Below are 55,629 nucleotides of genomic sequence, written 5' to 3'. Positions count from 1 at the left end.
CTTTTCTGCGATCGGAATAAAATCTCCTGGCGAGAACACGCCCTTGGCTGATCGACGTCAGGACAGTCAGACGATGGCATTCGCATGCGCGTAATGTTTAGTGTCCTGCTGACACTCGTCTCGCCAGTCGAGCCCGCCTGCATACCGCCAGACCATCTCCCCCTGGTCGTCGAGCGTAAAGAGGCTAAGCCATCCATTGTCGAAAAGGGCACGAACCTGCGGATGTCGCTTGAGGATGTCGGTGATCGCCTCTTTCGGTGCCTCGATGGCCACGGTCAGGCGAAGTGGCTCGTGGACGAAATCCACACCGTCATGCACCGACTGCCAAGGAAGGCCGGCGCGCAGGTTTCCGCCATTGCCCTCGACCACTCCAATGCCGCCGACGACATTGTGCAGCAGCTTGTTGCCCGCCCCGAAGAGCGACGGCGCGACCGTGGAGCCGAAATATTGCAGGCTGATCCAGCTCGCGACGACGACGGGGGCCGTGAGAATGAGCTCAAGGATCTTGAAGCCCTCGTCCTTGCGCCAGACATAGTCATGCAGGAATGCCCTGCCTTCAAGTGACCGACCCGCAGTTCGTGCACGCGGTGCAGCTATGAAGGCGCCGCAGCCCGCGAGACCGAGTTCCGGGCGAACTTCTGACCAGTCCCGGCTGCGATCGATCACGCTGCCTGCCGTCCCTCGCGGCAAACGTCTCGACCTCTCCGCCCGCGTCAGGCTGCCTGCCTGGGCCAGCCAATGCCGGATCAGACCGATATTTTCAGGCGCGATGGCGTTCTCAAGGTCGTCCTCGAACAGTGTAATCGTATCGGTCGTCGTGTCATGCAGGCCGCCGAGGAAGACGGTGTCTGACGGGACGGCGATGCCATTGGCTGCAAGCTGCTCGCGCACCGCGCGATCGTTCAGCAGGTCAGCCAGCAGACGGGCATTGACGTCGCCCGCATAGCCGCCGCAGGCACCGCAATGGAAGGCGCTGGCGTATGGATTATTGACCACGTTGGCGCCATGCCCGGAGATCAGTACGAAGCGGCCAAAATCTTCGGTGAGCGACATGGCCTTGAGTACTGTTTCAGCAATATCGGCCCGGGTGTCGAGGTCGAGGCTGGGGGCAAAGCGGGACTTAGCTTTATCCGGACCTTTGCCATTGCCAAAGCCCAGACCGTCGCGCACGAGCTTGCCGGCATAAACGGGGCCCATCGCCTCGACGAAAGCAAAGGAGGAAACGGCGGCCAGCTTGAACCGGCCCCAGGCCCGAACCGCACGGGCGCTAAACCGCGCCTGTTGGTCGGCATCCTGATCGTGAATGACGGCACTGCAGCTGAAGACGGATGGCTTCAGCAGGACCGGCAGACGGTGTTCGGAGACGTCGGAGGCAAAACCCTTGTGGCTTGCGCCGAGACCGAAGAAGCCGGCAAAACCGAGCGTCCGAATTCCCGGATCGACACTTTCGAGCGAGCGCCTGAAGACTTCAGAGCGCACGTCGATGCAGAAGGCGGCCTGCAGAACCGGCCGCAAATCGGCAACCTTGATTGTCGAGGGTGCAGCAAGCGTCACAGCGAGCTTACGCTGCGCTGCGCGCTCGGCAGCCACCTGCAGCAACCCATCGATGATGGTGTCAAAATCGGGGGTGATAGGCTCTACATGGGTGCGCCGTACCTGCTGCCACTCGCGCTCGATGTCAGCCTTGTGACGCGCATAAAGCGCCTCTTCGAAGACAAGCCGGATCGCCAGCAGTTCGAGCCCCGTCGTATCCGTCCGACCCTCGATGTCCGCCTTGAACTGGATGTGACGCGCAAATTGCGCCCAGCCGCCGAGTGTGAGCAGCAGCTGGTGGAAATAGGTTCCGGGCTCCGCACCGAGACCAAGCGAAACGGCCGCCCGCTCGATGGCCGCATGCGGCGTTTCCGGCGTGTCCGCCACATGCGGCCCAAAGCCCTTGAGGCCAAGGATTTCCGGCGTCAGGTCATGGGTCGCGAACGCACGCCACGCGGCATAGAGGCCGTTGCGCCGGGAAGCGGCCCAGAGTGCCTGGCCCTTATCGAAGAAACCGGCAGCAAAGGTCCCAATCCGGTCGGAAATGAGCCCCGGCCAGTCTTTCCCCGTAGCACTTGCTGCGAGTTCGGCGACGGTGGGCAGAGCAGCGATCGGTTGCGCTTCCTCGAAAACCATGGCTTTAAGGTCTAAGAGGTCAATGCGATTGGAGAGCGGGTATGACTCGAGCGCTGCAAAGAGATCCTCGTCGATGATCTCACCGCTTTCGATCTTCTGCACATAGTGCTTGCGCGGCAGCGCAAGCCGCACGCCGGCGATCCGAGCGATTTGGGCAGCCGTCTGTTCGAGCGTTTCGGTCACCTGACCGAGGAAAGGGTTGACGGCGACCGTCGCCGTGAGTGGCCAGGCTGGCGGGATGGCCCGCACCGCTTGATCTGCAGCCAGCGCCAGGGCTTCGCCATGCAATGTGTCGATCGTGGTCATCTCGTTCATCGGTTTACTCCTTCTCGAAAGCTGGGGTTGGCGAGGCGGAACGCGAGAGAGCCCAGCCGCCGAGCAGGCGGTCGAAGAGGGCATTGATATAGAGCCCGTTGGCGAGATGGACCCTGAGGCCCGCCGCCGCCGGATGATAGGCCCAGAGCGGGAACAGCGACTGGGCCACCGCCACCACGCCGAAGGTGACGACGGCAAGCAGCATCAGTGTCCACTCGAGCGGACCGGGCTGCGGTGTTGCCGGCAGCGTGCCGAGCATCAGGTCGTCGGCGATCCGCTGGAGTGCGAAATAGGCCGTGGCTGCTGCGATTGCGTACAGTGACGTTCGCCAGGTCAGAGCACGCGGCGCCGCGTCCGCAAGGCCTTGGGCGATGAGATAGGCGACACCGAATATCAGGATCGCACCGAGTGCCAGCGCCTGCGGTGGCTTGCCTGCGAAACCAAAGAGCAGCCCAATCACAGCATAGATGGCGAGTGCTGCCAAGAAAGCGCGACCGACAGCTTTAGCACTGGGAACTGTGACAGGGCCGGGACGCCTGATCGAAGAGACTGTTTCAATCGCGGAGCCGGACGATAGAAAAGCATGGGCCTTGTAAAGCGAGTGGGCCACGATGTGAAGAAGCGCGATCGGGAACAGCGCCAGACCGCATTGCAGGATCATGAAGCCCATCTGCGCGACAGTCGACCAGGCAAGGGAAGTTTTGACCGCCGACTGGGTGAGCATGACAAGACTACCGAAGACTGCTGTGAAGCCCCCGACCATGACCAGTACAGCAAGCACGATCGGTGCCTGCAGCAGGACGTCGGCAAAGCGGATGAGCAGGAAGCCGCCGCCGTTGACCACACCGGCATGCAGCAGCGCGGAGACCGGGGTTGGCGTTTCCATCACTTCCGTCAGCCAGCCATGGGTCGGAAATTGCGCGGATTTGACAAGCGCGGCGATCGCGAGCAGCGCAGCAGCACCTATGGTCAATGGCAGACCTTCGCCCTCCCGCGCAGCAGTTAGGATCGTCGCAATATCTGCGGTTCCGAAGGTGACGACGAGCAACACCATGGCGCCAACCAGAGCAAGGTCACCCATCCGCGAAACGATGAACTTGTTGCGGGCCGCTCGCTGGGCAGCGATTCGCTCCGGGTAGAATAACAGGAGTTGGTGCAAAAACAGGCTAGAAGCTACCCAACCGACAACAAGCTGCATCAGCGTGCCGGATTGCACGAGGAAAAGAACGGCAGCGAGCGTCGCGGTCATCCAGCCAGTGAATGGACCTTGTCGTGCCTCCCCGTCGAGGAAGGTACCGGCGTAACGCAGTACGACCCAGCCGATGAAGGAGACGAGCAGAAGCATCACTAGACTGACGAGATCGAGCCGGGATGCGAACGTGAAGTAGCTGAAGCCGATCGGCGGGCTGGTTTCTGGGCCGTGCAGAGCCAAAACAATGCAGGACAAGACAGCAACTCCGAAGGAGCCGATGGCCGACAGCTCTGCAATGCAAATTGCAACGCGGGGACGAAGGCCCGGTGCCAGGAAACAATACACGGACGCAACGGCGAGAAGCATCGGCGCTATCAGCGGCAGACTAACAATCATGAGCGATCTCCAGTTGGGGCCGACATTTTTGGAAAGCGGCGTCGATCTGACGGAGGTGTTATCAGCTGTGTGCCGCTGATAAAAATTCATTGTTTCTGCAATTTCGTTCTATAAAATAGAAGTATGCTTGAGCTCAATTATCATCATCTCCGCTATTTTCGTGCCGTCGCTCATGACGGCAACCTGACTCGCACCGCCGAACGGCTGAACCTGTCGCAATCAGCGCTGTCGACCCAGATAAAGCAATTGGAAGAGCGCCTCGGCCACGCACTGTTCGAACGTCGTGGCCGACAACTCTATGTGACCGAGGCAGGTCGCATCGCGCTCGACCATGCCGACACGATCTTCGCGGCCGGCGAGGAATTGGTCGAGACATTGAAGGAAACCGGCAGGATCCGCCGCGCAATTCGCATCGGCGCGCTCGCGACGCTGTCGCGCAACTTCCAGATGGAGTTCCTGCGCCCCATCCTCGGGCGCTCGGATGTCGATATGATCTTGCGTTCCGGCAGCACTAGCGAGTTGCTGGGCGCGCTCGAAGCACTAAACCTTGACATCGTCCTCTTGAACCAGGCGCCAAGAACGGATTCTGTAACACCCTTCATCGCCCAGCAGCTCTACCAGCAACGGGTAAGCTTGATCGGCAAACCGTCCTACGGAAAACCTGACGCAGGCCTTGCGGAACTTCTCAGGGAATACCCCGTTATCCTCCCGACGCTGGAAAGCGGCGTACGCTCGCAGTTCGAGGCACTCGTCTCACGACTCGGCATCACGCCGCAGATTGCAGCAGAAGTGGACGACATGGCGATGATGCGTCTTTTAGCCCGCGAAGGAGCTGGTCTTGCGGTTCTTCCGCCGATTGTCGTCAAAGGAGAACTGGAGGTCGGCACGCTGATCGAATTCGATGCGTTGCCCGGACTGATCGAGTCTTTTTACGCAGTGACCGTGAAACGTCGTTTCCCGAACCCTCTGATATCGCAGCTCATCAACTCAAAAGGTGCAAGCTTTGCAGCGAGCGAGAGCGTTCTACAAAAGAGAACATTATCGCCGATATAATGTATTTTTAACAAAGAATTTTGCGCGCTAGAAAAGTCACCATTCAAGTTGGTTGGAGCGGGCTAAATGAAATCTCTGGGTTTGTTCCAGACAGAAAATTATCGAGCGAGAGAAGTTGATGCCGCGTCTAAGCTCACGTCGCCAATCTGTTCATCCCTCGCGTCCCAAGCAGCGCTCGGAACGATGCATGGAAAAGCTGCTGCCCTATTGCCATCCTTTGCCAATATCGGCGTTGATCTCGTCGTCCCGAACGACTTGGATACAGATGCTTTTGGCACATTCACTGGCGAAACGAAAAGACAGGGCACCATGCTGGATGCCGCCAGAGCAAAGGCAAGAGCCGCTGCGCAGTTGACCGGCCTGACCATTGGTATTGGAAGTGAGGGATCTTACGGCCCACATCCGTTTGTCCCATTTATTCCGGCAGGTCGTGAACTTCTTGTGTGGCATGATACGCGCTCAGGCCTTGATATTATCGATATGATGATCGACGAAACTCCCAGTTTCGCCCATCGGGATATAAAAGAAATCGCTGATGCAGAGGACTTTCTTCGAGCCATCGACTTTCCTGATCAGGCTCTTGTTGTAAGCGCGATTGGCGCAGAACTCATCCTAGCTAAAGGCATACGAGACCAGTCGACGTTGCTCGATGCGACGAGGCGCGCGATCTCTCTGTCGCCAACTGCGCAAGCTCGCCTCCAGACTGATATGCGGGCGTTCATGAACCCGCGACGTATGGTTGTCATCGCTAAACTCGGCGAACGTTTTGCGAAGCGACTTACGACCCTGTGTCCGGTGTGCAATCATCCGGGGTGGGGCTGGGTGGGAACCAGAGACGAACTTTGCTGCAGTGCTTGTGGCTGCCAAACGCAACTGCCGTCCCACGATGTCATGAGTTGCGTGGCCTGCCATGCCGAGCAGCTTGTTGAACGATCAATCGGCGCGGAAGCGGATCCGACGTTCTGTCCTTCCTGCAACCCTTAGTCACCGTGCAGAGACATCTTACCCTTCTGAGAGCGATGCGAGGGCCATGCCCTTTGATTGCCCCGACCGTCCACTCTCGCCATAAGGAAATCTTATGTCCGAAATTCTTTTGCTTCTTGTTGAAGATGAGGTCGTGCTGCATATCGTTCTGGAGGAGGCTTTGATTGATGGTGGCTTTCAGGTGGTCGTTACCAACAGCGGTGCGCGAGCAATGGAAGAACTCAACAAGGGCGCGGAGCGTTTCAACGGTGTTCTCACGGATATTAGACATACTGGTCCGAGTGGCTGGGATGTCGCCCACAGAGCCAGGGAACTCGTGCCCGACATGCCTATTGTTTACATGACTGGCGACAGCAGTTCCGAGTGGTCTGCCAACGGCGTTCCGAACAGCTTGATGATCGTAAAGCCCTTCGCCGATGTACAAATTTTGACGGCTATTTCACAGCTCATAAATGAGAGGTTTTGATCTGGGCCGAGAGATGATGAAGTCGTCTAATCGGAGACTGGCGTCAGGATGAGTTTTTTTGAAGATCGCTGCCGGGTGCATGTTGGTGTTCGCGGTCTATATCAGGCGTCGCATGTTGGAGCTACGCGGCACGAGCATTCACTGTGGACAACGCCGTTCAGCTTATACAGTGATGCAACGCCATCAACGGAATCGCCCGTTTCACGTCCTGGCAAAAACGCTTCAAGCGTTCAGCTATTGAACGCTATCGGAAATTATGACGCAACGCCCGCAGTCTGATCGAAGAACTCTCCGGTTGTCAGCATGGAGTGCATAATGACAGCGGCCGGATCAAATTTCCGGCAGATCAGATCCCCACTTTTTGATCTGTTTCGCGATGACCTCGTAAACGCGCTTGTATTCTCGGAGCGATGAAAAGGCGCGAACAATCTTGACAGTTGGAAACGGCTTATTTTCGCGCGGCAAAGTGGGTGCAATCGATAGCACTGATCTTGTAATTCGCTTTAATGGCTGTCGCTCGGTAGGCGAGGGTGGCGTTCGAACCAATATAGTCGCGGTGTGCAATACCCGCCGTCCTGCAGCGGCAATGATCGGGCAGGCCGAGTGGCGCAGCAATCCGGTGAGAAGTGCTGCTGAGATCTCGTGCGTTAGTGACGCTTCAAAGCTGGCGCAACTCAACCCGATGCTCGCAGTGAAGGCGGCGGCCCATGTTAGCGCGCTGGTGCTGGCTAGGGCCCCTAACAGCATATTGGGTCAGTAGGATGAGCAAAAAGCAGCGTGTACTGAAAATTGTCTTGACGTATTTGGGAACGTTACCGTTTTGGTTGCTCATACTCGCTTCATTTATCGCCCCGCAATTTGAAGCGCAGCGCGCATTCCTAGCTTATGGAGCAATTATCGCCTCGTTCATGGCGGGAACGCTTTGGCGTAGCGCACTCAACGGTCGCGCCGGCGAAAGTGTTGGCGGTTACTTCATTGAGAATGAAACCGTTGATGAAGCCGACCTCTCGCAAAGCTGGGAAAGCCTGAAAGCGAAAATCGATGCGGGCCAGATCGACAACGTTGTGCCAGTCAAAAAGCGGTCTGCCACGGATCAGACATACGCGGAACCATTGAGGAGCTATATCGACGCAGCCGGCGGCCTAAGGTGGCGCCAGCTCGGGCGCGGCGCTGCCCAAATGCTGATACCGACCGGCGACGAAACAACGACAGTGCGACTGCTCAAGATTCCTGCCGGTCAGCCGGTCCCGGAGCATTCTCACCGTGGCGTGGAATTAAAGCTGGTGCTTGAAGGAAGCTTCAGCGACGAGGTTTCGACATTTTAGCGAGGTGATGTCGAGATGGGTGACGACAGCTTGATGCATCAACCAAAGGCTGATGCGGGCAAAGACTGCATTTGTCTTGCCGTTACCGAGGCGCCGCTACGATTCAAGAGCAGGTTTTTGCGGTTGATACAGCCAATCCTCGGGATCTAACGCTCAGTATTATCGATCCAAAATCGCGAACGTGCTCACAAGCTTTTTGCACGATTTTTCTTAGATTTTTGAACCGGAGCGGCTGTCATTCGTAGAATGCCCTACCGAGCCAAGAGGCAGGCATTGAGAGGAGATGATTATGAAGTTTTTCTAGTAGTTTCGGCAGTCGCGTTGGTCAGCATGATGACGGGCAGCTTGGCTGCGTATGCCGCCAACCCTAAGGTCGGTGGCGCCGCGATGTTCGAGGACAAGAACATCATCGAAAACGCCGTGAATTCGAAGGATCACACGACGCTCGTCGCTGCCGTCAAGGCTGCAGGCCTGGTGTCGACGCTTGAAGGGAAGGGGCCGTTTGCCGTGTTCGCTCCGACCAACAACGCCTTTGATGCGCTTCCCAAAGGGACCGTCGAGAGGCTTCTCAAGCCCGAAAACAAGGACAAGCTCACGAAAATTCTGACTTGCCACGTGGTCGCAGCTGATGCGATGGCCAGCACCCTCGCCGGGATGATCAAGAATGATGGCGGCGAACATGACATCAAGACCGTCGGTGGCTGTGTTTTGAAGGCCAAGGAAAACATGGGCAAGATCACGCTCACCGACGAGGCGGGATGAACTGCTACCGTGACGATCGCTGACGTCAAGCAGTCGAACGGCGTTATCCACGTCGTCGATAAAGTTCTCCTTCCCAAGATGTGACGGGAAGCGCCGCGCCGAGTTATCGGCCCGGCAATCTTTCAAATTAAGTTACGTCATCACTTTTTTCTGCATCACTTGTGTTCGAACGCCAGCCGAGCTCTGCGCATAAATCTTCACCGGCAGCAACGCCAGCGCGGAGACTTTCAAAAGGCCCTTTCAATATCGTGGTTTTTCCACGGAAAGCGACGATCACGGTCTTTGAGACTGGATCATAAAATACAGTCATTCCGTCTTCATAGTTCATTGATAACCTCTTTCCAGAAAGGGCCGGCGGAATGGCCGCCGGCCCACGCGGACCCGATATCGATCCGCGTCAGCTCCTGGGGTACGGAGCCGGTTCCATCGCTGTGGGGCTTTGCAATGGAACTGCCTTGTTACGGAATGCTCGATCCTTGGATCAAATCTGAAGGAGATTTATAGGGTCAGCAATCATTCCTTTGGTGGACCGCGGGATAGCAGCCGTTGCAAAGTCCGTCGATGCAGACGCAAAAGCCGCGCCGTCAACGACATGTTGTTCCCGGTGTCAGTAAACACGCTGTTGATGTGTTCCCAGCGGACCCGTTCTGCGGACTTTAGGCATGGCGCCTCCGTTTGGCTCAGTTGAGGGTAAACTCCAAGCACCTCTAAAATCTCATCCACATCCGCGGGTTTGCTTAAGAACTCGGTCGCACCAAGTTTCACCGCGGATACAACAGCGCCGACGTGGCCGTATCCAGTAAGCACAAGCGACTTGGTGTTGGGCGATACTTCCTTGCAAAGCTTCACGAGTTCAAGACCGCTGTCGTCGCCGATGCGCAGATCAGTTATCAGTATATCGAGGCAACCGCGATTGATTACGGCGCCCGCTCTCTCGATTGTTGTGCAGATTTCGACATTCAAACCACGCTCTTGTAGAGCCTTGCCAAGTCGATGCGCGAAAACGTGGTCGTCGTCTACCAAGAGTGCGTTCAGACTTGTCAGTTCCGTAGTTTCAACATGTGATATGGTGGAGTGCCCCCCATTTCGCCGGACAGACCAGCTATTGAGACAATGCTTTGATGAACTCCCTTGGGGAGGCCATTTTCAGCGCTGAGTGTGGATGGATTTCATTATAGTCTTCGATCCATCCGTCGATCTTCCGGAGAGCTGTATCGGCGTCCGGAATGGGTGAGATGCGTATATAGTCCCGCTTCAAGGTTTTGACGAAGGCTTCAGACATGCCGTTCGATTGTGGGCTGGCAACGGGCGTGAAGCATGGGATCAGGTTGAGGGCTTGGGCAAACAGCCTGGTCTCGCGCGCGGTGTATGCACTGCCGTTATCAGATAGATGTTCTATTGCATGGGGGGCGCTGGTTGCGCCGAAGCGCTTTTCGACGGCCTCCAACATCATGTCTCGAATGTCGGAACCTGATATCCCGGCGTTAGCGACGGCTGCCCATGAGATAATTTCCCGGTCAAACGCATCGATGATGAACGCGAGGCGGACCACCTCGCCATTCCAGCAGGTGAACTCAAGGCCATCCGAGCACCAGCGCAGGTTGGACCGCATCACCATGACCTTGCCGTCGTGGACACGGCCTATTCGCGCCGCCGTGTGTTTCTCAAGGATCATAGCGTGATTGGCCATGATGCGATGAACTCGCTTGCGATTGACGACGGGCAGATCGGCGGCTCGCCGCTGCCTGTTGAGAAGGGCAGCGATCCGCCGATAGCCATAGGTCGGCCGAGCATCCACGAGTTTACGAATGGCGGGCAGCAGCTTGTCATCGTCCGCTTTGAGGTATGATCCACGCGGCTTGCACTTGCCTTTAAGGCGCTCCGCCAGATTGGACCGCGATACGCCAAGGACGTCAGCCACGGTCTTCATCGGGAACCGTCCTTCGGCAACAAGATCGGCCGCGATATCGGTTTTTTTGAGTGGGCTTTGGAAAGAGCTTCGCGGAGAATCTCGTTCTCCAACGTCTTGCGCCCGAGGATACGCTCAAGCTCGCGCACTCGATCTTCCAGCTTCTTCACCTCGGAATTGCCGATCACTGGCTCGTCAGAATCCACGGCCATCGCACCTCCCTCGCTCAGGAGCCTGCGCCAGCGATACAGAAGATTTGGCGCAACTCCATGCCGCCGCGCCGCGGAGGAAACGGTCTCCCCGGCGGCATAGCTTTCCTCGATGATCTGCAGTTTGCGTTCGGTTGTCCAGCGTCGCCGCCGGACGTCACCGATCATCAGATCAACCTGTCGAAACTCGTTAGACATAAGCCTGATGGAGTGGACGCCTCCTTCGCCACCTTGTGGCAGTATCGAGGATGTCCAGCACCAGGAGGTTGACCCAATGACCCAGATCGTTCTCATCGGCTTGGATGTCGCCAAGCATGTTTTCCAACTGCATGCCGTAGCTGCAGACGGACATGTCGTTTTCCGCCGACAGGTCCGGCGAGCTCAACTCATCACGCTGCTGATGTCACTTCCCCACTGCCGGGTAGCGATGGAGGCTTGCGGCACCGCGCATTATTGGGGGCGGCAGTTGCAAGAGTTGGGGCATGAAGTGCTTCTGATACCTCCGGATTACGTCAAGCCGTTTGTGAAGAGGCAGAAGAACGATGCTGCTGACGCCGAGGCCATCGCGGAGGCGGCGCAGCGGCCGGACATGCGCTTCGTTCATGTGAAGAGTGAGGCATCGCAGGCCGCGAGTATTGTCTTTCGCGCACGAGATCTGGTGGTACGCCAGAAGACCCAGCTTCTGAATGCGATACGACGCCATTTGGCGGAATTTGGTTACATCTTCTCTCAGGGTGCCGCCGCTTCTGCAAAGATGCAGGAGGTCATCGAGAGTGATGATAATCTGCCGCCCGCAGCTCAAGGCATCCTGCGTTCACTATGGCAGCATCTCTCATCGTGTGAAGCTCAGCTAACAGAGTTCGACAGGGAAATCCAAAAGCGGGCGCGTGACGACCTTGATGCGCGTCGATTGACTTCTGTGCCAGGGATCGGACCTGTGACAGCGGCAGCAATCGCGGCCCTGGCTCCCGATCCGGCGACTTTCCGGAAGGGACGTGACTTCGCGGCATGGGTTGGCTTAACCCCGCTCGAGCGATCCACCGGAGGAAAGCAGCGGTTCGGACGAATATCCAAGATGGGCGAACGGACGCTCAGACGTCTGCTGATCATGGGGGCCAGTGCCGTCGTTTCTTGGGTAAGGCGTGGGAAGATCAAGCCAAGCGCTTGGCTTGCCAGCATCCTCCACAGAAAGCCACCGATGCTCGCGATCGTAGCGCTAGCGAACAAGATGGCTCGCGTCGCCTGGGCAATTCTAAAGCACGGAGGGTCTTACATGCAGCCAGCCCTGACGAATTCCCGCGCAGCAATGAAGGTCTAAGGATTGCATGGCCGAAGAGTTTGAACGGGGCTCGGAGAACCAGATTGAGGATAAGTGCTGACAGCACGTAAGCCTGAAGTGGATCGAGCTCGCGTAATCCATACTGGCTGGCGGCGGTGCTTCGTCGCAAAAGAAGCCGAACACATGTCCGCACCAAACTTCGACGCCGTCAAACAAAGATTCTTCTTGCGCACCCGGAGGCGTCCACACATATCCTCAAGCCTGTGCTTGAGCCTTCCTGCTTATGCTGAGTGTCCGGTCGAAAGTGGGGGCAGTTCATATGGGCCGATCGGGTGTTCTTTCCATTGCTTCCTCCTACGGACGCCCTTGGGGCTGCAGCCGATGGTGCTCGGTGTGTTGTTGATCACGGTTATTGGGGGCATCGCCTTCGCGATCTTGCTGAACCAGGATAATCTATGGGCAGGGCATCGTCCGCATCCTGGTGATCGCGCCGTTCTTCGTCATGCCGACGGTCGCTGCGCTTGTCTGGAAGAACATGTTCATGAACCCGGTCAACGGGCTCTTCGCGCATCTCGCCAAGGCGCTCGGATTGCAGCCCTATGACTGGCTGGCGAATGCGCCGCTGTTCTCGATCATCCTGATCGTTGCCTGGCAGTGGCTGCCCTTCGCGACGCTGATCATGCTGACGGCCTTGCAGTCGCTCGACGAAGAGCAGCAGGAAGCCGCCGAGATGGACGGCGCCGGCGTTGTCTCGAAATTCATCTATATCGTGCTGCCGCACATGGCCCGCGCCATCACCGTGGTCATCCTGATCCAGACGATCTTCCTGCTGTCGGTCTTCGCCGAAATCCTGGTCACCACCAATGGCGGTCCCGGCACGCAGAGCACCAACTTGACCTATCTTGTCTATGTGCAGGCGCTTCTGCAGTTCGATATCGGCGGTGCTTCGGCAGGCGGTATCGTCGCTGTCATCCTCGCCAATATCGTCGCGATCTTCCTTGTCCGCCTCGTCGGCAAGAATCTGGAGGCGTAAGATGGCTCGCAAAGTCACCACACAGCGCAAGGTCATCATGACCGCGATTGCCTGGACGCTCGGGATCCTGATCTTCTTCCCGATCCTCTGGACCTTTCTGACCAGCTTCAAGTCGGAAGCCGATGCGATCGCCTCGCCGCCGCAGTTCCTGTTCTTCCACTGGACGACCGAGAACTATGCGGAAGTACAGAGCCGCTCGAACTATCTGGCTCACTTCATGAACTCGGTGATCATCTCCTTCGGCTCGACGCTGATCGGCCTGATCATCGCCATCCCGGCTGCCTGGGCCATGGCGTTCTCGCCGACCAAGCGCACCAAGGATGTCCTGATGTGGATGTTGTCGACGAAGATGATGCCGCCTGTCGGCGCGCTCATCCCGATCTACCTGATGTTCCGCAATACCGGCCTGCTCGACAGCCGTCTGGGTCTGGTGATCGTGCTGACGCTGATCAACCTGCCGATCATCGTCTGGATGCTCTACACCTACTTCAAGGAAATCCCTGGCGAAATTCTCGAGGCCGCCCGCATGGACGGCGCCTCGCTCGCCAAGGAAATCATCTATGTGCTGACGCCGATGGCGGTGCCGGGCATCGCTTCGACGCTGCTGCTCAACATCATCCTTGCCTGGAACGAAGCCTTCTGGACCCTCAACCTCTCCGCCTCCAAGGCGGCGCCGCTGACGGCCTTCATCGCTTCCTATTCCAGCCCCGAAGGCCTGTTCTATGCAAAGCTTTCGGCAGCCTCGACAATGGCGATTGCCCCGATCCTGATCCTCGGCTGGTTCTCGCAGAAGCAACTCGTCCGCGGCCTGACGTTCGGCGCGGTGAAATAAGACGACAGGGAGAGAAACATGGGCAGCATTACCCTTCAGAAAGTCTCGAAGGTCTTCGGCGAAGCCAAGGTCATCCCTTCGATCGATCTCGATATCCAGGACGGCGAATTCGTCGTCTTCGTCGGCCCGTCGGGCTGCGGCAAGTCCACGCTGCTCCGGCTGATCGCCGGGCTTGAGGATGTCTCCGCCGGTAAGATCGTCATCGACGGCAAGGATGCCACCGAAAAGGCGCCGTCCGAGCGTGGCCTGGCGATGGTGTTCCAGTCCTATGCGCTCTATCCGCATATGAGCGTGCGCAACAACATCGCCTTCCCGCTGAAGATGGCGGGTATGGACAAGGCCGAGATCGACAAGAAGGTCTCGGATGCCGCGCGGGTGCTCAACCTCACCGACTATCTGGAGCGCAAGCCGCGCCAGCTTTCGGGTGGCCAGCGCCAGCGCGTCGCCATCGGCCGCGCGATCGTCCGCCAGCCGTCGGCCTTCCTGTTCGACGAACCGCTGTCGAACCTCGATGCCGCGCTGCGCGTCAATATGCGCATCGAGATCAGCGAGCTGCACCAGCAGCTTAAGACCACGATGATCTACGTCACCCACGACCAGGTGGAAGCCATGACCATGGCCGACAAGATCGTGGTGCTGAATAAGGGCAATATCGAGCAGGTCGGCTCGCCGCTGGAGCTCTACAAGAACCCGCGCAATCTCTTCGTCGCCGGCTTCATCGGCTCGCCGAAGATGAATTTCGTCAAGGGCCAGACGGCAGCACAGCTCGGCGCGCACACGATCGGCATTCGTCCGGAGCATGTGATGCTGTCGAACGAGAGCGGTGAGTGGAAGGGCAGGGTCACGGTCGCCGAGCATCTTGGCTCCGATACGTTCCTGCATATCGACGTCGATGGCATTGGCCCGGTGACGGCACGTGGCGGTGGCGAGTTCGCGGCCAAGGCGGGCGACACCGTCTACCTGACGCCGGACAAGACGCTCATTCACAAATTTAACGAGGAAGGACTTAAGCAATGAACGGACGCCTTGAAGGGAAATCCGCATTGATAACTGGATCCGCGAGAGGTATTGGCCGCGCCTTCGCCGAAGCCTACGCGCGTGAAGGAGCCACAGTTGCAATCGCGGATATCGACATCAAAAAAGCAACCGAAACAGCACGTGATATTGGTCAGCGGGCGTATCCGGTTAAGATGGATGTGACAGATCAATCCTCGATCGAAGCGGCCATCCACGCCGTTGACGACAATACTGGCGGAATCGATATCCTAATCAATAACGCAGCAATTTTCGATCTTGCTCCGATCGTCGATATAACACGTCCAAGCTTCGAGAAATTGTTTGCGATTAACGTGGGCGGGTCGCTGTTTACAATGCAATCGGCGGCGAGATCTATGATTGTGCGAGGACGTGGGGGAAAGATCATCAATATGGCTAGCCAAGCGGGGAGGAGGGGTGAGGCGTTGGTCGCCGTTTACTGTGCGACCAAGGCCGCAATCATTAGTTTCACACAATCGGCAGGGCTGGACCTCATAAAATTTGGTATCAACGTCAATGCGATTGCACCAGGCGTCGTCGATGGAGAGCATTGGGACGGCGTAGATGCTCTGTTTGCCAAGTACGAGAATCGACCTTTAGGAGAAAAGAAAAAGATGGTTGGCGCGGCAGTGTCATTCGGCCGCATGGGCACCGCACAAGATTTGGTAGGAATGGCCGTGTTCTTGGCAAGTCAGGAAGCCGATTATATTGTTGGCCAAACTTATAATGTGGATGGTGGGAACTGGACCACTTGATGAAGCTCGTTGGCGTTCAGATCGCGGCCCTCCAAACACGTTGATCGCCTAGCCGAACCTGTTAGTCCAATGGGGAGCGCTCCAGGATACCATGATTCCAAGAGGGTCTTCATAATGCGACGAGTTCCATAAACTGGATTATGCGATTCAATTCCTGATTGAAGTATTGGCCGCTTATTTCTTGGCGGTACGGGCGCTCCGCTTTCTCTTAAGCCGTTATTTAATCACACTTTATTTACTATTTTCGCACCAACCTTCTGCGCATCCTACACACGCAGGAGCTGCTTTTTTCTTTTCGCCCGGACATTCTCGGTATATAAAGCTGTCACCAAGCAGCGCCGACTTCGCTCTGACGGACGAGGAGTCGTCTGTGGCAGTTTCCCCATTGCTTCGATGAGGACGAGAAGGGACTCCACGGCACCGATCGGAAGGGCATCACAAGGCGGAGGGCCCGCTGTGCATATGGGAAAACTGAACACATTTGAGCGTCTGAACCATTGGAAAAGAACGGGAAGATATTTGTCGCTCCGCCCAAGGACGGCAGCGACTTCAAAGAACTGTTTAAGCAGTTAGCTGCTGTGGGTGCGGGCCGTCCGGTCGGCATTGACGGCTTTCCACAGGGGCCATGGACTCCGGAGCTCCTGGCAGAGGCGATTACGCAGATCGACTCCAATCGGGCCGGAGTCGATTTACGCACGGTCCAACTATGGTTTCAAGAGAACGACAAGGGGATCAGCCCTTCCAATATCAACTGGTTGGCTCGGATCTTCGGCTGCGATGATAGGGAAGCGACGAGCGAATGGCTCCTGGAGCTTAGCGCGGCTCAAGCTCGTCTCACTGCCAAGAGACGAGGTTTAAAGAAAGCGACTTCTGCTGCAGATCCCGGCCCGGTGACCGGGCAAATTCAGATGCAGCCTGCGGACGCCGAGGGACAAGACGACGAGCGCGTTCCGCAAAAAAAAGGCCTCAGCTTGGCCCAACGAACGGAGGCGCTTTTTGGTAGCGGATCTCCCTTGAACCTCCCCGCGTCCACATTCGCTGGCGCCTCTGCCCTCGGATTTTTGTCGTACATCGTGGGGATACACAGCGTTACATATAGTCGGCCAGATGGGGTCGTAAAGCAGGTCGGCTTCCTGTGGGCTCCGAACTGGACGTTCCTGTTCATGATACTTTTACCGCTATTTTTTTCGTTTGTGACAGAGCTGCTACTCCTTTGGAAACAGGACGCGCGCTACAGGCTGTTGGCGCAAACAAACAGGTTTGAACGCAAGGTCTCCTGGGCGCGCAACGTCCAGGCTTATTCTTACTCGTACGCGGCGGTTTTCGTGATTTGCGTGATATTCGCCGGTGTTTTTCAATGGATTGGCGTGTGCTTGATCCCACTGTTGCAAGGTGGTGGCGACTACGCCACGAGTTGGGGCACGGTGGCAAACGTACAACCTGATCTCATATCAGTGCCGGTGGAGATCGTTTTCACTGGGCTCGCGTACCTGTACATGTGCCTCTGCTTCTATCTGTTCTTCGCGGGTCTTATTTTGCTCCACACGATCATCCACGATTTCTGGAGAATAGAAGAAGGATTGATGCCGCTGCTTGGAGGGGAGCATCATCCAGACTGCGTAGTCCGCATCAGAGTCATGCGGGGAATTTTCCGGTGCACCATCGTTGGTATCCTCGTTGCCATATGTATGAAAGTTCAAAGCTCATACCTGAGCTCGGACGGAGCGGATATTGTAACCTGGATAGTCCACGATTTGTTTTCGGTCGTATATCGTGACCATCACGCCGCCAACACCTTCGGCTACAGAATGCCGACGCACTACAGCAGTCTCCTTGTCGCCATTTCGGCGTGTGTCGTCTTTCTTTACGGCTCCATCCGCCTGAACGTCGGAGCGCGGTTCCGTGAGGCTTTGTGGAAGATGTCGGCGGTCGTTGGCCTGCTCTTCGCCACTTATTTGTTGATCGATGCCTTTGACGGCTTTTCAATCATTCTCATCGCGGGAGTGCTGGTTGCGACATACGGCCTCTTTGATCCAGAGTTCGGGCTGCCGCGATCGCGCAAATCGGAGAGCAATCAGGGTGTATCATAGGTGGCTGGATCGTTGGGACGAACGTCGAGCCCAACGCGGTGAAGAAGTTAAGGAAGCGACGGATTTCATCCTCGACTCCGGCCGCGCCTTCCCCGGTGCGGAGGAGGCAGACTCTCTCGAGGAGTTTTGTGTCCTTGCGGACCACGCTGTGTCCGATCCAAGCTTTTACGATGAGCCGGGACGGAGCGTGCAAGGGTTTGAAAGGCACGACGGGTGGCTCACGTTCCCTTCGGAGATCGCCACCGACGTGGACGAGAACAACACCGTTTGGGCAAAACTCACCGAAAGTGGCTCGCGCGATCAGGTTCTGGTCATTTTCCATCATTGGAATGCCCGCGCCCGACAACGCCAGATCGCCGGATTCTTCTCGAAACGTGGGATCACGGTCGTGGAGATTGCTATGCCCTATCATTTCGAACGCAGCCGACCCGGCGCGCTGTACGCCGATTATATGCTCAGCTCAAATCTCGGCCGCACGATCCAATCTGTAAGGCAGGCTGTATGGGATGGGCGGAAACTCATCCGGTGGCTGAAGAGCGAAGGCTACGGAGAGATCTCGGTTCTTGGCATGAGTCTGGGTTCGTGGGTGGCGGGTCTGATCGCAGCGCATGAACCGGCCGTATCGAAAGCTTCGCTGTTTTTGACGGCTGGAAGTCTTGCAGACATGGTTTGGACTGGACGCGCGACGCGCTCGATCCGCGAGAGCTTAGAACCGGCCATTGGACTCACGGATCTGCGGAGGGCATGGGGTCCGCTGAATTTGGAGAATTTCGCGCACAAATTGGCACGGCCCGAACTCGCGCTTCACGTGGTCTTCGCAACAAGAGACAAAGTAGTGTTGCCCGCGCTAACCAAAAGCTTCATCCGAAAACTGCAACAAGCAGGAGCGAAGCCGAGCGTTCTGAAGCTGAACTGCGGTCACTATTCGCTCGCGACGCCCCCGTACATTTTCTTGGCAGGTTGGAGCCTGAAGCGTTTTTTGTCGCGCGCCGCTACATCATAGATTGAGACGTCGAGACGCCCACGTACATGAGCCGGTTGGTTTTAGCGACCCGTCTTTGCATGTACTTTGGACAATCCCCTTACCCGGAGAATTTCCTGCCAAGCCCGGAAGCCAAGAATTTCATCTGGGGCCAGACTCGAGGCCCAAAAAAAGGAAATCTTCCCCGAGCCGTCTCTGTAAAAATTCGAAAATATTAACAAGGACTTGCTGGCGCCATTTCGTTTCGTTTCGGTTGGTTTCGCATCATATCGTGCAATCTGCGGTAATCGTCGTTTTTATCAATTATCAAAAACTGGAAGGCGTCTCGCAACTCAGTCGCGGTTCGGACTAACCCAATGTTACACGGCCACCGACTGCGGATTGCAGCGTTTGAAGGAAGCGAAGCCGGTATGAGAGCAGCTATGGAGACGGTCGTACTCGACGATCGCGGCATTCAAAGACGAGAGGGTTCAGTTGGCTTAGTCATTTTTGAGCGTGATGACTTGCTGCTACGGCACAGGCCGGAGTTTGGAGACCAGACGCTGGGAGATATCGACACAAGATTCCTGGCAATGCTTCAGGAGTTGCGCGACATCAACATCCGCTTCGGGTTCATTTCGTACCATACGGCTTCCCCATTCGATCGTAGCGCACGCATTGATAGTGCAACGCTTACGCGGTTGCTCGACGATCTTCTGAAGGTCTCGGGCGCCGTACCCGACTTCTGGATGGAGGCGATCCATTCACCGAGCCAGGGTCAAACCCGGCACTGGCCCTCGACCTCTGACCTCGATGTGATATTGAAACTGACTGAATGGTATGAAGTCGATCCGACGATGACGGTCGTGGTGCGCAAAGGAAATTTCTCTCGTTTCAGCAAAAAGACGCCTGTTTTCACGGAAATTCTTTATCCAGGATCAAGTGCCGCTGGCTCCTCCGACATCGATACGCAGGCCACAATGGTCTGGCTTAAAACGACGATCAAGCACGCTTTGAAACTGCCGTAAGTCTCATTTCGGCATCAGGGCCAGTTCTACAAAAGCGGCCTTGCTCACGCAGGCCATTCAGCTACCGGCTTCGATCCCGATCCTTATACTGTGGTGGGCGAAGTTTGATCGATTTTGACTGATCGCGGTCACGCCGTTGATTACCTTGGCGTTCCGTGCGATTTTTCTCAGAGCTATCGTGGTCGGCATTTGAGCGTGCTATGCGGGATTGATCGACGGTACGGTTGCTCGAAGTCTTGTTATCGAGTCCCTGCTCCGCTACGTGGTCGCGACCAGTCGCAGACTTCGTTTCCAAGCTATCCGAAGAGCGTTTCGCCTTACCGACCTCTGCGCGATCTCGATTCTTGGTTACACGAGAGTCGAGTTGCAGCCCGACGACCTTGCCGATGACATTGGTCGCTTGCTCGAAGAGCAGCCGATCGGCGGGATTGGCAATCTTTGCCGCAACGCTGAGGGCAGTGGTCGCCAGCATCTCCTTCGCCGCTTTCGACTGAGCAGCACTGATGGGTGTGGATCGCAGCATGTGTTCTTCTCCTTTCATTCTGGTAGGATCATGTCCGTCGCGCACGGCTACTTCCAACCGACGGTATTCGCGCTGCAGGCCGAGCGACAGATCGTGGCTCAGTTCCCGCGCCGTGCTCGGTGCACTTCGGTCCTTAGCAATGCCTTCCAGCATTTGGATGGCGCGCCCAACTGAGTGTCGGGTCTGATCAAACCGCTTCCTCGCGTCTTCCAGCTTCGGCGCGGTGGGCGTGTCGCGAAGCTTGGAGATCACCTTGTCGACAACATTCGTGGGTGCTGTCGCGCCCATGCGGTGAAACATCTCCCATTCCCATCGTTTGATGGGCGGTGGACCAGCACGCTCGACACGCTTTTGACGATCAATCGCTATTCCGCGCTCCCGCGCCTTTTCGGCGAAGCGGGTGCGCCACTCGGTGAAGTCGCGGATATTGGGGTTGAGCATCTTGCCGCTGGCATTGCGTAGCGCGACGATCACATGCAGATGCGGATGCTTCTCAAGGTCGTTGCGATTGTGGACAGCATAGGCATATCGGTGGCCGGAGAACTGCTCTTTTAGAAAGTCACGACCAGCCAGGACAAATCGGTCACGGTCGACATTGGCTGGGCCCGACAACAACAGATGCATGAAATCGCGCGGCTGACGGGTCTGCATCAGCGCGGCGACTATCTTACTCTCGACCGTAAGCTGCTTATGATCGCTTGTCGTCATCTCGCGCCGGTCCGTGGCTTGATAATAGCGGCCGCTCCTGCCCGGGCGCTCCTCGATGTGGGCCTTCGTCGAAAGCGTGACCTCCGCGCCTTGCCGCTGCATCGCATGGAGCGTCGCGGCCAGCCCCTTCGGACCGCTCGAAAACTCCACCGGATAGCGCGAGACTGGCGCCACTCCTTCCATCCGCAATGCTCTGTCCACACGCGCATCGATCGCGTGCACGTCATCCATTTCGGCGGCTATGCGATTCTGGCTGCCCCGATCGGATCGGTCCCTTTTCTCGTGCGCGATCACCAGCGCCAGGTTCAGACGGGTTTGTCCCTTTACGCCCTCGCTAACGCTGAACGCGTAGGTCCGATCGGAATCACCAACATCGCGGAACCCGTCGGACGCAAGCGAACTCAATGCGCGGGCAACGTGTTCCCGGTCGGTACTCTCCAGCTCATAGGTCAACCGTAAAACGTCCTTGCTTCCTTTCCTGTTTCCGAACTCCCGCTCCCAGGATCGGACTTCTTCGCTAAGATCGGTGACCTCACGGCCATCCTGATCATGTGCCTTTTCCTCCTTGCTTTGATAGGCAAGCACGTTGCGAGCCGAGGCCGCACCTGCTCCATACGACAACACCTTGACGACGACGGCGTTATTGCCACTCGCCCGACTTAAGGCTGTCGCCGCGCCGGCGTTCCGCCCAACCGAGGGGACCCCCACCTTTGCCCTCACCGGCGCCTTTTTGGTTCCACCGCCACCGCCGCCGCGGCGTCGAAGCTCATCCTCGATGAGGTCGAAATAGCTCGGTAGTCTGCGGCCTTCAGGCTTAGACCCCGAGCGACTTCTGGAGAGGTCGTTCATCGTGTTTCCTGATCAGGTCGGCGATAAAAGTGGATGGTCTCACAAAGGCTGCATCGCGGATCGAATCCACGGCGGCCATCACCTCGCCCAGCTTGGTCATGATGGCGGCGGCGAGGATGGCTTGGTCGCGCTCTTCCGACAGAAACTCCTCGTTCCGGAAGGCGAGCTCGCGGAGGAACTGGTGCATGTTTGCCAGCTGCCGTTCGTGCTCTTCGAGGATCGCAGGTATATGCATAATCTCCCTGGTGACGATGAGCTTTGCGACAAGATTGACGGAAATATCGAGCCGGCCGGCAAGCAGCTCCACGTTGCTCAGGACATGGGCCGGTAGACGGAACATGACGGCCGGTTCGCGCATCTGCCTACAGCCCCCTCGCCTTCAGCGCTTCGAGGATCAGTCTGTGGGTCGCCGATGAGAGCTGCTCATGCCGTTCCAGCGATACGCGGAAAATCTTCGTCAGCACGTCATCGTCGAGGTAGAGGGAAATACGCTTCCTCTTCACGGATCCCGTAATTTCGTCGGCTTCTATCGCCTGCTCTTCCGGAATTTCTCTTCTGGCTGGAGGACGGCCGAGCTTTGACCTTGGCTCCGTATTGACGCTCGGCTCCTGCGCCTGGGGAGGATCCTCCGGCATCAGCTTGTCGAGATCGAGGCTTGTCGGCATGTAGGAGGTCGCATCCTCCTCCACGTCCCTCGCCTGATCCTCTCTCGATCGGGCAAGGGCGAGAATATTGCCAGCCGGCGTTCTTTCCCTCGACATCGCGCTCAGGCAGCCTCCGCCTGCAGAAGGCCGATGAACTCGTTATTGATCTTTTTTACGAGATCTATCGCGTCAAGCACGCTTTCTGAGGCGCGCCGCTTGGCCGACGGCGTCAGCGTCGGATTGTTCTCGATGCTGGCGAGCTTGGAATAGAGCGACCCGAAGCCGGCGCCGACATCGCTGAAATGATTGCTCTTCCGAATGACCGTGTCGACCATCGGAATTCGGCCGCTTGTCAGGATGGCATGGACTTCCGGAAGGGAGCGATTGTGCTTGAGGGCGATCATGTCCACGTAGTTCCAGATCGCCGCATATGGAATTGGACCCTGCACCCGCTTCCTGGAAATCTCCTTGAGGATCGTCGCCACCTTGATGGCTGAAGTCGCGGCCGTCGGTTCGGGTATGACAGGAATGAGGACTGCATCGCATTCGTGATAGACCTCGATTGCCCGCTGGTGAACGTATCCGCCGACATCGTAGATTCGAATATCCGCCGCAGGTGCCTCCGCGAGGCGATCTGCAAACCGGTCATCCGGCGCGACCCGCAGATGCAGCAGCGTGCCGTCGGTGGGGAGCAATCCCCGTTTTATGGAGACATTGTACCACCGCGTCGACGATTCCTGCTCGTCGCAATCGATGAGCAGTGTCCTGTGGCCCTGCTGGGCGAACTCGGCTGCAAGATTGACGTTCAAGGTTGATTTGCCGGCGCCACCCTTGAAGGTCGAGATCGCGAGCGAAAGTGGTTTTCCTGTCATGGAGCCCTCAGCCTCGAAGATTCGCTTGGCTCTGCGCCTGCTGGCGGGCCGCGACCAGATCATCGTTGAGCCTGTTGGCTTCGCGCTCCCGGGCTGCATCTGCCTTGGGATCGCTCCCCGGCCAGAACTTCAGGATCGGCAGGAAAAGGAGCACGAAGAAGGTGATTGTCGCGCCTTTGAACCAGTGGGACTGCTCGTAAAGGTCCGCCGCCCATTGCCAGAGCGCCCGCGTCCATTCCGTCGGTAGCAAGAGGTAAGATAGCGTCAGCGCAAGGCCGTAGGCCAGGAAGGCGGCGATCACCACACAGGCAGCCGTGACGACCAGAAGGTTGGCGACTAAGACCAGAAACCACATTGCCCTGAAGGGAAAAGTCACGACCCTGATGGCCTTTCGATGTGCTGACATCTACCTTCTCCGTGCGCACATTTGAGTGTCAGACCAAACATATCGCAATCCTCGCGGTATTTCCAGACTTGCACTGCAGTATAATTTTGTGCATGCTTCGCGACAGCCAATTGATGACGGATTCACGCATGAACCCCGGCGCGCGGCGGCTTACTCGCCTCCTTTTTTGCACCATTGCATGCACGCAGGACGCCCTGGCGATTGCCGCGGAGGACGATGCTGCTTCGAGAGTCGTCAACTCCTATCAGAAGGCTTACGCAGAGGGGCGCGATCTGATCCCTCCTCCCGAAACAATCCTCGATACCTCATCGATAGTCGAGCGGCTCGACCTGCAAACGATCATGCCTGAGGGCGCCCTGAGCGGGAGCGCGTTTCTTGCCTCCGATGGGACCATCGTCAAACTGGCGGGTGTCCAAGGCTGTCTCTCGGTCGAAGAGGTGGAATTCGCTGGCCTGCGGACGACATGCGCGATGGTTTCACTCGCCGGTTTGACCGCCACGCTCGGCGAAGCCAAGGCGGTCGCTGGCAACGCATTTCCGTGCCATTTCCTCGGGCAAAACACAGGCACGCCGACTGTGCGCTTTGCCGAGTGCTTTTTCGTGAAGGACGGCGACGCACAATCGCTTTCGGAGGTGCTTATCGCCAAGGGATTGGCGTTTGCTGCCCGTGACCGTGCCGGCCGCGCGATATTCCCGGAATATGCGCAGGCAGAGGAAAACGCGAAGAGAACAAAGACTGGAATCTGGGCGAACGCCCACTTCACGCATCCCTACGGTGAGCGCTATCGCGCCAATCCTTCCATGAACTGATCGCGATGAGGTTCCTGATGTTGATGTCCACGCTCGCAGCTTCCGGCCTCTTTGCAGGCATATCGATCATGCCGATGCTCGCCGGGACGAGCCACCCAGAACCTCCTCGCCTCCAGGCGCCGATCATCCCTATTCAGGCGCTTAAGAGCGAAGGTACTACCGCAGGCAGCCAAGAAAGCGATCGAACCCAATTTGTCCCGTTTCCGGTGCAAGCGCAATTCGAAACCGGCGACACCTGGCTTTCCGCCGGGCGGCGATATCGTCTTTACGGCCTGCAAACGTGTCTCCGCGGAACCTCTGTCACGATTTCTCCCGGCGTCATCAGGGACTGCGGAGAGCTCAATCTGATCATGGCACAGGCATTGATCAAGGACACGAAGCCCGTCTGCGCGACGATCAAGGATCTCGACCAAAACAATGCTGTGGTGGCCTGCCAAACGACATCAGGCCAGCGGCGTTATGATCTGGCGACCTATATGATTGCCGAGGGGTGGGGATTCGCCGCCGTCGACACCAGCGGCCATTTGATCGTTCCCGGCTACAGGGTGGCTGAAGAAAGTGCAAGATCGGCACGCGCAGGCCTTTGGGCCTACTCCGACATGCCTCATCCCGTCGCAGTCCTGGCCGGCCAAGCGGGAGCGCAGCGATGAGAGGTGCATCATTGTCGATGTTGCTGATGATGATGACGGCGACCGCCGCTTCGGCGCAAAACAGACCGGCCGATATCCCCCGGCAGATCTTCGGAAAAGTCCAGGTCGTGGACGCCACAACCTTTGAATTCAGGAAGAGCGGACAAACCGTGCGGCTTGCAGGATACGAAGCCCCTCGCCTCGAACAAACAGCAACAAGCGATGGCGTCGACTGGCCGGCAGGTCAAGTTTCGCGGGCCTGGATGATCCTCCGCACACTTGGGCAGGACGTCAACTGCGCACCCATTGCTCGCGACGCGAACGGTCTGGTCCTCGCGCACTGCTTTGTTGGTGAGACGAACCTCGCCGCCACGGCTATTGCAGAAGGCATTGGCTACGCGTTCAACTACCGCGGCGAACCTCAGGTCCCCGCCTATTTCGATATCGAGAGGAAGGCCCGCGGCCTCGGATACGGCGTCTGGTCGTCGCCGGATCTTCTTCCTCCTTGGCTCTACACCGCGTCGGTGGCGACCGGGGACAAATCGAGGGCCTCTTCACTGGAACCTGACGGCGACTTGCCCCTGCCCTTGCCCGTGGGCCCCGCCAAGTCACTGACACCTAATGAAGCACATGGAGGTTGAATGAACCGCATTATTGGAACCGCTGTAGCGCTCATATTGATGTCCGGCTCCGCTTCGGTAGCGATCGCGCAGGACGGCGCCACACAGAAGCAGATCGAGCAGCGCGATCCCGGCTTTTGCGGAGCCGGAGGGGCGGGTTGCGATCCTGCCGAGGTGCAACGGTGGAAAGCTGTCGGCAACAGGCTTGCCGATCTCTCATCAGCCGATCTCAGCCAGTACGCCTATGCCTGTGCAAAGCATAGTGAGTGGAAGAGAGACTGCGAGACCGATCCGGCCGCCATCCTGAAACGCCTTGGGATCGAGGGATACTGAAGCTGGCGATGAACAAGCTTTCCGGTGGCGCGGTCCTAGCGGCGGTAATCGCCTTCCTGTTAGGCGCATTCGGCGGCTATGCGATCAACGAAGTGAGGAAGAGCGGCCAGGAGATCGATCTCGAACACGAGATCACCCGGCTAAAAGACGAAGCGCTACAGAAGACGAGCGGTGACGCTCCCAACGACGATGAGGCGAGCGCCGCAATTGCGAAGTCGGGGCGGTCAATGCGGATTTCTGAATGCAAACCGCGTCAAGCCGCGCCGGGTGTGACGTGCGCTGGCATCATTACAACGACGACGGGGTCATTTGCCGGGGCCAGGCAACCGGGCGTCCTTTCCTTTGCGAAAATTGACGGCGCCTGGACGCAGATTCAATGAACAATCTGAAGGAGCGAACAATGAGACCGACGCTGATATTGGCCGCAATCATAGTTAGTTCGGCCTCTGCGCCATCGGCGACCCCGGCGAATGCCGAGGATGCATCCTGGGGATGCCAAGTTCTCCTTTGCGCGGCGTCGCAGAACCCGTCTTGGCACGGGGTTCCCTACTGCGTTCCGCCCATGACAAAGCTCATTGCGGCCATGAAGGAGCCGGGGTTTTCGTGGCCAATCTGCCATGAGGCCAATGCCGGCAAGCCGGGTCACGAAACCTACGAAGACTGCCCGGTAGGAACGACGGTGGGCTATAGCTCGCAAGGAAACAACGGCGGGGGAGGCGAGCCCGATCAATGCATCAAGACCGTCGATATTTGCCGGTCTGCCGGTCAGCGCGCTTCTGACGCCGACCTAAGGGGAGCCGTGATACGGCGGACCTTCGGCGATCGAGGCGATAGCTGCACTGAGCAGATCGCGACGCGGCGGCCGCGCCGCGCGGATCCCTATTTCTTCGATATTCCTGACGAACAAGGCGTGAAGCAAAGGTTCTGGTTCAACCTGAATCACTAGCCCGCGTCGAATGCGTGTCACGCGCCAGAACTTACGTCGGCTCGTCAGTGGCTTTCTTTTTCCTGCGACGGGCTCGCCATGCCGCTATCCGAGCAAGGTCACTGTCCGAAACCCTGAACAAATCCTCGATCGTGACATTCCACTCGCGCTGCATCTTGTCGAGGGTCGACAGCTTGACATCCCGCATGCCGCGGGTGACCTGAGACATATAGGCTTCCGACACGCCGAGCTGCTCGGCCAGGTCCTTGTTCGTCAACCGGCGCTGGGCCTTCAATCGCATCAGACCGATGGCGAGCCGCTCCTGAAAGGAGAGCGACTTCAGGTCAACCATGTTCGAAAGCTGATCAGCGCCATCGTCCCTCACCCGCGTCATCGAATGATATCCTCACCCGGAGGGTCCATGAACGCGTCGCCGTACGGTAGGCGCCGATAAGGGGAAGCGAGAGCGCGCCGACAGCTGCTTGAATATTTCAGAGTTCTACCGCTCATTCGATGCATGACGTTATTCTGAGACCAAGAAGGTAAGCGCAAACGGTTGTTGTTCATCTCTAGCATGCGACTGTTCACAAGTCCGTTACGCTCAATACACCGCGGCCGACAGCCGGTGCAAGAGACCGATTGCACGCCGCGAGAAGGATGCTCCAGTCAGGCCCTGCTTCCCGCTGTTATTGATGTTTCCCCGTGTTTGTACACCAATCTCCAATTGCGCCAAACTTTAACTGCGGTTAAATTTTTGTCGGTTCTATCAAAGGGAGAAAACTGATGGTGTGGCTCGAGCGGTTTGGCTATCGGTTTGACACGCGGCGGTTAGGAATAGCGGCCCTGTTCCTGGCACTCGCATTCGTCGCTGCTCGGGTGGCCTTTAGAGATAGTCTGACCCTGGGCTATGCGATGGTCATCCCCTCCTACATCTTCCTGTCCGTTGCGATTGAAGGTGCTCGCACAGGGAAAGGCAGCTTTTGGGACATTCGCGGTTGGGCGGAGACGGCCATCGCCGTCGCTGGTGCCGCGGGTGTCGGATATCTCGGCTTCAGCCTTTGGTCGATCGGATATTGACGGCAAACCATGCGTATCGTGGTCCGCAACAGCTCGACCCATGTGTTGTCTGAACTGAGCGACCGCGAGGCGGTCGCGTTACGGGCATGGTACGGCAACGCTGCCTCCAACGACGACGAGGTGATCGCGCTTGCGATTATCCGGCGCGTCAAGGTTATGAATGGCTGGATCGAATGCGACTGTCTGGGCGGGCGACACCAGCCGCTACTTGCCCCGATCCAGCAGGAACGCACGTTTACCCTGCGACGGCTAACCGCGAAGGATGAGGTCCCCGGCCGACACGACAAGCGACCAAATCACGCGCCATCCTGTCCATTCCATGTCGACAAGGACGCCGACCCCGCCCTCTTCGATCGTAGCTTTCATCTTCGCCCACTGCCGAGATCGGATCGCACCTACATCGATGCACTTCCCGCCATTCCCATCCGCCTTGCCGATGTCTCAGGTCAAGATCCCTCCCGGTCGACAGAACGAAACGACCGGCCATCACGACTCGGAGGCATCCTGTGGCGAATGCTCGAGAAGGCGGGCACCAACGTGGTCCCGCCGCTACAGGACGAGCCCGATCTCAAACTCGGCAATCAGCTCGCCCGGCTGCGCTCGGCCGCGAGGGAACTCAGGGTGCTCAGGACCTGGACACTAAATGCGCTTCTATCGACCTGGGCTGCGGACTATTGGAATCCCGACAGCCGTTGGCAACGGTTGCTTGCGACCTCCCGCCCCGACTGGCTTGAAGGACTTCGCCGCACCGGGTTCATGCTGCTGTTCTCAACCAGCGTATCCACGCAGGCGATCATGCCAGCATCTTCCTCGCGAACAATGGACATCCTTGCGAAGGTTCGACAGCCGCTCCGCGGCGATCCGGCAAGTCGAGGGCCATTTCTGACCCTTCTGAACGTGGATTTTCAGGAAGACGATGAAGGCCCGGCTCGGGCTGTGCAGGCCTACGCCCAGCCGGTCTACAACGGCGATACGCTTTTCCCCGTCGAGTCCGGATTTGAGCGTGACGTTTCCCATCTGCTATTCTGGCTTCAGCAATCGCTCTTCGACGCTGCGCCAGAACTCCGGATCTCCATTATCAAGCCACTCTTCGCGTCGGAAACGCCCATAGGTCTTTGCAGACCAGACTTCGTCTTGGAAATTGCATATAGAGATCACCCACCGCGCAGACTCCTCGTTGAGGCCTTCGGGATGGAGACGGAGGAATATCGGGAGGCCAAGGAAAAAACCATTCCGCGAATGAAGCACCTCGGGCCAATCTTCGGCATTTTTCCGGAGGACCTTACCGGACCGAATTCTGAAAATACTGGGCGGCGGCTGCAGGCGTGGGTCGTCGACAAGTTAGGAGATCGCTGAAACTTGCGGCGGAACGCCGGGTCGATGATCCACGTGGTAGAAATATCTTGGGCGGCTCTCAGGCGCCCCGGGATGGGTGTGCCCACTCGCCATCAAGCTCGGATTCCGCTGCCTCGATCAGAGCCACCTGAGCACGGGATCGTATCTCCGGTGGGCAGCTGCCGAATATGGCGGACACAAGCCCTTCCGCGAGTTCGGCGATCGTCGGCGTCAGGTCCGTCGGAAACAGGTGGTCCTCATCTACACCTACTCCCCGGCGTAAAAGTTGTGCCTTGATAGCGCGCTTCTCCACGACACGCTCCTTGATCATCAGCCAGCGGCCGGCGTTAGCCTTGGCTGCCGCGACAATCCGTTCGAAACCGTCGTCTTTATAGAAATTTCGATTTGCGAGGTATCTGATTTCGGCCATGCATCTTCTCCTTCCGTCAGCCCAAATTAAAACTGGCAAATGTCCCATCCCAATCTCAGGCGCGTATTCCCCATTTCGGCACTTACCGCCTATTCAACCCGGTCGGCGTCGTCATGTCGCGCGCTGTCTTCGCGCAGCGGATCGCGAGCAAGATTGGCAAATTCGCGCAGAAATGCCTTCGAACTGTCCTCAGCCAAGCGTCCGGAGAGGGTTCCGATCAAGAGCTCGACATCGGCGTTCAACTCCATCGGGTCGAGCGAGCCCGCGTCAGCCTGCTCAAAAATTGCGTCGTTCAAGGCCTTGATGTCCGCTCCGAATGCGCCCCGGACCTCCTGTCGCCGCAGGAGGACCGATCCAGGGGAAGTTCCAGCCTCGTCTTGGATATCCGAAGTGCGATCAAGCCGATGTCGAGGTCGTGGAGATCCCTGATAGACATTACGATCCAGCTTCGCCTGATCTATCTCGATACGGACGTTCTCGACCTCCATGGGACCGGAACCGCGCGCAGCTGGGCGCGTTGCTGGGGGATTGGCCGTCGTACCGGGTCGCTTGTTCTGCTCAGCTTTCTGGTTTTCCTCCCGAGGCTCGTCCTCCGAGACGCCGGCTTCGCGCGTTTCGTCGAGATCCAGACGCTGACGAAGTTCATCGAGCGACGAGATATAGACATGACGTACGCCCTCCTTGACGATGAAGCGGACGCTCTGTGCCTCCCGGGGTCGCTCGATGGCACCCAAATCGACGTCCATTCCGGCGCCCGACAATTGGCTCGCCGTTCTTGCGAACGGCGTTGTTTCAGGCGCTGGCGCGCCGGGCCAGACGGCCTCGCTATCAGCGATCGTCCACTCGACCGGCTCCATGCAGGGCCTGATTACTGGCTTGAACTTCTGAACCTTCGAAAACATCCGCTCGCCACCCGAGTCGAGCTTCATGATGCGCATGAGCGGCATGCCGGTGACCTGAAGGATCGCTTCCTCCGGCTTCATCATCATCAACGTGTTGACGGGAAGAAGGTCGACCGACACCGGCACCTTCGAGATCGATCGTTGCCTGCGACCATGCCGATGGGAATAGGAGGACTGCTCTACCCACTCCGTCGTCCTTCCGGCGGCGGCTGAGACGGCGGCCGCGTCCTCCTGGTTCTGGAAGTTCATGAACAGCTTGATCGTCGAAGCTCCCATCAGAATCTTCTGGCCAGAGCGCTGGTAAAGCCGCTCGAGCTGGGCACCGTCCTGCAGGATGAAGACGAAGCGAACGCCGTTCTTGCGGATCAGCGGCGCAAGAGTCAGCACGGTGTCTATGCGGCCGCCATTGCCGAACTCGTCGAGCATCATCAGCACTTCGTGCTCGCCATTGCGTAGCGGTCCCATCTGCACGAGCTTGTCGGCCATCTGCTGGATGAACATCGAGATCAGTCGCTCGTAGATCTGCATCGCGTTCCAGTCAGCCTGGATGAAGATCACCAATTTTCGCGTTCTGATCGTGTCGATCGGGATCGTGGTAATCGAGGTCAGCGCCTCCACGAGAGGGTTCTGTAAGAAATTGAGCTTGGCAACGATCTCCGCCGCGATACCTTCCCCGAGTTTTTCGTGCCGGCCGGCAAACTTCGTGAGCTGCATGCGGGTCTGGTCGGAAAGGACCGCCTCGTAGTTTTCCAGCAGCTGGATGATCGCCTTCCGCTCGTCCGACATCGAATTGAGAATGCGGTAGAGTTCGCTCAGCGACTTGCGGGTATCAGGGCATTCAAGCACGAAGCCGAGCATCGCCGTGAGCAGAATTCTGGCACTCTCCTCCCAGAAGTCGGAGGAATCGGACCGCAGGCGCTCCGGCAGCAACATCTGCGTCAGTTTCTGCAGGTCGGTGATCCGCTGGTTGGGATCGGCACTGATCAGGTCGAGTGGATTGTAACCGTCTGTAAATTTGGATCCTGGTGCCAGCAGGAAAATCTCGTAGCCCCGGTCCTTCAGATAGCCCGACGTCTCCTCGAACAGCTCGCCGCTCATGTCGAGGACCATCTGCGATCCCTTGAAGCTCATCATCGTCGGAATGACGAAGCCGCGCGACTTGCCCTGTCCCGGCGAGCCGATGACCATAACATGCTGGTCGCCATCGTTGCGCAGAAGAAGGCCCTGCTTGAGACCGAGCACAATCCCGTGCTTATCGCGCAGCCGGAAATCGGCGGCATCTTTCAGGGTCGCCAGCCGCGCCTTGCCCATGATCATGCGCTGGCGTTTCTGGATCGCCGCCCCAATCGGAAACCCAACCAGCGCTCCCGCCGCGGCCAGACCGGCGAGCGCCGCAAGCACTATCTGGCGTGACGGCCGCTGAAACGTACCGGCCGCGTCGGTGGCTCCAAAGGGGACCTGATACATCGCCGCGAGATGGGCCCCATAATAATCGGCGATAGCGGCATACCCACCAGCTCTGCTTGCGACGAGATAGAAGACAACGCCGTAGACGATCACGGCGGCATAAGCAGCCGCGAAGATGAGTGCGGTATGCGCGATCAAGGTGAACATCGACCGGATATGCAGGAGGTAGAGGATCTTGCGCGACAGCGCCCTGCCGCCTTTGAGCATCCACAAGCACAAAAGGAAAAACAGAAACGGCGAGGCCAGGACTAGAGCCAAGATCGAGAGTCCGACGGTGTTTCGCGCGCGGATGACCGACCATGTGTAGGCAATACTGTCGAGAACGCGGGCCTGCGCAATGTAGTCGTAATAGGAGGTCGACCCGAAGGATGTGACGTACAGGTCGTAGATCAGCGTGAAGAACAGCAGCCATATCAGCACGGCGCCGAGAACGGCGACCGGGAATGTGAAGGCCGAGACCTCCTGAAACTTCGTCCACTTCGGGCGTTCAGCCTCTGCGCCCGTGGATACGCTTGCCATCTTCGTCCACCTCGTCTGCAAAATAGATCTCGCTGACACCGCGGCCGCCGGCAGCATCGCTCTTCTTCAACTGGACCACGATCGGGATGATCGAGCGGATGTAGCGGATGATGTCGTCGCGCTCCATGCGAACATTGCTGTTGAGCACCAGGGTCGACAGCCGGTTGAAGGCATGATGCGGAGAATTCGCGTGGATGGTCGACATCGATCCCGGATGACCGGTGTTGATCGCGTTCAGGAAGTCGAAAGCCTCGTCGCCGCGTAGTTCGCCCATGAAGATCCGGTCGGGCCTGAGGCGCAGTGCAGAGGCCAGAAGGTCGGTCATCGTGACTCGCGCCTCGCCCTGGCCGCCTTTCGAGACGAGCAGCGAGACGACGTTTTCCTGGCGCGGTTCAAGCTCGGCCGTGTCCTGCATCAGGATAAAACGCTCATGGTCCGGGATCGCCGTCAGCATCGTATTGAGGAATGTCGTTTTGCCGGTGGACGTGCCGCCCGAGATCAACATGCTGCGATGGTTGATCGCCGCGAGCTCCAGAAACGCGCGCGTCCTTCCGGCCCGCAGCAGGCGCGATAACTCGATATCGACATCATCGATATAGTCGTCTCCCGTCACCTTGGTGAAGCGGAAAGCTCCGGCTCTCTCGTAATCGTCGAGGTCGAAGCGTCGGATGAATTGCTTGCGGATGGAAAAGGCGTGACCAGTGGCCGACGTCGGATTGAGCACGAACTGGACGCGCTCGCCGTCGGTGAGCGTCGCCGAGAGCAGCGGACGTTCGGCATTGACGGTCTGCTTGGTGAACGAGGCAGCGCGGGACGCCATATGGCGGATCGCCTCCTGATCAAGCCCATCGATCTCTTGCCTGATCATGCTGAGCTGGCCGATCCGCTCGAGCCAGATTTCGTTGCTGCGCTGGCAAGAAATCTCGACCACCACGGGATCGTCGAGAAAAGGTCGGATGGGTTCGAGCGCCTCGGAGAGAAAATGCTGTTCGGCGGAGATCGACAGGCGCGCGTTCATTTGGCGGCCTTCTTTCTGCGCAAGCGGTCGAACTCTTCGCGCACCGGGTCCGGATAGAGATCCGAGAAATCAAGGTCCCGCGTCACGAACACCGTAATATCGGAGCCCTGAGCAATATGGATCGTCGGCTTGATGTTGCGCGTATCCTGGAAGGCCTCGGTCGCCAATTGCTGGATGCCCGATGCGATGGTCTCGGAGGCGATCTCGCGCGCGCGATCCTGTGACGTGGTGCCGTTATCCTGGGGAATGCTGGTCACGGTTCCGTCCGTATTGACGATCGTGATGTTGCGATCCTGTTTCTGACCGAGCTGGGCAATGTATTGCGTCACCCCGCCGATCATGGTCAGGAGCGCCGGCGGTCCGAACCGCTCCCAATATTTCCGATCGACGACACCTGTCATGCCGGAGCGGCCGAGACGGTCCGTACCGTAGGAGCCGAGCTGGACCGAAACGCCGTCGCCGCGGATCATGCGCGTCCAGACGATGAACAGGCGTTCCTGGCCGCGTTCCACACCAGACTTGTAGTCGCCGATCAGCGAGGAGCCGGCGGGTATCAGGATGCGCCGGCCGTCGAAGGAATAGACATCCTCTCGGACGATCGCCTTCACCATGCCGGCAAGGTCGGAATTGACCGCCGTCTCCAGCGTGCCGCGGATCATCGTGCCCTGCGGGATCCAGGCATCGATACGGCGGTTCTCGGCGGCGACCGAGACCTCCACCCCCTGGCCACCCATCGCTTTCAGAAAGGCGCGATCACCATCGACCGCCCCGCCAGTGTCCCCAATCGCCGTAGATGCTCCGGCCGTGCTGTTCGCCCCGAACAGACCAGCTCCTGAAGTATCGGACGAAGCCCGTGCTGCACCGTTCGTTTGTTCGGACTGATCGAAGACAACGGCTGTAGAGCGCACGCGCTCGAGAAGCTTAGCCTGCCGGGCGAGCTCGATGCATTTTGGATTGTCCGGGTTGTTTCCCCTTGAGCAATCGACATCGACCGGCGGCGCGATCTGGACCGGGGCCGGGATCACAGGGGCCGGCGGAGGGGGTGGTGGCGGAGGTGGCGCCTCGGGCACCTGGACAGTCGGCAAGGGCGGCGGCGCCGGCGGATTGAAACCTTCGTTTCTCGGCGCCTGGACCGGACGGAACTCTTCCCGTGGGGTGTTGTCGACTGTCGGTTCCCGCTCCCCGCCGGAAAACAGGAAATAGAGAACGACGCCGATGCCGGCGATCGCCGCCACCACGGCGACCGGCCGCATCAGCCCGATGCCCGAGCGCCTCACCTGCCCGCCAATCGCTGTGTCGTTTTCGATGGAGTGATAGTTCGGATCAGACATCGTGCCTCCCTATCGTGATTTTGATGCGGCGCTGACGCCCGCCGAGCCCAGCCGCTTGGGCGCCACCGCTCCCTCTATCGGCGCCGGCACATCGGCTGGAGCGGTCTTGAGATTGAACAGGCAGGTCTCGTTCTCGGTGCCGTAGCGCAGCGTCCACTGCCGCGAGACCGTGTCGATGACGATGTAGTCCGCCTCACGGCGATAATTGACGAGGCTCTCCCGCCGTTTGTTATCGACGATAAAGATCGCCGGCACATCGCCGGTGAATTTCATGAAGGTCTTCAGGCCGTCGTCGAACACCCACAGTGGCTTGGCGGTATCGCTGCCCTTGAAGCCATAGTCGTAATTGACCTTGTCACGGCGGATGTTCTTGATGTTGGGATTGCGCTCGGCGTCCTGCGCCTGCTTCCAAAGCTCGGCCGTGCCCTTTAAACCAGCGTCTTCTGGGTACATGAACTGCAGCTTGAAGGTCTGGTTCTGGATGGCCTTGCTCTCGTTCACCTCCAGATCGAACGAATAGGTGCGCTTTGTGGTCACGACCGAGAGGTTGGTCGGCGCGTCTTTTTCCATCGGCTTCAGGGTGAGGGAGCGCCTGTCAGCCGATGTGAGTATCTGCCAGGAGACCGTGTCACCGGCGACGACCTGCGTGATCTCCTCATCGGCACCGAACAGGATGGTCGTCACCATCCCGTAAGTGCCGGTCACGACGAAGACCTGCTCGGCCGAATAGGGCAAGGTCCGCACCCGAGGATCGAGCCTGCCAGGCCGGGCAATGAGCTCGGCCTGCGCCGATGATGTTGCCAGGAGCAGTGACATGATCATTCCAGCCATCCTCCGACTCATTGAACGAGCCCCGAAGGCATGGTTTCAGGAACTTTCACATATTCGGTGACCACGAAGCCGAGCGGGTTATAGAGCCTAACCCGATTGCTGGCAGGCAGATTGATCTGCCGGTAGCGAACCGTCGCGGACCACCGATTGACGACCTCGCCTCCCCGCTCCCGCTCTCTCGTCTCGAAGCGCACTGACATGGTCGAGGCGTTGAGCGGATTGACCGACAGGATTTCCGGCCGGATCTCGCCAGTCGTTCCCATGGTCTTGACCGGGCCTCTCGGATTGGAAGGGTTCATCCACTCCGAATAATCCTTGAAGGCTGCCGCATCGGGATCCGACCAGAGGGCGATCATGTCGAAGTTTTCGGAGAGATAGCGGGGATCGTAGGTCTCGCGGCGGATGACGTAGTTACCCACAAACGAGGCGCGAACGGCCTGGATTTCGGAGACGTTCGAGCGGTCCTTGTCGAGCGTCGTCACTGTCTCCATGTAGCCGGTGTTCTTGTCGACGATCAGCGGCACGACCTCGGTTCGAACGAGCGGAAAGAGCTGCGCAACGGAAAAGGACAGAACGCCCGCGACGATCCAGCCTGCCACTGCAAAGACCAGCAGGATGAGACCGATCAATGTCCGCAGCGAGCGGTTCTTCTCCCCCCATGAGAGGTGTTGATCGTAGATGTCTTGCGGGCCGGGGACACGATCGGCCGGCGCCGGCTTCAATTGCCTTTTGAACAATGCCAAATCTCAAACCTCGAAGTCGCAATGAGTAAATCTCTGATCCTCGTCGCCACAGCCTCATTCGCTGTTGCGACGGCGATTGGTAAGCATACGGCCGAGAGCGCCGGCGCCCGCGACACTGCCGCGACCCGCAAGTGCCGCGGCCGTCACGGCGCCCCTTGGGCCGGCTAGCGTGCTAAGTGCTATTGCCGCAGCCTGGCCGGCGCGGGAATTACTGGAGGAGAGGCGCCTGCGCGCGGTATTGTAGGCCGTGTCCACGCCACCCCCGCCCGGAACGCTGGAGAAGGCCGCGCCGTAGGCGAAGGTCCGGGCGAAATCCGGTACCTGGAAGATGAAATAGGAGATCAGCGCGAGGTAGAGCACCATGGCGAGCACGATCGCCAGTGCGTTCTCCTTGGTGGCCATGTCGCCGTTGATCGTATCCATCATGCCGATCAGGAATCCGAACGACAGCCCGGCCATGATATAGGTAAAGAGCAGCATGAACATGCCGTAGGCAACGCCCCTCACCCAGGCGTCGAAGACAAAGCGGGTAATGCCGAAGAAATAGCAGAGAATGGCGATCGGACCGATTGCAAGCATGACGGCGGTGATCATCTTGGCAAAGAGCGTGACGCCTGTGAGGATCAGCAGCATCGGCAGCAGTCCGAAGACCAGCACGATAAAGACGACGACGGCGCCTGTCACATTCGGCAGCCATCCGGACTCGTAGGAATTGAAGAGCTGCATGGCAAAGTCGTAGACTTTTCGCGACATGCTGGCGACTTGCTGGGCGATGTCCGTTCCGGCCGATTGCCCACCCATCGCTGAAGATATCGCGGATCCCAGATCCTGGGGCGCCGACAGCACGAACTGGCCGATATTGTCGTAGAAGAGCGCCCAGGACATGATGAGGGCATAGGCAAGCGTGATCTTGAATGCTGTGATCGCCATGTCCTGAAGCGAAACGCTAGACAGTCCGAGCGCGCCCCAGAGGAAATAGAGGATCAGGAATATCGCGAGGATGCCGGAAACGAGGTTGCTGTTTTCGGCAAACAGCCCCCAGGCCCTTTCCAGAGAGGCCTCGTTGATCTTGTCGAAATATCGAAGCGCGTCGCCATAGAAATTTATTGCGTAGCTGACGGGATCCATGTGTCATCCTGAAAATTATTGACCGGTCGCATCGGGCCGCAATCGTGCTTGACGGCGCCCGCGACCGCATTCTCAACGGCCGTGGTCGTGGGCTCGGATACGAAACCGAGTGCCGGCACAGGGTTTTCGTCAGCCGAGCATTTCGCGAGCTGCTCGTACTTTCCGGCGCAACCGGCGAGCACTGCACCGGTGAACATCAAGACAAGAAACGCCCTCACTGGTTTTGATCCTCAAGGGCCTTCAGCTGATCGCGAACCGAAGCGCCTTGCGTCTGCGTCGCACCGTCACGCATCACGCTGTCGGGAAGCGGGGCGAAGGTCTTGAGGTTCTGCGACGACGTTGCAAGGGCTGCCTTGTACTGCTGGTTCAGGAGCATGACCTGGTTGTTCAGCGAGCCGACAGCCTCGTTGGCGGTCTGGTTGCCCTGAAGCACCATCTGGGTGTTCTCCTCCAAGGCCCCTTTCAGATCCTTCGCCGTTCCGATCTGCTGTGTGGCCTGCATGAACGAGTTCTGCCGATCTTTCGTGGCGCTGTTCATCGCGTCGGTAAGGGCCGTCAGCGTCGTCAGGGCATTGATCCCCTGCGAATAGGCCTGGTTTGCGCCCGAGAGTTCGCCGCCCTTGACGGTATCGACCACCATCTTCACGAGGTTGAGGCCGTTGATCAGTTTGGCTGCGGTGTTCTGGAACTGGCCGCCGATCCCACCGAACACTGCGGCGTTGCTCGATAGCACCGTGCTAAAGTCTGGCGCCTGTCCCATGCTGAAGCCATTGCCGGTCGCGAGCTTTGCAAACTGGCTGGCATCCTGCGTCCGGTCTCCGGTGATCGCTTGAAGGGTTTTCGTCGTGTTGTCTTTGACGACGGAGGTGTCCTGCTGGATCTCGGAGGACAGGCGCTTAATGTCCTGACTGATGGAGATGTTCTCCGAATCTTTGACGGGGACCTGCGCATGTGCGTGTGAGACGAGTAGGATGGCGAATGCCGGTGCGATCACTGCTGTCTTCATATGCCTAACCTCACTTCGTTGTTCAGTTTGCTGTCGGCCGGGAATCGACGACCGTGACGAGGCCGAGTGCTGGATCCTGCATCGCCGTGAAGGTCGCAACCGTGCCATTGCTGCGCGCCTCATCCTGCAGGTCGGACAGCCAGCGCTGGATTTGTTCGGTGGTGGCAGAGGTCGGCACGGCAAAACAGCGCGTGCCACCGGTGTCGATGATGTTGGTCGGGCACCGAATCTCGGCCATGACAAGCGAGCCGTCGTGATCTCCGGAATTTCCACCACCACTGCCGCGCAGGCTTGCCGACGACGATTGCAGCCCCGCCTGCAGGCGCTGGAGATATTGCTGGTTCGCTGCGATGGATTTTCCAAGCAGATCGTTCCACACCGAACCTCGCTCGACCTGCGCCTGCGTGTTGCGGTCGACGGCCTTCTTCAACTGCTCGCCGCAGCCATTCCCGTAGCTGGCGGTTTCGGTCTCGGTTGGGGCCTCCGTTGGCGTCCGATCGCCATTCTGAGCCTTGTTGCGGGCATAATAAGCAGAGACCTTTTTGACGTAGTCCTGGGTCTCCGGAATGTTGGGAATCTGGCCGTTCTGCAGCGACAGCCGATAGGGGCCGGCATTGTAGCCGGCGGCGATCAGGTCGTAGCGGTCGCCGAACATCCCCTGGAGCTGCTTGATGTATTTGACGCCGCCGCGAATATTGTCGCGCGTGTCATAGGGGTTGACGCCGAGCTGCGCGGCGGTACCCGGCATCAGTTGCATGACACCGGTGGCGCCGACCGCCGACCGTGCCGATTGGCGGAAGCGGGACTCCTGCTCGGCGATCGCCAGTGCGAAATTCGGATCGACACCCTGCCGGATCGCCTCCTCTTCGACCATGCTGGCGACTTCCTGCTGGCTCGGCGTCCGCTGGGCTGGCGCAGCCGGTGCAGCGTTTCCACCCATGCCGTCGGCCGAGCAATCGGCGGGCGCCCCCGAACCCTGACCGGGCGCGAAGCTATCGGTCGTGCCGCCCGAGGCACCTTTGACCTTGCGAGTATCGGCCTGATAGGACTGATACCAGTTCAGGGTCGCCTGCTGGATCTTTTGCCGAGCGTTGTCGATCACCGGTAGCTGCGCATGGCCCGCGGTTCCGGCGAAAAGTGCGACGATGGCGAAAGCGCCGGCCGCGGCTCTCTCAAGACGCTTTGCGTTGCTCATCGACCGCCACCCCATCCCAGTCGCAGAATTTCGACAGCCAGTTTTTTGGATCGTCGCCATATTCGTCGAGCAGCATCTCCACCTCGCGGACCGTCTCCTCGCGACCGGACAGCACCTTGATGAAGTCCGGCATGTGAGACATGTCCACGCGGGCGATCACGCTGTTCTTTGCCTGCTTGATCAGCATGAAACGCGAGCTCGGATCGCCGTTCTTCACCCATTCGAACTCTGCCCGCGACAGGCCAAAGTGATCCATGTAGGAGCCTTCATCCGCCTTCGGATTGGCAAAGAAGATGTTCGTCGATGTCTGTTCGATGATCGTCCGGCTGACGCTGGAGCGCACCACATCGTCGGCCGACTGCGTGCCGAAGATGACGAGACCGTTCCGCTTTCGGATGGTTTTGAAGTAGTCCTTCATGGTGCGCTTGAACTCGTCGTCGTCGAGCAGCTTCCAGGCTTCATCCATCAGATTGATGATCGGCGCCCTGCCGTCGTAGATCTCGTCCAGCCGGTGAAACATGTAGAGAAGGGCTGCGGTGCGCACCGTCGGATCGTCGAGGATCGACGTCATGTCGAAGCCGATCATCGGTCGCGAGATATCAAGATTGTCCTCGGCATTGTCGAAGAGCCAGGCGTAAGGCCCCTTGTCGACCCATTTGTCGAGCCGGGCGATCAGGCTGCCCTCGGTCCTCTCGCTGCCGGCGAGCAGTGCGCGCAACGACGAAAGACGGCGGTACGACCTGTCCTTCGTCTTGAGGACGGATTTGATCGCATTGCGGATGATTGATTCTTCTTGCGGCGTCAGGCTTTCGCCTTCCTTAGACGGCTTCAGCATGAAGCTCAGGAGCCCGTAGAGGAAAACGCAGTTCTCCTCAGTATCCTCGAGCAGCAGCGGGTTCCAACCTGACGGCTGGCCGGGCTCCAGCGTCATGTAGGTTCCGCCCGCCGCCCGCACCATGATGTCGAGGCCGCGATCCTTGTCGAAGACGATCGTCTTCAGGTGGGGACTAACGCGGTAGGCCTGCAGGATAAGAAAGGACATGATGACGGTCTTACCCGACCCGGTCGGGCCGAAAACGGTCGTGTGCCCGACGTCACCCTGGTGGAAGTTGAAGAAGAAGGGCGTGCCTGACGTCGTCTCGAAGATCGTGATCGCCGGCCCCCAGTGGTTGCCGTCGGGTTTGCCATAGGGATAGGCGTGAAAGCTGCTTAAGCCGGCGCAGTTCAGCGTTGAGATCAGTGCGCGGCGCGCGATGTAGGCCTGGTTGCCAGGCAGTTGCGCCCAGTAGGCGGGCTCCGCATTCAGGTCCTCGCGGACATAGGAGGCGCCGAGTGCGCCAAGTTCGTTGCCGATCAGGGCGACCGCGTCGTCAAGCTGGGCTGTGGTTTTCGCGATCGGCATCACGGTGAGATGATGCTCGGTGAAAGCGACCCGTTTGCGGGCAAGTTCGTCCCGAGCGATGTCAAGGTTGGCCTGAACACTCGATCCGCCTTCGTCGGCCTTCGTCATCTGGCGGTCCAGCCGTTCGATCCGGCTACGCGCCGTCATATCGTCGACAAAGGACATCGACTGGGTCAGCACCAGCTCGAATGGCAGTTTAAGGACATAGTCGAGCATACCGGCACCGGTCTCTGGCGGATATTCTTTAAGAGAGACCATCGCCGCGTAACGATCGTCGTCCGATCTGTCGCCTTGCAGGTGAATGACGCGGTTGCCGATCGATGTCCTGCGGGCCGGCAACATCTCGTCGATCGGAATGTTTCCAAGCCGGATCGGCCGGACGCGTCCGCCATTGAGGAGCGTATAAAAGAACTCGCATTGTTCGGAGAACCAGACTTTGCGGGCTGCTTCGTCAATCACCATGTCTTCTGAGACGTCGCGGAAGATCGTCCTGTTGTCGCCGACGTCAACCTGTATGCGTTGCACGTCGCGCAGAACCTTCGGGGCATAGACGGAAAGCGATTTCTCCAGTGCCCGCGTCGCCTCGATCAGCTTGTCGCGCATTGCCCGGAATTGTTCCTTGCGCACGATCGTGCCGCCGGCGCCCATGAGGCGGGAAAGCGCCGAGCCCTTCCGGAACATTGGGCGCACGACGAGGGAAACATAAGTGTCGTTCACGAACATCTCGTTCTTCGAGATGCTGGCCTGATAAACGTGATCGAGGCGCTGCATAAAGGGATCGGCGAAGACGGACGGCAACGACGGCGCGACCTTACGTCTGACCACATGCGTATAGAGTGCGAAGCTGCCGATCGAGGAGATCGCACGGAAGCCGGCGTTACGCTGCCGCTGCAGCATGTTGATCGTTTCGATATCGGCGGTCTCGAAAGAAAAGCCGGTGAGCTTCAGGGTCGAGACGAGGCAGTCGTTCTTCAGGCGAATGATGCCGTTTTCGATCGGCACATAGAAAGGGACGTGGGTTGCGACACGGCGATCCGCGAAAATTTCCCAACCCTTCGATAGACTGCCTTTCAGCGATCTCGCCATCGTGTTCATCGCTCACACCCCGTAGGTTCTGACGCCACCACCGAGCTTCCGGCCAAGCGGGTTGACGCCACACATGCTGAGGCGTCCGACAATCTCGAAGAACCAGAGGTCGAGCTTGACGGTGAGCACATAGAGAATGCCGTGCAGGACGACGAACGAGACCGGAAACCAGAGGATGGATCCAAGGATCATGAAGGCCATCAGCGAGACGAAGCACTCAGCGAGGAAATAGGTGTAGGGAATCCCCATGACCGTCGGCGGGCGGGTCAGCGCGAGGATGACGGGATAGGATTCGATATAGTCGTCACCACCGTCAGCGTCGTTTCCTGCCGCCATGGTCATGCTCCCCCGCCGGCGAGGAAGTCGACGAGCTCGGCTGCGGCAAACATGCCGGCAAGGCAACCGGCGACGCGCAGGAGGGCGCCCCAGGACCAGTATCCGAAGGCAGCGGCGAGAAACATGCCGATGAAAGCGATTGCTCCGACAGATCGACCGAACGGGCCGGTGAAGAACTGCACCAGGCGATCTGCCGCCTGTTGCAGACGATCGAGGTTTTGCGCCGCTGCCGGCTCGTATTGACTGATGAGCAGGATCAAGCTCGCGGCAACCACGATAGCGGCGTTGCCGAGCCATTTTCGCCTGGCCATGGAGGACCAGGCAACGCTGCTGTAGAGAATGGCCGTCTGGACTGCCAACGCGATCGGATTCATCTAAACACCTCTTCCTTGACAATTTTGACCGGCCCACCGGTGTTCTTCCGCTCCTCCTCATGTTGAGGACGAACGTCTGGCGGGATCGGCGTTGCGGCTGAGAAAACAAGCATGGGGGATTTTGCCCGCTCGGCAGGCCCACTGTGGCGCGGCGAGCTGGAAACATTCGCCGAAGTTCGGGTTGTGGGCGAGACAATCGGCGTGGCCGCTGTGCCGGTGTAATACCCGACGACACGGGTGACGTAGTCGGCGGTTTCGCGGATCAACGGCAGGGAATGGCGAAGGTCCACGTTGGGCTCGCCTGCATTATAGGCGGCAGCGACCAGCACAGGATTTCTGTACTTGGCGATCAGAACGCGAAGAAACCGCGTGCCCGCGCGGATGTTCTGTTCGGGATCGGTCAGATCAGTCGCACCGAAAGCATCACCGATCCGCGGCATAACCTGCATCAATCCGACGGCGCCGGCGGGGCTGACGAGGCGTGGATCGAAACTGGCATTCTCGGCTCGCATGACCGAAAGCACCCAATTCGGGTCAACGTCCTCCTTTCCGGCGATTGTCAGTGCGAGCCTGGCATAGCCCTCCGGGACTCCGGATAGAAGACTGGGACGGGCCTGTGTCGGCGTCGCGCTGACATCGATCTGAGGGTCAGTTGCCGGGTCGTTGATCGGAGGACCGGACGACTGATCGTGCGCGTAGACGCTGATAAGCGAATGCACGGCGCTGTCGCGCCGTGCATTCGTGCTGCCAGCCGCATCTCCGGATGATCGCCCAGCCCTGTCCGACCCTTCGATCACATCCAAGGGGGCAGCGCTGGATCGGAACAGATCTTCAACGATCGGTCCGTTAAATCGCTCGTCGAAGTTGGTGGAATCGATCGTCGGCACATCCTGCGACGAAGCAACAAAACCAGATGACGCCGGATTTGGTGGCGGTAGGACCGCGACCTTGTCCGCCTTCGGCTCAATGCCGCTCGAACGATGATCGACCTGTGGCGATATTCCCGAACTAATATGACCGCTGCTGTCGTCTGAGCCGGAGGCAAAACCTGTAAGTAATAAGGCCGATGTTCCGGCGATCCACAGTGCGCTTCGCGACCGTGTGTTGTGCGGTCTGTTTTCAGGCGAAAGCGGGACGCGTTCCATGGCTGAACCAGTGCAAATTATACTGCGGTATAAGAATTTGAACTGCATTCCTCCACGGAAATCAACCCAAAAATTTAACTGGAGTGTAATTATGCCGTCGTGGCAAAAGGTAGGAGCGACGGTTTCCCGAGAAGAATCAATCGCGTAGGCGTGACCATTTGTCTGGGTTCCAGCGATACTGGAGCTGTTCGCGGTCACCCAAAATGCGGGCGAGACGTACGGCCGTCCCGCCCTTGACCAGGACCGAACCAGCATCCGCACCTGATCGGGCGACAGAGATTCGGCACACGAAATTGGGCAATTCCGGTTGTATCCTCGTCACCTGATAGCAGGACTCGACTTGGTAGCGTTGGCCATCGTCGGCAATCGACAGGCCCCTCTCCTGGACGGGACCAAGACGCTGGCGTCCGAATTCGGTGCCATATTCCAGCACGCATTCGACGATGTTGTCCCGATAGGCTTTGCAAGCTGTGAGGCTGAGATACGCAAACGGCGCCCGCGGCTGTGGTCGCGGCCCCTCAACCTGATGAGCACATCCGGCCAGCACAGTAATCGCCGCCAGAGATCCGAAGAGCTTCGTGAAAGTCCGCATAGTGTTGCTTTCTAGCTTGCCTGCCGATAACCGGCATTTTCGAGGGCTTCGAGAAAAAGATCGCGGGCAAGCCCGCAATAGGGTGAGGATGGCTGAGCTAGGTGAAGCTGGGTGAGCATCAAACCGAGGTCGAAGATGGTTGTCACGACGTCCTTCAGGTCATCGTTGAAGGCGTCGCGCAACATCTCGCGGCCCTCGTGGCCTTTGACCACGATGGTGTAGTCATCACGTGCAACGCTATGCCAGAGTTCGATCGTGCCGGTTTCGCCGATTTCGCTTTCCGTGTCGCAGACTAGCAAGAGTGCATAATCCGGATCGCGCATTGCGCTTTCCTCTATAGAGGTCTCCCCACAAAACTCCGTCAGCACCGCGTCAGAGGCAAAGAGTAGCAAGCGCTCATTCACTAGAAGGCGCTCTTGGCCAAGTCGAACAAAGCCGTTCATGACCGCGGAGCGGATTGCAGCGGGTGGAAGATTTTCTGCGCAGTGTTCGCAAATCGATGTCAATTGGCCGCCCAGAAAAGCGAAGGCGCTATGGAAGCGATTGACGACGGATCGCTCAACATTTTCGGTCTGGCCGCCCAGCGCCTCGACGAATGCGAATGCATCAAGTGGCCCGTGGGACTTCACCAGTATTTCGCATCCCGGCGCGGACCCTGCGTCACCCAACAAACTCGAAGGGCCAACCACGACAGCGGCGGACCGCGTCTGTGCACCACAGCCCGGGCAGTCCGCTGAAAATGGCACCTTGTACCATTCTTTCGTCAGGAGGGATCGATTGTGTATCAGTGTCAAACCCCATTCTTGAAGAAACTGAATACCGCCTGGTCCGCAGCTTTGACCGAATGAATAACTTATACTCCGGTATAATTTTATCAGTAGCAGATGGCTTGCTCAAGCGGGAAAAAGCCTGATACTTAGACATGTCGGGGTCCGTGGTAGATATGTAGATGCTCGGTTGATCACGTCGCTCAGTTGGCCCCGCTAACGCTGACGGTTTCAATAGAGGCGTTGCCGAAGTCATGTTGTCGCCGTCTTGGTTGTTGCGAAAACCGCAGCAACCAGGATTGCGATTATAACCTTGCCAATTGAGGGAATGTCCAAAGACGCAGACCGCGGGGACGCGCTTTCACCGTTTCGCGAAATGGGTGAATCCCTCATTCACCGATGCGCCGGATCGCTCAAATGCCTGTTCGCAGAATGAGCTGTTCGCTGAGCCGCCCAATCGCGCGCCCACGCAAACACCCATTGAGCGATCTGCGTATTCACCGATTCGCTGATTAACGGGATCGCCTAAACACGCATTCGCCGGATCGGTGTCTCACCATTTCACGGATTTGCTGCTTCGCCGATCTGCCGTTTCACCCGATGGCCCAATCACTGCTCCACTCATTCGCCGACGTACCGATACGCCCAAACGGTGACGCACCTATTCACATATGCACGGATTCGCCTATTCGCACATTCGCAAGCCGGTCCAATCGGCGAACCACCTATCGACGGGTTCGCCCATTCGCCGATTAGCGCAAGCGCCTGATCTCCTAGATGCTGCTGCATTTCACAGCGGCCGGAGACTCTTGCCCCAAAGAGCCGGCTCCCAGCCTCCCCTCCTACCGGCTCGACGTCTCTCCCTCATGGCCTTGTTTCGTTTGAGAAATGAAAGACCGGGAAACCCTCGCTCGCCTTTGAGGCGATCGCCCCTCGGGCGAAACGGCTAATGGTATACCAATAGCCTATCCTGCCATCTTCTAACCAATCGGCCTGGCCACCGTGCCCGAGGCGCCGATGCTGTTGCGAGTCGTCAGACAAAGCAACAGCGATCACAGGCTATGGCCTGTGATCCGCGCCCGAGGAACAGCACGGTGGCCAGGCCGATTGGTTAGAAGATGCTGAAGCGAGCCGTCGTCGTGAGCAGTCGAGAGAACCGTCACCGGAGGTGACGGGTATCAACGACATGCGAACGATGAGACGGCGAGCGCCCCGCAGGAGAGGACGAGCACCTGGAGCGAATGCCCGAAGCATGAGGGCGTAGCGCAAGGTACTCGTCCTCTCCGTCTTGTTTGGGGAAGTCGCGGCAGCGTCCGCTTAACCGGCCCGAAAGGCCGGGCGGGTCTCGACCCGCACCACAGGGAGAGGGGAGTTTGAGGGGAGAGGCGGCAAGTCTTTCTCCTCAAAACCGTGCGCAGGCTCGATGCCTGCAAGCGGTCAAGCCAACGCAAAAGACGAAAGGCGAGAGGCGGCTCCGCCGCCTCTCGCCCTGCAACCTCAATCGTAGACGACGCGCGCAACGCTGATGGCGATGCCGGTCTCGCGCGCAATATCACGGATGATCGTAGCGAGGGGACCGATCTCCGTATCGCTCACAGAGACGGTCGTCGGATAGCTGATCTCGATGCCGTCGCAGTCTGCCGACAGTGCGTTATACCACTCGCCGCCGTCGACCCGATATTCGTGGGTGTCGAAATCGATCTCCAACTCATCCAGCAGGACAATCCTGCAGCGGGCGAGGATTTCTTCCGCACCTTGAAGCTCGCACGAGATCATGCCGTCTGGATCATCTCCAGAAAGCAGCTCGCGCTGCAGATCCATGATGTGGCGCGTCGAGTCGATCGCTGCATCGAGACCGGCCAGCAGGCGGTCGTGGAGCGTCTTTGAGAATTCATCCTCGCAACCGATACGGTTTGCGCTCACGAGAAGCTTGAAGCCAGCGAGCTTGGCATAGAACATGAGAAAGTTGAAATCAGACATAAGAAGCCTCCTTTTCGTTCTGACGAAAAGGCGCCCGCATTGGCGACCCAAGGGGTCAAGGATCGCGATTAGCGACCGCCAGCGGCGGCGAGCGGAGGAACCGATTTTTTCGTCGTGTCGCGTCAGCGGCGCGGCGGAAAAATTGGAGGGGCCGCGATGTCCTTGAGGCCGCCGGGGCGAATGCGACAATAGGAAGTCAGAGAGAGATAGACCACGGCGCCGGCAGGCGCCGTGACCGCTTGCCGAGCGCAGCCGGCCCTGCAGTCTTTCCGCTTCCCCTGACGCCCGACAATCGCGCTAGGGCGCGGCAACCGCGAGAGGGGCGTGACCCGAATGGGCGGAGACCGCCTGCGGACTCCGTGAGCGAAAGTGAATAGCACCGTCCGCCGCAAGCGGCTCGCCCGGGTCATCCACCAATCATCATCGCCGTGAATCAATCAACACCGGCCGATTCAAATATGTCGTTGGACGCAAAGAGTTCCGTGTCCGATTCTGTGTTCCATGATCGCGCAGCGCTACCAGCTCTATGTCGAACGCACGGACGCCAGGAAGAACATGGCGCGCTACTATGCGATGTCGATCGAGCACAACCTGTTCGGCGAAGCCTGTCTGATCCGCCGATGGGGCCGCATCGGTGCCAGAGGCCAAAGACTGATCCATCATTTCGAGACGGAAGAGGAAGCGGTTGGGCTCTTCCTCCAACTCCTGCGGCAGAAGCGGAGGCGCGGCTACGGCCCGAGATCACGTTTACCGCGAGAGGTGATTGCTTGATCGATGACGGATGGAGGGACGGCCAAGCGATGCTTCGGGCGTGACGCGCCGGTCGACCCGGCGCATCACACCAGGCGACATGGCAAAGGCCTCCCTCAGAAGGGTGGCTCGGCGTCGATTGCGCCTTCCTGCTCTGCGGTGATCACGGCCAGTTCGGCGCGTGCTAGCTCCAGCTCGGATTCGATTTCGCGGCGTTCGGCCGGGTCGATTGCTTCGCGCAGTTCGAGGCAAAGCTCTTCAATGTATTGTTCCAGAAGCATCGTCGTCTCCTTGACGTTTGTGAAAGACGACGCGCGCGGTCATGGGGGCGTGGCGGGGTCAAGGATCGCGCCAGCGACCGGCGGAGCCGGCGAGTGGGGGAGCCGATTTTGTCGGAGCGCAGGGAACCGGAGCGGAGGCAAAATTGGGGGCACCGCTCGTCCTTGATGCCGTCATGCACCCATGACATCCTCGGACGGACTGAGCAGACATTTCCTCTCCGTATCGCACCCGAAACCGAAGGCGGGCTCGATGCCCGTCTTCGGGTCATCTGACCTGTCGCACGTGAATAACTGTGGAGATCCCGGAGTTTCCGGCCATTTGCAGCAGCGTGTCGATGACAGTTCCTGATGGCGATGGCAGGGATTCCGGGTCAAACACGATGCGGAGACATGAAATGACCACCACCAATGAAATCGCCGACAAGATTGCAGGCGAGCACCGCCTTACAAAGGTTCAGGGAAAAGCCATCGTCGAGGCGGTCATCGCCTCGATCACCGCGGCGGCGGTGGCCGGCAACGAGACCTCCCTCCCCGGCTTCGGCAAGTTTAAAGTCAAAGAAACGCCGGAGCGCGAGGCTCGCAATCCCGCGACTGGCGCGACGATCAAGGTTGCCGCCGCGAAAAAACTGGCGTTCACGCCAGCCAAGGCTCTCAAGGATGCGCTGAACAAGTAATCTTGCCAGACAAGCAAAAAAATAGTCCGGCGCCGTGCCGGGCTATTTCCGTTCTGAATTTGCATCAGCGCGCGGACGTCCGCTCAAGGAGATCCTGGATGATCGTGTCGCTGACCGCGTGATGCGCTTCGCGGGCATGGTCGTCCAGCAGCTTGTGAAGAATGCCGGACGCCAAGGGTATGAAGTCGAAACCGCGTGCGATTGCCGCGGTCCTCAGTTGCGACAGTGTTTCGAACTCCCGGAACTCCCTGCCCAGCCAGAGTTCAAGATCCTCGCCATCCGCGTCCGGAAATGCTTGGAGGAAGAACGTCTGAAGCGGGCGGTCGTAGCCGATAGTGGCATCCGGGTCAGCGTGGCGGGATGCGGTTCGGGTGACAGTGATCGTGTAGCGGCTCATGGCGGCCTCCTTTGGAATGAGGACGCCGGCCCCGATTTCGGGGCCGGCGGTCCGGTTCAGGCCGGGCTGTTCCAGAGGATGACCTTCTTGCCGGGCTCGCCACCGGGGGCGGGGGCGACGTTGCCGAAGATCACGCCGATTTCGGGTGCTTCGAGCTTCGTAGAGATGTACTCCTCGCCGGTCTGGCGGGAGATGCGGTTCCAGCCTGCGCCGATCTCGAAGCCGGTCTTGCGGTGGATGATGCGGTAGTCCGGGGCTTCCTCGCTCGCCTTGTTGGCGTTCGGGACGAGGGCGATCGGGGCGTTGACGCGGATGGTGGCGAAGATGCCTTCGAGTGTGCCGTCGGTCTTTTCGGTGAGGGTTGCGATCGTGGTAGCCATGGTGGTGTCTCCTTCGTTGCATCGGGACCATTCCCGATGGCGCCCGAAGAAGGGGCCGCGCCGCAGGCGTCACCGGAGCGCAGCGCAGGGGAACCCCTTGCGGGTTGACGCTGGTCGCGGCCGGTCCCTTAGAAAGGCGACATGAAGAACGGGAATGGTCTCTGAGTGCGACGTCGGCGGGAGTCCTGTCGTGGCGACCGGTTTGCGGCCCGCCGGACGTGCAGCGCTCGTGTCGGGCATTGCCGGCGTTCAGGTCAATGCACTCTCGCTGTCAATGGGCTGAACTAGATGCGTCTGATCCGCCCGACCTAGCCTATCGCCGTCTGCACAGACCGCTTCGGTCAACGCTGCATTCGAATTGCCATCCACCCTGACGGGACTTCAGTTGCACTGAAGCTCTTGTGGGTGACCGGGCATGATTTCGGGGCGTTGCTCCGGCGTCCGGTGATGGAGAGGTGCCAAGATCGGTCGAGAACGGCCGGCAGCCTGCCAGCCGACGCTGCCAGGGTCGGCATTGAGCATCGACGGCGCGCCAGCGATACCCAACGGCGGAAGACACACCCGGGATGCCGGCACGCCTCAATCGAGGCGGTTGACTCGGCCGGATCGGCTCCGCGCCTCAGCGAACATGCCGGCAATCTTCACCATGAAGGACTTGCTGAAGCGGCCGAGGATGTCCTGATCGGGCTCGATGTACCAGGAGCGCTCGACGATATCGTAGTTGTACTCGTCGACCATGATCCAGCTCTGCTTCAAGTCGCCAAGGCCGGCGCGCTTGCGCTCGATATCAGGGATTTCGAGAGCGCTCCGGCCTGCCTGCGGCGGCTGGGTGGTGATGGCCAGAAGCGCCAGATGCGTGTTTCCGTCGCTAGTGCCACGGATCGCGATGACGACGCAGACCGGGCGCTGCTTGCGCCCCTCGGTCTCGCCGCGCTGCTGCTGCCATGCCCAGAGATAGGGATAGGAGATGACCTCACCGGGGCGGAATTCACGGCTCATCGTCGTAGCCTTCGCCGCGCGCCAACCGATCGAGCGCCTCGTCGAACAGTGCGACATGCTCGTTGGGCATTTCAGAGATATGATAGGCACGGCGCGGATCGCCACCGGTGCGCATGCGCTCATAATGCTCGTAGCTCATCAGCACAAAACGCGGCTTGTTGTGACGGGTGAGAACGACCGGCTCGCGGCTTGCCGCATCGGTGACGTCGCCGACTTGTTTGTTGAGATCGCCTGTCGTGAACTGCTTCATCGATATGGTCTCCGCTTCGGTTTCCATATACTCCATGTTTTCCATATTTTCAAGAAATGGCGCTCACGCGCCGTCTCCTGTCTTCTGCCAGACCGGGATACCAAGGCGACGTGCCTTGTCGGCGAGGTTGCCTGATATACCCGAGCCGGGAAACACGATGACGCCAGCCGGCATGACGGAGAGCATGTCGTCGTTTCGCCGGAAGGGCGCGGCCTTGGCGTGTTTCGTCCAGTTCGGCTTGAAGGTGATCTGCGTCACCTTGCGGGCCTCGGCCCAGCAGGCGGCGATGCGCTCGGCGCCCTTCGGAGAGCCGCCGTGCAGCAGCACCATATCAGGGTGCTTGGCATGCGCCTGGTCGAGCTTCGCCCAGATCAGTTCGTGGTCGTTATAGTCCATACCGCCAGAAAACGCGATCTTGGTGCCGGCCGGGATCAGCACCTCGGTCTCGGCGCGGCGACGGGCGGACAGGAAATCTCTGCTATCGATCATCGCCGCCGTCATGTTGGCGTGGTTGACCTTGGAGCCGGTGCGCGGACGCCAGGACGAACCGGTCTGTGCCTCGAACAGGTCGGCCGAATAGTCGCGCATGAACTCGAACGCGTTACGGCGCTCCAAGAGCGTGATGCCTTCGGCAATGAGGCGTTCGAGTTCGACGCTCTTCACCTCCGAGCCGTCCTGCGCGCGCTGGCCGGTACGCTGCGCCTCCTCGTTGCGGTCGAGTTCGCGCTGGATGCGCTCGCCGGCGCGATGGAAGAGGTTGGGGATCGACCAGAACAGGTCTTCGAGATCGGGCTCCAGCCGGGTGTCGCCGAGCATTTCGGTGAAGCCGTCGAAGATCGCGGTGATGGCCGACTGGACTTGCGGCTCCTCCGGCAATGGCCGTGGATCGGGCTCGTCCTGGAAGGGGCGATAGCCGAAGACCTGCATCTCATAGATGAAGCGGTCGGTGGGAGACGAAGCGTGGTGGGGCTCGAAGGTATCGTCGGGGTTAAGGATCAGGTTCATGATGATCTCCGTTCGCTGGGCCGCGCCTCTCGCGGCCTGACGGCAACCCGGTCACGCGGGCCGAGGCCGGAACCGCAAGCAAAGCGCAGCGGCCCAGCGAAGCGCCGGGCGGCGGAAGAAGGGTTTCTTGCTTCGCGAGGAATGCCGAGTCGCCCTGCGACCGGCAGGGGAAGAAACCCGACTGACCCGCTGAAGGCCCGGAGGCCCGCGTGGTAAGGGTCGCCTCTCGGCAGGCCCGCGGGCGCGCCCACCCAGGAGGCATCCTCGGACCGTGCTTCACCAAAGCCGCCGGCCCCGCCCACCGGCCCCTTCCGGCCTCATGCGGGCAGATAAGCCATCGCGTCTTCCGGGGTGAGTTGAGCCCGCAGGCTGGCGGTCAGCCGGTCGGGACCCAGCCAGCGCAGATCCTCGTTGAAGTCGCCAAGTTCGGGCGACAGCACCAGCGGCAGGACCCCGCACTCCTGAGCCCGTCTGCTCAATCCCTCGATCCCATGCCGGCCCGCCGCATCAGCGTCGGCCGCGATATAGATGCGCAGGCATCCGGGCGGGAAGCGGAAGGCAGCGAGGTGATTGGCCGTGAGCGCCGCCGCCATCGGCATGCCGGGCAGCACATGCGAGAGCGACAGCATGGTTTCGAGGCCTTCGCCCGCCGCCAGGACCGGCACAGGCGCATTTACCGGAAAGCGGAAGCGAACGCCATTGCCGAGCAGCCCGCCCAGCGCGCGGCGGGGATCGTCCAACTTGGCCTTGCCGACCCCATCCGGGTCGAGCCCCGAGGACAAATAGGTGCGGTGGACGCCGGTGATCGCTCCGGCGGCGTCCGTCACGGCTGCGACCAATGCCGGATAACTGGTCGTCCGGCCCGTCACGAGATCGCGATAGTAGCAGGACGGGTGGAAACGGAGCGCGCCATGGGTGGATGCCCGCAGAATACCACGTTCACGCAGATAGGTGTCTGCGAGCGTACCCGCCAACGGCTGCGTCATTCGAAACAGCCGCCGTGCCCGTTCAGCCGTCGGCCGCTCGACCGGAGAGGCATCACCGCCGCGGGTCCTGCGGGCCGACACCGGTTCGGGGTGGGGCAGACTGAGAAAATGACGCGCCTCCTCGGCAACGTCGCGGAAATCGACGAGGCCACAGGTCTCGCGGACAAGATCGAGCAGATCGCCGAACTGGCCGGTCGCCGCGTCCGTCCAGCGGCCGGCGCGCGGGCCGATCAGATGCACGTAAAGAGACCGGCCCTTGTTGTTGGCGACGTCGCCGACGAGCCAGTAATTGCCGGCCCGGCGGCCGGCGGAGAGATAGTGGCGGCAGACCGACTCGGCGTTTTGCGCGAGACGGTCCGCCAGATCGGAGGCGGAAAGCATGGCAGGCCTCCGTTACGACCGGCGCGCAATGTCGATGAGGCGGTGACGCTGCATCAGCTTCGACAGAATGCCCGGCCCCTCGTCAGTGATCGGCACGAAGAAACGCAGCTTCCAACTGATCATCTCGGAGAACAGGCCGACCGACCGCAGCCAGTCACGCATGCCGTCGATGAAGCCGATGAGCTCGACGCGGTACTCGTTCATCACACGCACCCGGCGGAGCGTCATGTCGCCGGCAAGACCGATGAACGAGGATCCGTCGATCAGTGCCGCCCATGCTTGCTCCGGGGCGATCACCATGGTCTGGTCGATCCCGAAGTTGCGGCAAAGGCCGGCCAAACGATCCGGCGCGACGACACGGCCGACGATGCGCTCACCGTCATCCGTCTGCAGGCGCCGCACGCGGCAGAAATCCTGCGGCAGCAGTTTCCAGATCGGCAGGAGCAGTCCGCTGACGATATGCATTACCGATGTCGAGAATTCCGGCACGGCCGCGACTTCGGCCTCCCAGGCAAGGGCGAAGACCTGTTCGTCAGCCCCCTCCCAGGACGTCTCTTCGAGCTGCCGGACTTCGAAGCGCAGCTCGTCCATCGGCCGGATCAGTGAGACGCGCGCCTGAACAGAACCGTCGTCCAGCATGATCGAGCGGGTCGGCACCATCACCGCTGGCCGGCCCGACTTGCCGTTGATCATCAGCTTGGCGCGTGGATCCTGCCTGAAGAGAGTCAGCACATCATGAAGCAGCATCGGCGCATTGCGATCCCTCCGCTCGATCGTCAGCAGGTGCGACTGCGCGCCGGTGACCGGATGTGTATAGATCAGCCGGCGCTCAGTGACCGTCATGCTGTCGGCGGCGATCGTCTCCAGGCCCTTGTCGTAGATCCCGGCGGCGATCGCCCCTTCGATGCACGCGGCTAGCAACTGCTCGAAGGCCTCGAACAGCACGTTCTGCATCGCGATGGTCAGCGCCAGCATGCGATTGAGGAATGTCTGGATGGGCGGCAACTCATTCTTCAGCCCGCCCTCTTCCGACGTCAGCGACAGGCCGGTGATGCTCTCGAACCTGTCAAGCGAGCAGCCTTCAATCCTGCCGGCCTGCAGCAACCCATAGAACTGCCGCAGCGCGTCGCGGGCATATTGGGATTCGAGATTGTCTTCGCTGCGGAACATCCCCTGCCCGCCGGTTTGGCGCTGGCCCCGGGTGATGGCGCCAAGCGTGTCGAGACGCCGGGCAATGGTCGACAGAAAGCGCCGCTCTGCCTTGACGTTGGTGGCGATCATCCGGAAGCGCGGCGGCTGTTTCTGATTGGTGCGATGGCTGCGCCCGAGACCCTGGATCGCCACGTCGGCGCGCCATCCCGCTTCGAGAAGATTGTGAAGACGCAGGCGCTTGTTCTTGGCGGCAAGATCCGCATGGTAGGATCTACCGGTCCCGCCGGCGTCGCTGAAGACAAGAATGCCTTTCTCGTCATCCATGAAGGCGCGAGCCTCGTCGAGATTGGCGCTGCCCGGCCGGTTCTGCACGGCATAGCGGCCAATAGAGCTGCTGTCCTCGCGGCGGACGATGCGGCGGGAGCGACCGGTGATCTCGGCGACCTGGCTCGTTCCGAAGTGCTGGACGATCTGATCAAGAGCGGTCGGGATCGCCGGCAGGCTGCCCAACGTTTCGACGAGCTCGTCCCGGCGCCGTTCTGCCTCGCGGCAGATCACAGGGTTGCCGTCGGCGTCGTGCACGGGCCGGGAGCTGAGAT

Annotated in this window: 57 protein-coding genes and 2 pseudogenes (2 of these 59 cut by a window edge); 23 read left to right on the top strand and 36 right to left on the bottom strand. The window is 59.2% G+C overall.

All coding sequences use genetic code 11. The features are described 5' to 3' along the window. The 3 genes in view from ACQZ6J_RS28630 to ACQZ6J_RS28620 are tightly spaced (at most 27 nt apart) and all read right to left on the bottom strand, a layout consistent with a single transcriptional unit that may run on beyond the window. Positions 1-39, bottom strand: partial view of an EAL domain-containing protein gene (locus ACQZ6J_RS28630; protein WP_077472828.1) — the 5' end (the start) only. The gene continues 255 nt to the left of window position 1, outside the view; only the first 39 of its 294 coding nucleotides appear in the window; its start codon is at positions 37-39; its stop codon lies beyond the left edge, outside the window. A 27-nt stretch (positions 40-66) separates the two neighbouring features. Then, entirely contained in the window at positions 67-2,484 is a 2,418-nt protein-coding gene (locus ACQZ6J_RS28625) for a YbcC family protein (protein WP_120296781.1), read from the bottom strand. 4 nt (positions 2,485-2,488) lie between these two features. Then, positions 2,489-4,072 (bottom strand): proton-conducting transporter transmembrane domain-containing protein, encoded by a 1,584-nt coding sequence (locus ACQZ6J_RS28620; protein WP_047637035.1) that lies wholly within the window; start codon positions 4,070-4,072, stop codon positions 2,489-2,491. A gap of 123 nt (positions 4,073-4,195) precedes the next feature. Between ACQZ6J_RS28620 and ACQZ6J_RS28615 the strand changes: the two genes are divergently transcribed. The 5 genes and pseudogenes from ACQZ6J_RS28615 to ACQZ6J_RS28595 all read left to right on the top strand — a co-directional run bounded on the left by ACQZ6J_RS28615 (position 4,196) and on the right by ACQZ6J_RS28595 (position 8,746). Next, positions 4,196-5,125 carry a LysR family transcriptional regulator gene (locus ACQZ6J_RS28615; RefSeq protein WP_052228075.1) on the top strand — a complete coding sequence of 310 codons (930 nt, stop codon included), beginning with the start codon at positions 4,196-4,198 and terminating at the stop codon, positions 5,123-5,125. A 66-nt stretch (positions 5,126-5,191) separates the two neighbouring features. Beyond that, on the top strand, positions 5,192-6,109 hold the full coding sequence (locus ACQZ6J_RS28610) for a DUF6671 family protein (RefSeq protein WP_077472829.1): 918 nt from the start codon (positions 5,192-5,194) through the stop codon (positions 6,107-6,109). A 94-nt stretch (positions 6,110-6,203) separates the two neighbouring features. Then, the gene (locus ACQZ6J_RS28605) at positions 6,204-6,575 is read left to right on the top strand and encodes a response regulator (protein ID WP_047637028.1); all 372 of its coding nucleotides are present in this window, start codon (positions 6,204-6,206) and stop codon (positions 6,573-6,575) included. Positions 6,576-7,336: 761 nt separating this feature from the next. Next, positions 7,337-7,900: a cupin domain-containing protein gene (locus tag ACQZ6J_RS28600; RefSeq protein WP_343287084.1), complete on the top strand. Its 564-nt coding sequence runs from the start codon at positions 7,337-7,339 to the stop codon at positions 7,898-7,900. 330 nt (positions 7,901-8,230) lie between these two features. After that, positions 8,231-8,746, top strand: a pseudogene (locus ACQZ6J_RS28595) (fasciclin domain-containing protein). A gap of 43 nt (positions 8,747-8,789) precedes the next feature. Here ACQZ6J_RS28595 and ACQZ6J_RS28590 read toward each other — a convergent pair. From ACQZ6J_RS28590 to ACQZ6J_RS28580, 3 genes are all read right to left on the bottom strand, one after another. Continuing rightward, the gene (locus ACQZ6J_RS28590; RefSeq protein ID WP_077472830.1) at positions 8,790-8,990 is read right to left on the bottom strand and encodes a hypothetical protein; all 201 of its coding nucleotides are present in this window, start codon (positions 8,988-8,990) and stop codon (positions 8,790-8,792) included. A 185-nt stretch (positions 8,991-9,175) separates the two neighbouring features. After that, entirely contained in the window at positions 9,176-9,685 is a 510-nt protein-coding gene (locus ACQZ6J_RS28585; protein WP_158008789.1) for a response regulator transcription factor, read from the bottom strand. Between the two features lie 79 nt (positions 9,686-9,764). Continuing rightward, positions 9,765-10,978 (bottom strand): IS3 family transposase gene (locus ACQZ6J_RS28580; RefSeq protein WP_449086500.1). Its coding sequence is split into 2 segments (ribosomal slippage): positions 9,765-10,642 and positions 10,642-10,978, totalling 1,215 coding nucleotides; the frame shifts between segments, so codons are not numbered across the junction. Positions 10,979-11,054: 76 nt separating this feature from the next. Between ACQZ6J_RS28580 and ACQZ6J_RS28575 the strand changes: the two genes are divergently transcribed. From ACQZ6J_RS28575 to ACQZ6J_RS28540, 8 genes and pseudogenes are all read left to right on the top strand, one after another. Then, complete coding sequence (locus ACQZ6J_RS28575) at positions 11,055-12,098, top strand: IS110 family RNA-guided transposase (RefSeq protein ID WP_068391593.1); 1,044 nt, start codon at positions 11,055-11,057, stop codon at positions 12,096-12,098. A gap of 345 nt (positions 12,099-12,443) precedes the next feature. Next, positions 12,444-13,092, top strand: a pseudogene (locus ACQZ6J_RS28570) (carbohydrate ABC transporter permease); the annotation flags it as partial. A 1-nt stretch (position 13,093) separates the two neighbouring features. Then, on the top strand, positions 13,094-13,924 hold the full coding sequence (locus ACQZ6J_RS28565) for a carbohydrate ABC transporter permease (RefSeq protein WP_047636001.1): 831 nt from the start codon (positions 13,094-13,096) through the stop codon (positions 13,922-13,924). An 18-nt stretch (positions 13,925-13,942) separates the two neighbouring features. Continuing rightward, a complete protein-coding gene (locus tag ACQZ6J_RS28560; protein WP_047636002.1) occupies positions 13,943-14,941 on the top strand; it encodes an ABC transporter ATP-binding protein in 999 nt (332 codons plus the stop codon). Continuing rightward, positions 14,938-15,714 carry an L-iditol 2-dehydrogenase gene (locus ACQZ6J_RS28555; protein ID WP_047636003.1) on the top strand — a complete coding sequence of 259 codons (777 nt, stop codon included), beginning with the start codon at positions 14,938-14,940 and terminating at the stop codon, positions 15,712-15,714. The genes ACQZ6J_RS28560 and ACQZ6J_RS28555 overlap by 4 nt, the downstream gene beginning before the upstream one ends. Before the next feature lie 497 nt (positions 15,715-16,211). Further along, positions 16,212-17,804 (top strand): RcgA family putative transporter, encoded by a 1,593-nt coding sequence (locus ACQZ6J_RS28550; protein WP_047636004.1) that lies wholly within the window; start codon positions 16,212-16,214, stop codon positions 17,802-17,804. Continuing rightward, complete coding sequence (locus ACQZ6J_RS28545; RefSeq protein ID WP_047636005.1) at positions 17,794-18,807, top strand: alpha/beta fold hydrolase; 1,014 nt, start codon at positions 17,794-17,796, stop codon at positions 18,805-18,807. The genes ACQZ6J_RS28550 and ACQZ6J_RS28545 overlap by 11 nt, the downstream gene beginning before the upstream one ends. 401 nt (positions 18,808-19,208) lie before the next feature. Next, complete coding sequence (locus ACQZ6J_RS28540; protein ID WP_047636006.1) at positions 19,209-19,793, top strand: hypothetical protein; 585 nt, start codon at positions 19,209-19,211, stop codon at positions 19,791-19,793. A 61-nt stretch (positions 19,794-19,854) separates the two neighbouring features. On the opposite strand, the gene ACQZ6J_RS28535 is transcribed toward ACQZ6J_RS28540, so the two are convergent. Genes ACQZ6J_RS28535 through ACQZ6J_RS28515 form a run of 5 tightly spaced genes read right to left on the bottom strand, consistent with a single transcriptional unit; the run spans position 19,855 to position 23,795 of the window. Beyond that, complete coding sequence (locus ACQZ6J_RS28535) at positions 19,855-21,873, bottom strand: relaxase/mobilization nuclease domain-containing protein (RefSeq protein WP_047636007.1); 2,019 nt, start codon at positions 21,871-21,873, stop codon at positions 19,855-19,857. Next, positions 21,839-22,231: a hypothetical protein gene (locus ACQZ6J_RS28530; RefSeq protein WP_047636008.1), complete on the bottom strand. Its 393-nt coding sequence runs from the start codon at positions 22,229-22,231 to the stop codon at positions 21,839-21,841. The genes ACQZ6J_RS28535 and ACQZ6J_RS28530 overlap by 35 nt, the downstream gene beginning before the upstream one ends. 4 nt (positions 22,232-22,235) lie before the next feature. Next, a complete protein-coding gene (locus ACQZ6J_RS28525; RefSeq protein WP_047636009.1) occupies positions 22,236-22,634 on the bottom strand; it encodes a hypothetical protein in 399 nt (132 codons plus the stop codon). Between the two features lie 5 nt (positions 22,635-22,639). Then, the gene (locus ACQZ6J_RS28520) at positions 22,640-23,389 is read right to left on the bottom strand and encodes a ParA family protein (protein WP_047636010.1); all 750 of its coding nucleotides are present in this window, start codon (positions 23,387-23,389) and stop codon (positions 22,640-22,642) included. A 7-nt stretch (positions 23,390-23,396) separates the two neighbouring features. Then, on the bottom strand, positions 23,397-23,795 hold the full coding sequence (locus tag ACQZ6J_RS28515) for a hypothetical protein (protein ID WP_047636011.1): 399 nt from the start codon (positions 23,793-23,795) through the stop codon (positions 23,397-23,399). Between the two features lie 92 nt (positions 23,796-23,887). Between ACQZ6J_RS28515 and ACQZ6J_RS28510 the strand changes: the two genes are divergently transcribed. The 6 genes from ACQZ6J_RS28510 (at position 23,888) to ACQZ6J_RS28485 (ending at position 27,132) form a co-directional block, all read left to right on the top strand. After that, a complete protein-coding gene (locus tag ACQZ6J_RS28510; protein ID WP_449086499.1) occupies positions 23,888-24,604 on the top strand; it encodes a thermonuclease family protein in 717 nt (238 codons plus the stop codon). Between the two features lie 17 nt (positions 24,605-24,621). Beyond that, positions 24,622-25,254 (top strand): thermonuclease family protein, encoded by a 633-nt coding sequence (locus ACQZ6J_RS28505; protein WP_047636012.1) that lies wholly within the window; start codon positions 24,622-24,624, stop codon positions 25,252-25,254. Then, complete coding sequence (locus ACQZ6J_RS28500) at positions 25,251-25,874, top strand: thermonuclease family protein (RefSeq protein ID WP_047636013.1); 624 nt, start codon at positions 25,251-25,253, stop codon at positions 25,872-25,874. Before ACQZ6J_RS28505 ends, ACQZ6J_RS28500 begins: the two co-directional genes overlap by 4 nt. Then, complete coding sequence (locus tag ACQZ6J_RS28495; RefSeq protein WP_047636014.1) at positions 25,875-26,186, top strand: hypothetical protein; 312 nt, start codon at positions 25,875-25,877, stop codon at positions 26,184-26,186. A gap of 8 nt (positions 26,187-26,194) precedes the next feature. Continuing rightward, entirely contained in the window at positions 26,195-26,566 is a 372-nt protein-coding gene (locus tag ACQZ6J_RS28490) for a hypothetical protein (RefSeq protein WP_047636015.1), read from the top strand. Between the two features lie 182 nt (positions 26,567-26,748). Then, positions 26,749-27,132 (top strand): hypothetical protein, encoded by a 384-nt coding sequence (locus ACQZ6J_RS28485; protein ID WP_343287069.1) that lies wholly within the window; start codon positions 26,749-26,751, stop codon positions 27,130-27,132. A gap of 31 nt (positions 27,133-27,163) precedes the next feature. Here ACQZ6J_RS28485 and ACQZ6J_RS28480 read toward each other — a convergent pair whose 3' ends face one another. Next, positions 27,164-27,505, bottom strand: a complete 342-nt coding sequence (locus ACQZ6J_RS28480) for a helix-turn-helix domain-containing protein (protein ID WP_047636016.1) — start codon at positions 27,503-27,505, stop codon at positions 27,164-27,166. A gap of 389 nt (positions 27,506-27,894) precedes the next feature. Here ACQZ6J_RS28480 and ACQZ6J_RS28475 point away from each other — a divergent pair, with 389 nt between their 5' ends. Together ACQZ6J_RS28475 and ACQZ6J_RS28470 are read left to right on the top strand one after the other, a co-directional pair. Further along, positions 27,895-28,188 (top strand): hypothetical protein, encoded by a 294-nt coding sequence (locus ACQZ6J_RS28475; RefSeq protein ID WP_047636017.1) that lies wholly within the window; start codon positions 27,895-27,897, stop codon positions 28,186-28,188. Positions 28,189-28,197: 9 nt separating this feature from the next. Beyond that, entirely contained in the window at positions 28,198-29,544 is a 1,347-nt protein-coding gene (locus tag ACQZ6J_RS28470; protein ID WP_047636018.1) for a hypothetical protein, read from the top strand. A gap of 58 nt (positions 29,545-29,602) precedes the next feature. Here ACQZ6J_RS28470 and ACQZ6J_RS28465 read toward each other — a convergent pair whose 3' ends face one another. From ACQZ6J_RS28465 to ACQZ6J_RS28390, 16 genes are all read right to left on the bottom strand, one after another. After that, a complete protein-coding gene (locus ACQZ6J_RS28465) occupies positions 29,603-29,953 on the bottom strand; it encodes a hypothetical protein (RefSeq protein ID WP_047636019.1) in 351 nt (116 codons plus the stop codon). Between the two features lie 89 nt (positions 29,954-30,042). Next, entirely contained in the window at positions 30,043-32,841 is a 2,799-nt protein-coding gene (locus ACQZ6J_RS28460; RefSeq protein ID WP_047636020.1) for a type IV secretory system conjugative DNA transfer family protein, read from the bottom strand. Continuing rightward, the gene (gene virB11, locus ACQZ6J_RS28455; protein WP_047636021.1) at positions 32,810-33,859 is read right to left on the bottom strand and encodes a P-type DNA transfer ATPase VirB11; all 1,050 of its coding nucleotides are present in this window, start codon (positions 33,857-33,859) and stop codon (positions 32,810-32,812) included. Before virB11 ends, ACQZ6J_RS28460 begins: the two co-directional genes overlap by 32 nt. After that, positions 33,856-35,190 carry a type IV secretion system protein VirB10 gene (virB10, locus tag ACQZ6J_RS28450; protein WP_047636022.1) on the bottom strand — a complete coding sequence of 445 codons (1,335 nt, stop codon included), beginning with the start codon at positions 35,188-35,190 and terminating at the stop codon, positions 33,856-33,858. Before virB10 ends, virB11 begins: the two co-directional genes overlap by 4 nt. A gap of 9 nt (positions 35,191-35,199) precedes the next feature. Further along, positions 35,200-36,012 (bottom strand): TrbG/VirB9 family P-type conjugative transfer protein, encoded by an 813-nt coding sequence (locus tag ACQZ6J_RS28445; RefSeq protein ID WP_244509919.1) that lies wholly within the window; start codon positions 36,010-36,012, stop codon positions 35,200-35,202. A gap of 17 nt (positions 36,013-36,029) precedes the next feature. After that, positions 36,030-36,764 (bottom strand): VirB8 family type IV secretion system protein, encoded by a 735-nt coding sequence (locus tag ACQZ6J_RS28440; RefSeq protein ID WP_047636024.1) that lies wholly within the window; start codon positions 36,762-36,764, stop codon positions 36,030-36,032. A 54-nt stretch (positions 36,765-36,818) separates the two neighbouring features. After that, the gene (locus ACQZ6J_RS28435) at positions 36,819-37,892 is read right to left on the bottom strand and encodes a TrbL/VirB6 family protein (RefSeq protein ID WP_047636025.1); all 1,074 of its coding nucleotides are present in this window, start codon (positions 37,890-37,892) and stop codon (positions 36,819-36,821) included. A gap of 214 nt (positions 37,893-38,106) precedes the next feature. Continuing rightward, positions 38,107-38,898: a hypothetical protein gene (locus tag ACQZ6J_RS28430; RefSeq protein ID WP_047636026.1), complete on the bottom strand. Its 792-nt coding sequence runs from the start codon at positions 38,896-38,898 to the stop codon at positions 38,107-38,109. Positions 38,899-38,920: 22 nt separating this feature from the next. Continuing rightward, positions 38,921-40,093 carry a lytic transglycosylase domain-containing protein gene (locus ACQZ6J_RS28425; protein ID WP_047636027.1) on the bottom strand — a complete coding sequence of 391 codons (1,173 nt, stop codon included), beginning with the start codon at positions 40,091-40,093 and terminating at the stop codon, positions 38,921-38,923. Then, positions 40,071-42,590: a VirB4 family type IV secretion/conjugal transfer ATPase gene (locus tag ACQZ6J_RS28420; RefSeq protein ID WP_047636028.1), complete on the bottom strand. Its 2,520-nt coding sequence runs from the start codon at positions 42,588-42,590 to the stop codon at positions 40,071-40,073. Before ACQZ6J_RS28420 ends, ACQZ6J_RS28425 begins: the two co-directional genes overlap by 23 nt. 3 nt (positions 42,591-42,593) lie before the next feature. Beyond that, on the bottom strand, positions 42,594-42,917 hold the full coding sequence (locus ACQZ6J_RS28415) for a VirB3 family type IV secretion system protein (protein ID WP_244509917.1): 324 nt from the start codon (positions 42,915-42,917) through the stop codon (positions 42,594-42,596). Positions 42,918-42,919: 2 nt separating this feature from the next. After that, positions 42,920-43,291, bottom strand: coding sequence for a TrbC/VirB2 family protein (locus ACQZ6J_RS28410; protein WP_047636030.1), 372 nt, complete (start codon positions 43,289-43,291; stop codon positions 42,920-42,922). Then, positions 43,288-44,436 carry a lytic transglycosylase domain-containing protein gene (locus ACQZ6J_RS28405; RefSeq protein ID WP_047636031.1) on the bottom strand — a complete coding sequence of 383 codons (1,149 nt, stop codon included), beginning with the start codon at positions 44,434-44,436 and terminating at the stop codon, positions 43,288-43,290. Before ACQZ6J_RS28405 ends, ACQZ6J_RS28410 begins: the two co-directional genes overlap by 4 nt. Before the next feature lie 136 nt (positions 44,437-44,572). Then, positions 44,573-45,028 (bottom strand): hypothetical protein, encoded by a 456-nt coding sequence (locus ACQZ6J_RS28400; RefSeq protein WP_047636032.1) that lies wholly within the window; start codon positions 45,026-45,028, stop codon positions 44,573-44,575. 11 nt (positions 45,029-45,039) lie between these two features. Further along, entirely contained in the window at positions 45,040-45,657 is a 618-nt protein-coding gene (locus tag ACQZ6J_RS28395) for a hypothetical protein (protein ID WP_449086498.1), read from the bottom strand. Positions 45,658-47,292: 1,635 nt separating this feature from the next. After that, positions 47,293-47,775 (bottom strand): hypothetical protein, encoded by a 483-nt coding sequence (locus ACQZ6J_RS28390; protein WP_047636033.1) that lies wholly within the window; start codon positions 47,773-47,775, stop codon positions 47,293-47,295. 501 nt (positions 47,776-48,276) lie between these two features. Here ACQZ6J_RS28390 and ACQZ6J_RS28385 point away from each other — a divergent pair. Further along, positions 48,277-48,546, top strand: a complete 270-nt coding sequence (locus ACQZ6J_RS28385; RefSeq protein WP_047636034.1) for a WGR domain-containing protein — start codon at positions 48,277-48,279, stop codon at positions 48,544-48,546. A gap of 95 nt (positions 48,547-48,641) precedes the next feature. Here ACQZ6J_RS28385 and ACQZ6J_RS28380 read toward each other — a convergent pair whose 3' ends face one another. Continuing rightward, positions 48,642-48,806, bottom strand: coding sequence for a hypothetical protein (locus ACQZ6J_RS28380; RefSeq protein WP_168600508.1), 165 nt, complete (start codon positions 48,804-48,806; stop codon positions 48,642-48,644). A 380-nt stretch (positions 48,807-49,186) separates the two neighbouring features. Here ACQZ6J_RS28380 and ACQZ6J_RS28375 point away from each other — a divergent pair, with 380 nt between their 5' ends. After that, positions 49,187-49,480 carry an HU family DNA-binding protein gene (locus tag ACQZ6J_RS28375; RefSeq protein ID WP_275507241.1) on the top strand — a complete coding sequence of 98 codons (294 nt, stop codon included), beginning with the start codon at positions 49,187-49,189 and terminating at the stop codon, positions 49,478-49,480. A 64-nt stretch (positions 49,481-49,544) separates the two neighbouring features. On the opposite strand, the gene ACQZ6J_RS28370 is transcribed toward ACQZ6J_RS28375, so the two are convergent. From ACQZ6J_RS28370 to ACQZ6J_RS28340, 7 genes are all read right to left on the bottom strand, one after another. After that, entirely contained in the window at positions 49,545-49,877 is a 333-nt protein-coding gene (locus ACQZ6J_RS28370) for a hypothetical protein (protein WP_047636036.1), read from the bottom strand. A gap of 56 nt (positions 49,878-49,933) precedes the next feature. Continuing rightward, positions 49,934-50,257, bottom strand: a complete 324-nt coding sequence (locus ACQZ6J_RS28365; protein WP_047636037.1) for a DUF736 domain-containing protein — start codon at positions 50,255-50,257, stop codon at positions 49,934-49,936. Positions 50,258-50,836: 579 nt separating this feature from the next. Further along, complete coding sequence (locus ACQZ6J_RS28360; protein WP_047636038.1) at positions 50,837-51,256, bottom strand: hypothetical protein; 420 nt, start codon at positions 51,254-51,256, stop codon at positions 50,837-50,839. Beyond that, a complete protein-coding gene (locus ACQZ6J_RS28355) occupies positions 51,246-51,506 on the bottom strand; it encodes a type II toxin-antitoxin system Phd/YefM family antitoxin (RefSeq protein WP_047636077.1) in 261 nt (86 codons plus the stop codon). The genes ACQZ6J_RS28360 and ACQZ6J_RS28355 overlap by 11 nt, the downstream gene beginning before the upstream one ends. Before the next feature lie 63 nt (positions 51,507-51,569). Beyond that, positions 51,570-52,511, bottom strand: a complete 942-nt coding sequence (locus tag ACQZ6J_RS28350; protein ID WP_047636039.1) for a DUF2493 domain-containing protein — start codon at positions 52,509-52,511, stop codon at positions 51,570-51,572. A gap of 317 nt (positions 52,512-52,828) precedes the next feature. Beyond that, the gene (locus ACQZ6J_RS28345; RefSeq protein ID WP_068391587.1) at positions 52,829-53,878 is read right to left on the bottom strand and encodes a DUF7146 domain-containing protein; all 1,050 of its coding nucleotides are present in this window, start codon (positions 53,876-53,878) and stop codon (positions 52,829-52,831) included. A gap of 12 nt (positions 53,879-53,890) precedes the next feature. Next, positions 53,891-55,629, bottom strand: the 3' end of a protein-coding gene (locus tag ACQZ6J_RS28340; RefSeq protein WP_047636041.1) for a bifunctional class I SAM-dependent methyltransferase/DEAD/DEAH box helicase. The gene runs 2,680 nt beyond the window's last position; only the last 1,739 of its 4,419 coding nucleotides appear in the window; its start codon lies beyond the right edge, outside the window — the gene reads right to left on this strand; the stop codon is at positions 53,891-53,893.

The organism is Rhizobium sp. A37_96 (genome assembly GCF_053521765.1).
Note: the sequence above shows the minus strand (reverse complement) of the source record. Positions and strands in the feature narration are given on the sequence as shown.

Bases quoted from the DNA above. Each gene is read 5' to 3' on its own strand.
- ACQZ6J_RS28625 (WP_120296781.1), bottom strand. From the start codon at position 2,484: ATGAACGAGATGACCACGATCGACACATTGCATGGCGAAGCCCTGGCG.
- ACQZ6J_RS28620 (WP_047637035.1), bottom strand. From the start codon at position 4,072: ATGATTGTTAGTCTGCCGCTGATAGCGCCGATGCTTCTCGCCGTTGCG.
- ACQZ6J_RS28615 (WP_052228075.1), top strand. From the start codon at position 4,196: ATGCTTGAGCTCAATTATCATCATCTCCGCTATTTTCGTGCCGTCGCT.
- ACQZ6J_RS28610 (WP_077472829.1), top strand. From the start codon at position 5,192: ATGAAATCTCTGGGTTTGTTCCAGACAGAAAATTATCGAGCGAGAGAA.
- ACQZ6J_RS28605 (WP_047637028.1), top strand. From the start codon at position 6,204: ATGTCCGAAATTCTTTTGCTTCTTGTTGAAGATGAGGTCGTGCTGCAT.
- ACQZ6J_RS28600 (WP_343287084.1), top strand. From the start codon at position 7,337: ATGAGCAAAAAGCAGCGTGTACTGAAAATTGTCTTGACGTATTTGGGA.
- ACQZ6J_RS28590 (WP_077472830.1), bottom strand. From the start codon at position 8,990: ATGAACTATGAAGACGGAATGACTGTATTTTATGATCCAGTCTCAAAG.
- ACQZ6J_RS28575 (WP_068391593.1), top strand. From the start codon at position 11,055: ATGACCCAGATCGTTCTCATCGGCTTGGATGTCGCCAAGCATGTTTTC.
- ACQZ6J_RS28565 (WP_047636001.1), top strand. From the start codon at position 13,094: ATGGCTCGCAAAGTCACCACACAGCGCAAGGTCATCATGACCGCGATT.
- ACQZ6J_RS28560 (WP_047636002.1), top strand. From the start codon at position 13,943: ATGGGCAGCATTACCCTTCAGAAAGTCTCGAAGGTCTTCGGCGAAGCC.
- ACQZ6J_RS28555 (WP_047636003.1), top strand. From the start codon at position 14,938: ATGAACGGACGCCTTGAAGGGAAATCCGCATTGATAACTGGATCCGCG.
- ACQZ6J_RS28540 (WP_047636006.1), top strand. From the start codon at position 19,209: ATGGAGACGGTCGTACTCGACGATCGCGGCATTCAAAGACGAGAGGGT.
- ACQZ6J_RS28535 (WP_047636007.1), bottom strand. From the start codon at position 21,873: ATGAACGACCTCTCCAGAAGTCGCTCGGGGTCTAAGCCTGAAGGCCGC.
- ACQZ6J_RS28530 (WP_047636008.1), bottom strand. From the start codon at position 22,231: ATGCGCGAACCGGCCGTCATGTTCCGTCTACCGGCCCATGTCCTGAGC.
- ACQZ6J_RS28525 (WP_047636009.1), bottom strand. From the start codon at position 22,634: ATGTCGAGGGAAAGAACGCCGGCTGGCAATATTCTCGCCCTTGCCCGA.
- ACQZ6J_RS28520 (WP_047636010.1), bottom strand. From the start codon at position 23,389: ATGACAGGAAAACCACTTTCGCTCGCGATCTCGACCTTCAAGGGTGGC.
- ACQZ6J_RS28515 (WP_047636011.1), bottom strand. From the start codon at position 23,795: ATGTCAGCACATCGAAAGGCCATCAGGGTCGTGACTTTTCCCTTCAGG.
- ACQZ6J_RS28510 (WP_449086499.1), top strand. From the start codon at position 23,888: ATGCTTCGCGACAGCCAATTGATGACGGATTCACGCATGAACCCCGGC.
- ACQZ6J_RS28505 (WP_047636012.1), top strand. From the start codon at position 24,622: ATGTTGATGTCCACGCTCGCAGCTTCCGGCCTCTTTGCAGGCATATCG.
- ACQZ6J_RS28500 (WP_047636013.1), top strand. From the start codon at position 25,251: ATGAGAGGTGCATCATTGTCGATGTTGCTGATGATGATGACGGCGACC.
- ACQZ6J_RS28495 (WP_047636014.1), top strand. From the start codon at position 25,875: ATGAACCGCATTATTGGAACCGCTGTAGCGCTCATATTGATGTCCGGC.
- ACQZ6J_RS28490 (WP_047636015.1), top strand. From the start codon at position 26,195: ATGAACAAGCTTTCCGGTGGCGCGGTCCTAGCGGCGGTAATCGCCTTC.
- ACQZ6J_RS28485 (WP_343287069.1), top strand. From the start codon at position 26,749: ATGACAAAGCTCATTGCGGCCATGAAGGAGCCGGGGTTTTCGTGGCCA.
- ACQZ6J_RS28480 (WP_047636016.1), bottom strand. From the start codon at position 27,505: ATGACGCGGGTGAGGGACGATGGCGCTGATCAGCTTTCGAACATGGTT.
- ACQZ6J_RS28475 (WP_047636017.1), top strand. From the start codon at position 27,895: ATGGTGTGGCTCGAGCGGTTTGGCTATCGGTTTGACACGCGGCGGTTA.
- ACQZ6J_RS28470 (WP_047636018.1), top strand. From the start codon at position 28,198: ATGCGTATCGTGGTCCGCAACAGCTCGACCCATGTGTTGTCTGAACTG.
- ACQZ6J_RS28465 (WP_047636019.1), bottom strand. From the start codon at position 29,953: ATGGCCGAAATCAGATACCTCGCAAATCGAAATTTCTATAAAGACGAC.
- ACQZ6J_RS28460 (WP_047636020.1), bottom strand. From the start codon at position 32,841: ATGGCAAGCGTATCCACGGGCGCAGAGGCTGAACGCCCGAAGTGGACG.
- virB11 (WP_047636021.1), bottom strand. From the start codon at position 33,859: ATGAACGCGCGCCTGTCGATCTCCGCCGAACAGCATTTTCTCTCCGAG.
- virB10 (WP_047636022.1), bottom strand. From the start codon at position 35,190: ATGTCTGATCCGAACTATCACTCCATCGAAAACGACACAGCGATTGGC.
- ACQZ6J_RS28445 (WP_244509919.1), bottom strand. From the start codon at position 36,012: ATGATCATGTCACTGCTCCTGGCAACATCATCGGCGCAGGCCGAGCTC.
- ACQZ6J_RS28435 (WP_047636025.1), bottom strand. From the start codon at position 37,892: ATGGATCCCGTCAGCTACGCAATAAATTTCTATGGCGACGCGCTTCGA.
- ACQZ6J_RS28430 (WP_047636026.1), bottom strand. From the start codon at position 38,898: ATGAAGACAGCAGTGATCGCACCGGCATTCGCCATCCTACTCGTCTCA.
- ACQZ6J_RS28425 (WP_047636027.1), bottom strand. From the start codon at position 40,093: ATGAGCAACGCAAAGCGTCTTGAGAGAGCCGCGGCCGGCGCTTTCGCC.
- ACQZ6J_RS28420 (WP_047636028.1), bottom strand. From the start codon at position 42,590: ATGAACACGATGGCGAGATCGCTGAAAGGCAGTCTATCGAAGGGTTGG.
- ACQZ6J_RS28415 (WP_244509917.1), bottom strand. From the start codon at position 42,917: ATGGCGGCAGGAAACGACGCTGACGGTGGTGACGACTATATCGAATCC.
- ACQZ6J_RS28410 (WP_047636030.1), bottom strand. From the start codon at position 43,291: ATGAATCCGATCGCGTTGGCAGTCCAGACGGCCATTCTCTACAGCAGC.
- ACQZ6J_RS28405 (WP_047636031.1), bottom strand. From the start codon at position 44,436: ATGGAACGCGTCCCGCTTTCGCCTGAAAACAGACCGCACAACACACGG.
- ACQZ6J_RS28400 (WP_047636032.1), bottom strand. From the start codon at position 45,028: ATGCGGACTTTCACGAAGCTCTTCGGATCTCTGGCGGCGATTACTGTG.
- ACQZ6J_RS28390 (WP_047636033.1), bottom strand. From the start codon at position 47,775: ATGTCTGATTTCAACTTTCTCATGTTCTATGCCAAGCTCGCTGGCTTC.
- ACQZ6J_RS28385 (WP_047636034.1), top strand. From the start codon at position 48,277: ATGATCGCGCAGCGCTACCAGCTCTATGTCGAACGCACGGACGCCAGG.
- ACQZ6J_RS28380 (WP_168600508.1), bottom strand. From the start codon at position 48,806: ATGCTTCTGGAACAATACATTGAAGAGCTTTGCCTCGAACTGCGCGAA.
- ACQZ6J_RS28375 (WP_275507241.1), top strand. From the start codon at position 49,187: ATGCGGAGACATGAAATGACCACCACCAATGAAATCGCCGACAAGATT.
- ACQZ6J_RS28370 (WP_047636036.1), bottom strand. From the start codon at position 49,877: ATGAGCCGCTACACGATCACTGTCACCCGAACCGCATCCCGCCACGCT.
- ACQZ6J_RS28365 (WP_047636037.1), bottom strand. From the start codon at position 50,257: ATGGCTACCACGATCGCAACCCTCACCGAAAAGACCGACGGCACACTC.
- ACQZ6J_RS28360 (WP_047636038.1), bottom strand. From the start codon at position 51,256: ATGAGCCGTGAATTCCGCCCCGGTGAGGTCATCTCCTATCCCTATCTC.
- ACQZ6J_RS28355 (WP_047636077.1), bottom strand. From the start codon at position 51,506: ATGAAGCAGTTCACGACAGGCGATCTCAACAAACAAGTCGGCGACGTC.
- ACQZ6J_RS28350 (WP_047636039.1), bottom strand. From the start codon at position 52,511: ATGAACCTGATCCTTAACCCCGACGATACCTTCGAGCCCCACCACGCT.
- ACQZ6J_RS28345 (WP_068391587.1), bottom strand. From the start codon at position 53,878: ATGCTTTCCGCCTCCGATCTGGCGGACCGTCTCGCGCAAAACGCCGAG.